The sequence below is a fragment of the Nocardioides ultimimeridianus genome, assembly GCF_054777895.1.
In genome coordinates, this window is the sequence record NZ_BAAHAB010000006.1 from 1 (window position 1) to 56767 (window position 56767).

Annotated in this window: 52 protein-coding genes and 2 tRNA genes (1 of these 54 cut by a window edge); 26 read left to right on the plus strand and 28 right to left on the minus strand. The window is 69.0% G+C overall.

The features are described 5' to 3' along the window. Both ACYU8V_RS06350 and ACYU8V_RS06355 read left to right on the plus strand, forming a co-directional pair. The coding region (locus ACYU8V_RS06350; RefSeq protein ID WP_460846002.1) for a hypothetical protein at window positions 1-563 on the plus strand (563 nt) is incomplete at its 5' end. Window positions 564-644: 81 nt separating this feature from the next. After that, on the plus strand, window positions 645-3113 hold the full coding sequence (locus ACYU8V_RS06355) for a hypothetical protein (protein WP_460846005.1): 2469 nt from the start codon (window positions 645-647) through the stop codon (window positions 3111-3113). Window positions 3114-3167: 54 nt separating this feature from the next. Here ACYU8V_RS06355 and ACYU8V_RS06360 read toward each other — a convergent pair whose 3' ends face one another. From ACYU8V_RS06360 to ACYU8V_RS06380, 5 genes are all read right to left on the minus strand, one after another. Beyond that, window positions 3168-3506, minus strand: a complete 339-nt coding sequence (locus ACYU8V_RS06360; RefSeq protein ID WP_460846006.1) for a hypothetical protein — start codon at window positions 3504-3506, stop codon at window positions 3168-3170. A gap of 61 nt (window positions 3507-3567) precedes the next feature. Further along, window positions 3568-4743, minus strand: a complete 1176-nt coding sequence (locus tag ACYU8V_RS06365) for an alpha/beta hydrolase (protein WP_460846008.1) — start codon at window positions 4741-4743, stop codon at window positions 3568-3570. A gap of 137 nt (window positions 4744-4880) precedes the next feature. Further along, a complete protein-coding gene (tig, locus tag ACYU8V_RS06370; RefSeq protein WP_460846010.1) occupies window positions 4881-6287 on the minus strand; it encodes a trigger factor in 1407 nt (468 codons plus the stop codon). 99 nt (window positions 6288-6386) lie between these two features. Continuing rightward, window positions 6387-7292: a sucrase ferredoxin gene (locus tag ACYU8V_RS06375; RefSeq protein ID WP_460846012.1), complete on the minus strand. Its 906-nt coding sequence runs from the start codon at window positions 7290-7292 to the stop codon at window positions 6387-6389. 35 nt (window positions 7293-7327) lie between these two features. Then, window positions 7328-8242 carry an ECF transporter S component family protein gene (locus ACYU8V_RS06380; protein WP_460846013.1) on the minus strand — a complete coding sequence of 305 codons (915 nt, stop codon included), beginning with the start codon at window positions 8240-8242 and terminating at the stop codon, window positions 7328-7330. A 273-nt stretch (window positions 8243-8515) separates the two neighbouring features. Here ACYU8V_RS06380 and ACYU8V_RS06385 point away from each other — a divergent pair. Then, window positions 8516-8586, plus strand: a tRNA-Gly gene (locus ACYU8V_RS06385). A gap of 59 nt (window positions 8587-8645) precedes the next feature. Continuing rightward, window positions 8646-8721: transfer RNA gene (locus tag ACYU8V_RS06390), tRNA-Pro, on the plus strand. Window positions 8722-8734: 13 nt separating this feature from the next. Here the strand turns inward: ACYU8V_RS06390 and ACYU8V_RS06395 are convergent. From ACYU8V_RS06395 to ACYU8V_RS06410, 4 genes are read right to left on the minus strand one after another with little or no spacing between them, the layout of a single operon-like run. Then, the gene (locus ACYU8V_RS06395) at window positions 8735-9826 is read right to left on the minus strand and encodes a PP2C family protein-serine/threonine phosphatase (RefSeq protein ID WP_460846015.1); all 1092 of its coding nucleotides are present in this window, start codon (window positions 9824-9826) and stop codon (window positions 8735-8737) included. Then, on the minus strand, window positions 9781-10617 hold the full coding sequence (locus tag ACYU8V_RS06400; RefSeq protein ID WP_460846016.1) for an Fpg/Nei family DNA glycosylase: 837 nt from the start codon (window positions 10615-10617) through the stop codon (window positions 9781-9783). Before ACYU8V_RS06400 ends, ACYU8V_RS06395 begins: the two co-directional genes overlap by 46 nt. Continuing rightward, window positions 10610-11107 carry a ribose-5-phosphate isomerase gene (locus ACYU8V_RS06405; protein ID WP_460846017.1) on the minus strand — a complete coding sequence of 166 codons (498 nt, stop codon included), beginning with the start codon at window positions 11105-11107 and terminating at the stop codon, window positions 10610-10612. Before ACYU8V_RS06405 ends, ACYU8V_RS06400 begins: the two co-directional genes overlap by 8 nt. Window positions 11108-11126: 19 nt before the next feature. Further along, on the minus strand, window positions 11127-12494 hold the full coding sequence (locus ACYU8V_RS06410) for an NAD(P)H-quinone dehydrogenase (RefSeq protein WP_460846019.1): 1368 nt from the start codon (window positions 12492-12494) through the stop codon (window positions 11127-11129). Window positions 12495-12536: 42 nt separating this feature from the next. Between ACYU8V_RS06410 and ACYU8V_RS06415 the strand changes: the two genes are divergently transcribed. The 3 genes from ACYU8V_RS06415 to ACYU8V_RS06425 are packed head-to-tail and all read left to right on the plus strand — an operon-like array spanning window position 12537 to window position 15012. Next, the gene (locus ACYU8V_RS06415) at window positions 12537-13403 is read left to right on the plus strand and encodes an ABC transporter substrate-binding protein (RefSeq protein ID WP_460846020.1); all 867 of its coding nucleotides are present in this window, start codon (window positions 12537-12539) and stop codon (window positions 13401-13403) included. Next, complete coding sequence (locus tag ACYU8V_RS06420; protein ID WP_460846022.1) at window positions 13400-14263, plus strand: amino acid ABC transporter permease; 864 nt, start codon at window positions 13400-13402, stop codon at window positions 14261-14263. Before ACYU8V_RS06415 ends, ACYU8V_RS06420 begins: the two co-directional genes overlap by 4 nt. Further along, window positions 14263-15012 carry an amino acid ABC transporter ATP-binding protein gene (locus ACYU8V_RS06425; protein WP_460846023.1) on the plus strand — a complete coding sequence of 250 codons (750 nt, stop codon included), beginning with the start codon at window positions 14263-14265 and terminating at the stop codon, window positions 15010-15012. Before ACYU8V_RS06420 ends, ACYU8V_RS06425 begins: the two co-directional genes overlap by 1 nt. A gap of 29 nt (window positions 15013-15041) precedes the next feature. Here ACYU8V_RS06425 and ACYU8V_RS06430 read toward each other — a convergent pair whose 3' ends face one another. The 3 genes from ACYU8V_RS06430 to ACYU8V_RS06440 all read right to left on the minus strand — a co-directional run bounded on the left by ACYU8V_RS06430 (window position 15042) and on the right by ACYU8V_RS06440 (window position 19914). After that, window positions 15042-16013 carry an endonuclease/exonuclease/phosphatase family protein gene (locus tag ACYU8V_RS06430; protein WP_460846024.1) on the minus strand — a complete coding sequence of 324 codons (972 nt, stop codon included), beginning with the start codon at window positions 16011-16013 and terminating at the stop codon, window positions 15042-15044. 152 nt (window positions 16014-16165) lie between these two features. Then, window positions 16166-16891: a hypothetical protein gene (locus tag ACYU8V_RS06435; protein ID WP_460846025.1), complete on the minus strand. Its 726-nt coding sequence runs from the start codon at window positions 16889-16891 to the stop codon at window positions 16166-16168. Window positions 16892-17301: 410 nt separating this feature from the next. Further along, a complete protein-coding gene (locus tag ACYU8V_RS06440; RefSeq protein WP_460846026.1) occupies window positions 17302-19914 on the minus strand; it encodes a TrlF family AAA-like ATPase in 2613 nt (870 codons plus the stop codon). Window positions 19915-20292: 378 nt separating this feature from the next. On the opposite strand from ACYU8V_RS06440, the gene ACYU8V_RS06445 reads away from it, so the two are divergent. Continuing rightward, window positions 20293-20733 (plus strand): very short patch repair endonuclease, encoded by a 441-nt coding sequence (locus tag ACYU8V_RS06445; RefSeq protein WP_460846027.1) that lies wholly within the window; start codon window positions 20293-20295, stop codon window positions 20731-20733. Window positions 20734-20771: 38 nt separating this feature from the next. Here ACYU8V_RS06445 and ACYU8V_RS06450 read toward each other — a convergent pair whose 3' ends face one another. Next, the gene (locus ACYU8V_RS06450) at window positions 20772-21407 is read right to left on the minus strand and encodes a hypothetical protein (protein WP_460846028.1); all 636 of its coding nucleotides are present in this window, start codon (window positions 21405-21407) and stop codon (window positions 20772-20774) included. A gap of 119 nt (window positions 21408-21526) precedes the next feature. Here ACYU8V_RS06450 and ACYU8V_RS06455 point away from each other — a divergent pair, with 119 nt between their 5' ends. The 4 genes from ACYU8V_RS06455 to ACYU8V_RS06470 are packed head-to-tail and all read left to right on the plus strand — an operon-like array spanning window position 21527 to window position 26636. Next, window positions 21527-22987, plus strand: coding sequence for a ParB N-terminal domain-containing protein (locus ACYU8V_RS06455; RefSeq protein ID WP_460846030.1), 1461 nt, complete (start codon window positions 21527-21529; stop codon window positions 22985-22987). 13 nt (window positions 22988-23000) lie between these two features. Further along, a complete protein-coding gene (locus tag ACYU8V_RS06460) occupies window positions 23001-24800 on the plus strand; it encodes a DEAD/DEAH box helicase (RefSeq protein WP_460846031.1) in 1800 nt (599 codons plus the stop codon). Further along, a complete protein-coding gene (locus tag ACYU8V_RS06465; RefSeq protein WP_460846032.1) occupies window positions 24784-25629 on the plus strand; it encodes a protein NO VEIN domain-containing protein in 846 nt (281 codons plus the stop codon). The genes ACYU8V_RS06460 and ACYU8V_RS06465 overlap by 17 nt, the downstream gene beginning before the upstream one ends. Window positions 25630-25673: 44 nt before the next feature. Beyond that, entirely contained in the window at window positions 25674-26636 is a 963-nt protein-coding gene (locus ACYU8V_RS06470; RefSeq protein ID WP_460846033.1) for a NaeI family type II restriction endonuclease, read from the plus strand. 8 nt (window positions 26637-26644) lie between these two features. Here ACYU8V_RS06470 and ACYU8V_RS06475 read toward each other — a convergent pair whose 3' ends face one another. The 3 genes from ACYU8V_RS06475 to mobF all read right to left on the minus strand — a co-directional run bounded on the left by ACYU8V_RS06475 (window position 26645) and on the right by mobF (window position 31691). Then, window positions 26645-27622 (minus strand): DNA cytosine methyltransferase, encoded by a 978-nt coding sequence (locus tag ACYU8V_RS06475; RefSeq protein ID WP_460846034.1) that lies wholly within the window; start codon window positions 27620-27622, stop codon window positions 26645-26647. A gap of 60 nt (window positions 27623-27682) precedes the next feature. Further along, entirely contained in the window at window positions 27683-28051 is a 369-nt protein-coding gene (locus ACYU8V_RS06480; protein WP_460846036.1) for a hypothetical protein, read from the minus strand. A 100-nt stretch (window positions 28052-28151) separates the two neighbouring features. Beyond that, complete coding sequence (gene mobF / locus ACYU8V_RS06485; protein WP_460846038.1) at window positions 28152-31691, minus strand: MobF family relaxase; 3540 nt, start codon at window positions 31689-31691, stop codon at window positions 28152-28154. A gap of 361 nt (window positions 31692-32052) precedes the next feature. Here mobF and ACYU8V_RS06490 point away from each other — a divergent pair, with 361 nt between their 5' ends. The 12 genes from ACYU8V_RS06490 to ACYU8V_RS06545 all read left to right on the plus strand — a co-directional run bounded on the left by ACYU8V_RS06490 (window position 32053) and on the right by ACYU8V_RS06545 (window position 42798). Further along, on the plus strand, window positions 32053-32664 hold the full coding sequence (locus ACYU8V_RS06490; RefSeq protein WP_460846040.1) for a hypothetical protein: 612 nt from the start codon (window positions 32053-32055) through the stop codon (window positions 32662-32664). Beyond that, entirely contained in the window at window positions 32649-33599 is a 951-nt protein-coding gene (locus ACYU8V_RS06495; protein ID WP_460846041.1) for a hypothetical protein, read from the plus strand. Before ACYU8V_RS06490 ends, ACYU8V_RS06495 begins: the two co-directional genes overlap by 16 nt. A 141-nt stretch (window positions 33600-33740) precedes the next feature. Next, complete coding sequence (locus ACYU8V_RS06500) at window positions 33741-34298, plus strand: SAF domain-containing protein (RefSeq protein ID WP_460846043.1); 558 nt, start codon at window positions 33741-33743, stop codon at window positions 34296-34298. Then, the gene (locus ACYU8V_RS06505) at window positions 34298-35062 is read left to right on the plus strand and encodes a MinD/ParA family ATP-binding protein (RefSeq protein ID WP_460846046.1); all 765 of its coding nucleotides are present in this window, start codon (window positions 34298-34300) and stop codon (window positions 35060-35062) included. Before ACYU8V_RS06500 ends, ACYU8V_RS06505 begins: the two co-directional genes overlap by 1 nt. Beyond that, entirely contained in the window at window positions 35059-36531 is a 1473-nt protein-coding gene (locus ACYU8V_RS06510; protein ID WP_460846047.1) for a CpaF family protein, read from the plus strand. The genes ACYU8V_RS06505 and ACYU8V_RS06510 overlap by 4 nt, the downstream gene beginning before the upstream one ends. Before the next feature lie 5 nt (window positions 36532-36536). Then, window positions 36537-37391 carry a type II secretion system F family protein gene (locus ACYU8V_RS06515; protein WP_460846146.1) on the plus strand — a complete coding sequence of 285 codons (855 nt, stop codon included), beginning with the start codon at window positions 36537-36539 and terminating at the stop codon, window positions 37389-37391. After that, complete coding sequence (locus tag ACYU8V_RS06520) at window positions 37388-38287, plus strand: type II secretion system F family protein (protein ID WP_460846048.1); 900 nt, start codon at window positions 37388-37390, stop codon at window positions 38285-38287. Before ACYU8V_RS06515 ends, ACYU8V_RS06520 begins: the two co-directional genes overlap by 4 nt. A gap of 31 nt (window positions 38288-38318) precedes the next feature. After that, on the plus strand, window positions 38319-38513 hold the full coding sequence (locus ACYU8V_RS06525; protein WP_460846049.1) for a hypothetical protein: 195 nt from the start codon (window positions 38319-38321) through the stop codon (window positions 38511-38513). Beyond that, window positions 38482-38916 carry a TadE family protein gene (locus tag ACYU8V_RS06530; RefSeq protein WP_460846051.1) on the plus strand — a complete coding sequence of 145 codons (435 nt, stop codon included), beginning with the start codon at window positions 38482-38484 and terminating at the stop codon, window positions 38914-38916. Before ACYU8V_RS06525 ends, ACYU8V_RS06530 begins: the two co-directional genes overlap by 32 nt. Continuing rightward, entirely contained in the window at window positions 38913-39335 is a 423-nt protein-coding gene (locus ACYU8V_RS06535; protein ID WP_460846052.1) for a TadE/TadG family type IV pilus assembly protein, read from the plus strand. Before ACYU8V_RS06530 ends, ACYU8V_RS06535 begins: the two co-directional genes overlap by 4 nt. Then, window positions 39332-39766 (plus strand): TadE/TadG family type IV pilus assembly protein, encoded by a 435-nt coding sequence (locus tag ACYU8V_RS06540; protein ID WP_460846053.1) that lies wholly within the window; start codon window positions 39332-39334, stop codon window positions 39764-39766. Before ACYU8V_RS06535 ends, ACYU8V_RS06540 begins: the two co-directional genes overlap by 4 nt. Next, the gene (locus ACYU8V_RS06545) at window positions 39763-42798 is read left to right on the plus strand and encodes a LysM peptidoglycan-binding domain-containing protein (protein WP_460846055.1); all 3036 of its coding nucleotides are present in this window, start codon (window positions 39763-39765) and stop codon (window positions 42796-42798) included. Before ACYU8V_RS06540 ends, ACYU8V_RS06545 begins: the two co-directional genes overlap by 4 nt. A gap of 267 nt (window positions 42799-43065) precedes the next feature. On the opposite strand, the gene ACYU8V_RS06550 is transcribed toward ACYU8V_RS06545, so the two are convergent. From ACYU8V_RS06550 to ACYU8V_RS06575, 6 genes are all read right to left on the minus strand, one after another. After that, window positions 43066-43500, minus strand: coding sequence for a pyridoxamine 5'-phosphate oxidase family protein (locus tag ACYU8V_RS06550; RefSeq protein ID WP_460846056.1), 435 nt, complete (start codon window positions 43498-43500; stop codon window positions 43066-43068). Between the two features lies 1 nt (window position 43501). Continuing rightward, window positions 43502-44005 (minus strand): (2Fe-2S)-binding protein, encoded by a 504-nt coding sequence (locus tag ACYU8V_RS06555; RefSeq protein WP_460846057.1) that lies wholly within the window; start codon window positions 44003-44005, stop codon window positions 43502-43504. Then, on the minus strand, window positions 44002-44874 hold the full coding sequence (locus ACYU8V_RS06560; protein WP_460846058.1) for an FAD binding domain-containing protein: 873 nt from the start codon (window positions 44872-44874) through the stop codon (window positions 44002-44004). Before ACYU8V_RS06560 ends, ACYU8V_RS06555 begins: the two co-directional genes overlap by 4 nt. Before the next feature lie 108 nt (window positions 44875-44982). Further along, on the minus strand, window positions 44983-46023 hold the full coding sequence (locus ACYU8V_RS06565) for an ABC transporter permease (RefSeq protein WP_460846059.1): 1041 nt from the start codon (window positions 46021-46023) through the stop codon (window positions 44983-44985). Further along, window positions 46020-47591, minus strand: coding sequence for a sugar ABC transporter ATP-binding protein (locus ACYU8V_RS06570; protein ID WP_460846062.1), 1572 nt, complete (start codon window positions 47589-47591; stop codon window positions 46020-46022). The genes ACYU8V_RS06565 and ACYU8V_RS06570 overlap by 4 nt, the downstream gene beginning before the upstream one ends. Beyond that, entirely contained in the window at window positions 47588-48769 is a 1182-nt protein-coding gene (locus ACYU8V_RS06575) for a sugar ABC transporter substrate-binding protein (RefSeq protein WP_460846063.1), read from the minus strand. The genes ACYU8V_RS06570 and ACYU8V_RS06575 overlap by 4 nt, the downstream gene beginning before the upstream one ends. Before the next feature lie 275 nt (window positions 48770-49044). Here ACYU8V_RS06575 and ACYU8V_RS06580 point away from each other — a divergent pair, with 275 nt between their 5' ends. Together ACYU8V_RS06580 and ACYU8V_RS06585 are read left to right on the plus strand one after the other, a co-directional pair. After that, on the plus strand, window positions 49045-50118 hold the full coding sequence (locus ACYU8V_RS06580) for an alpha/beta hydrolase family protein (RefSeq protein ID WP_460846066.1): 1074 nt from the start codon (window positions 49045-49047) through the stop codon (window positions 50116-50118). A 32-nt stretch (window positions 50119-50150) separates the two neighbouring features. Further along, entirely contained in the window at window positions 50151-50504 is a 354-nt protein-coding gene (locus ACYU8V_RS06585; RefSeq protein ID WP_460846068.1) for a cupin domain-containing protein, read from the plus strand. A 63-nt stretch (window positions 50505-50567) separates the two neighbouring features. Here the strand turns inward: ACYU8V_RS06585 and ACYU8V_RS06590 are convergent, their stop codons facing one another. From ACYU8V_RS06590 to ACYU8V_RS06615, 6 genes are all read right to left on the minus strand, one after another. After that, window positions 50568-51413 carry a fumarylacetoacetate hydrolase family protein gene (locus ACYU8V_RS06590; protein ID WP_460846069.1) on the minus strand — a complete coding sequence of 282 codons (846 nt, stop codon included), beginning with the start codon at window positions 51411-51413 and terminating at the stop codon, window positions 50568-50570. 13 nt (window positions 51414-51426) lie between these two features. Next, complete coding sequence (locus ACYU8V_RS06595) at window positions 51427-52230, minus strand: SDR family oxidoreductase (protein WP_460846070.1); 804 nt, start codon at window positions 52228-52230, stop codon at window positions 51427-51429. After that, window positions 52223-53686, minus strand: coding sequence for an APC family permease (locus ACYU8V_RS06600; protein WP_460846071.1), 1464 nt, complete (start codon window positions 53684-53686; stop codon window positions 52223-52225). Before ACYU8V_RS06600 ends, ACYU8V_RS06595 begins: the two co-directional genes overlap by 8 nt. Window positions 53687-53712: 26 nt before the next feature. Beyond that, window positions 53713-54579: an NAD(P)-dependent oxidoreductase gene (locus tag ACYU8V_RS06605; protein WP_460846073.1), complete on the minus strand. Its 867-nt coding sequence runs from the start codon at window positions 54577-54579 to the stop codon at window positions 53713-53715. 128 nt (window positions 54580-54707) lie between these two features. Next, window positions 54708-55538: a carbon-nitrogen family hydrolase gene (locus ACYU8V_RS06610; RefSeq protein ID WP_460846075.1), complete on the minus strand. Its 831-nt coding sequence runs from the start codon at window positions 55536-55538 to the stop codon at window positions 54708-54710. After that, window positions 55535-56767 carry the 3' portion of a xanthine dehydrogenase family protein molybdopterin-binding subunit gene (locus ACYU8V_RS06615; protein ID WP_460846076.1) on the minus strand. 1155 nt of this gene lie beyond the right edge of the window, so 1233 of the gene's 2388 nt are visible here — the last part of the coding sequence; its start codon lies off the right edge, out of view — the gene reads right to left on this strand; the stop codon is at window positions 55535-55537. Before ACYU8V_RS06615 ends, ACYU8V_RS06610 begins: the two co-directional genes overlap by 4 nt.

Sequence of the window (56767 nt, forward strand, 5' to 3'; positions counted from 1 at the left end):
TGGCCGCCTTCGGCCTGGTCCGCCACCTGACCGCGCCCGAGCCCGCACCGGCGGCCGGGTCCCCGGCGCCGGCCGCGACCACGCCACCCCCGGCGACCCCGGCGACCACCTCGGTCACCTCGGCCACGTCGCCGAGCACTCCCACGACCTCCGCCGCGGCCGACCCGACCGACGACGCGACCGCGGCCGTGGCCCTGCGCGACCTCGCCGCCCGGGACCGGGCCGCGGTGCTGGCGCTGCACGGCGCCTGGACCGTGCAGCTGACCTCGAAGACCGACGGCACGGTCGACGCGTCGGGCCGGGTCTGGCACTGGCTGGACATCTGGACCCTGCACCAGCAGCTGCTCGCGAGTCACCCCGACGCCCTCCTGGTCGATACCGGCGAGTGGGGCTCCTACCAGCTGGGCGGCTACTACGCGACGATCACCGGCGACGTCTTCCCCACCAAGGCCGCGACGCTCGCCTGGTGCCGGACCCAGCACCTCGACCGGGACGCGTGTGCCGGCAAGAGGATCCGGGTCCACGGCGACTACCGCACCGACATCGCGCTGCAGCCGGAGTAGTTCCCCGAATCCGCCCCCGCGCCGGACGGTGCGCCGCTAGCGTCCGCTGTGTCATCTCCATGACCGTGCAACGGGGGGTTCGTGGTGCAGCGGTTCTGCGTCCAGTGCGGGCAGCGGGTCGACGGGGTCGCGTTCTGCACGGCGTGCGGTACGCCGGTCCGTGCCGCCGTACCCTCGCCTTCCCTGCCGCCTCCACCGCCTCCGTCTCCTCCGGCCCCGTCGGCTCCCCTGCCCCCGCCGACGGCGCCCCCGTCGCCCCCGTCGCGGCGTCCGCTGCTCGTGCTCGGCACCGTCGTCGTCGTGCTGGCGCTGGTCCTCGGCGGCCTGGTCACCTTCACCCTGGTCCGCGGCCAGGGCACGCACGGCGACCGGCTCGCGGTCCGCAGCCGCTCGATCGACAACGGCCTCACCCTGCTCGGCGATCCGCGCAAGCAGTGGGACGTGAAGGCGTCGGACCTGCTCCCCCACGCCGAGTTCCAACCGGTCGTCGGGTGGTACGACGGGGAGCTGTTCAACCCGGACCTGATGCCGATCGGCCCCTACCTGCTCGCCGAGGTCGCGAACCGGCGCCAGGGCCGCCTCGTGGCCCTGGACAGCCTGGACGGCAGCATCGCCTGGAGCCATGACCTCGACCGCGTGTCCGACGGCAGCGGCATGGCGCCCTGCTGGCTGCTCGACCCGAGCCACCTGCTGTGCGCCGACCAGCACGGGGCGCAGATCCTCGATCCGGCCACGGGCGCGGTCCTCGCCACCACCGCCGACAGCTTCAGCTACGACGCCCCGGTGCTGAGCACGGCCGGCACCTTCTACACCGTCATCGACGTTCCCGGGTCGCCGCAGCAGCACCAGCTGGCGGCGTACTCGACCGCCGACCTGACCCGCACCGCGACCGCCGACGTCGCCGCGCTGCGGGGGTGGGACAGCTCGGTGACCGGGCTGGGCATGTCCCTGGACGGCGACCTCCTCGACCTGATCGTCTACGGCTACCCGCGGTTCCGGACCGTCGCGTTCGCCACCGACGGCCTCCAGCAGGCATCGGACACCCGGACCAGGAGCGGATGGCTCACCGTCGACGCCGGGTGGACGATCACCACCGATGACAACGAGTTCGAGACCACCACGGTCACCCGCGACGGCACGCCCGCGGTCAGCGCCGCCGGCTACACCTGGTCCGCGCCGGCGGGCAACGACGGCACCACCACGTCGCGGACGGTCGTGAACGGCCGGATCGGCATCGGCGACGGGCTCTACGACCTCGGCACGGGAGCGGCGGTCTGGTCCCGGGGCGACTTCGACGGCACGACACCGACGTGGACGGCCGACGGCCGCCAGCTGCTCCTGGCCCAGAGCTCCGGCTACGGCTCGGGCACCACCACCGTGATCGACCCCGCCGACGGCACCACCGAGTGGACCGCCGACACCCAGCTCTACCCCTCCGCCGAGACCCGGGACGCCCTGGTCTCGGTCGATTCCGAGTCCGACGGCACCCCCTCGACCCTCACCGTGCGGCGGCGCAGCGACGGCGACGTCGTGTGGTCGCGCGACATCGCCGGCCTCAGCGACGACGGCTCGCTGAGCGGCGCCGTCGTCGCCGGCCAGGGCATGGCCGTGGTCAACTACCACCGGGTCCGCGGATGGTCGGGCTTCCCCCAGTCCGCGGCCGACGGGGCGTCGCCGGCGCCGAGCGATGGTGGCACGTCGTACGTCACCGACTGCGGGAGCCCGCCCACCTTCACCCCGGTGCGCTCCGCGTCGGAGTACGGCGGCATCTCCATCACCTACCGCGTGACGGCCGTGTGCCCCGGCGGGCAGTGGCTCAGCGACAGCCAGCTCAGCGTGCCGTTCGAGGTCGACGGGCAGGACTACCTGTCCGGCTGGTTCGACTTCTCCGGCGAGCCCTACTGGGTCCCGGACGGCGGCGTCGACCTCACCCTAACCTACCCGTTCGAGAACGCGACCGCCCCGCAGCGGCAGATCCAGGACGCGATCGACGACGCCGCGACCGGTGGGGGCACGGTCATCCACGTGCCGTGCACGCCGGGCCCCGGCAACCAGCCCGGCACGGTGCCCGCGGACCCGTCGTACGGGCAGGATCCGACGGTCCCCACCACCGCCGACGGCGATCCGGACGCGACCACCGCGCAACAGGACGAGGACAACGCGCTGGCGGCGCTGAAGCGGATCGCGGCCCGCGACAAGCCGGCCGTCGAGGCCCTGGACTGGACGGCCCAGCTGTCCGCCAAGAAGCTCGGGACCCAGGACGACGGCATCGTGTACGCGAGCTACTCCGACATCCTGGCCCTGCACCTGCGGCTGCGCTCGCGCTACCCCGACGCCCTCCTGGTGTTCAGCACCGAGTGGCCGGGCAGCTACGGGCCCTCGAGCGCGGGCTTCTGGGTGACCCTCAGCGGTGACTCGATGCCGACCGCACCACCAGTCAACCGGTGGTGCCGCAGCCAGCACCGCGGCCCGGGTGACTGCTGGGCCAAGCGGCTGGCCACGAGTGGCGACCCGGACAGGAACACCCTGCACCGCAAGCCGGGACAGTAGACGCAGAACGGCCCGCCACCGCTGCTGCGGTGACGGGCCCGGGGGCGGACGGATCTAAGCGAGGATGACCGCAAAGAGCAGGAAGGGCGTGAACGCGGCGAGGGCACTCGCGCCGGCGGTGAGGGAGGCCGCCGACAGGTGCCGTTGGAGCGTCAGGCTGACCGCCGCCGCCACGATCGCGATGACCGCGGGCACGCCGATGATCGCCGCGAGGTAGTAGCCGAGGCTCCCGAACAGCTCGTCATCGGTGCTCTGCGCGGCGTCGACCCAGCAGAGCGCGGCGAAGCCGGCCTCGACGAGCGCGAACAGGAGGGAGACCACGGCGATGACGCGGGCTCCGTAACCGGAGGCGGCCGGGGTGCCGGGGATGGGGGCGACGGTGTCGGAGTTCATGCCACCAGCGTCGCGAGGACTGCGCCGGCGTACCTGCGCAGCGCTACTCAGATGCTGCTGCTCATCGGAGCCAGCGCACCAGCGCGTCCGCGACCTCGGGATGGTTGAGCACCGAGAAGTGGTCGCTGCGCCCGACATGGAGGACCTCGCCGTCGGGGAAGAGGTCGCGGGTGCGATCGCGGCCCGCGCCCGACCGCGGCGTCACCAGCAGGTCGCCGATGGCCAGGGCCACCGGGTGGCGGCGCGACCGGGTCAGGCTGGCGGTCACCAGCCGGTAGCGCGCGTGCGGCAGCGCCGGGACGTCCTCGCCCAGCCCCTCGATGAGGTCGTGGATGCCGGCGGCCTGCCGGTCGATGATCCGCCCCAGCGCGGCGACCTCGGGCACCTTCGCCGAGAGTCGGCTGGCGTGGTCGGCCGCCACGGCGAACCAGGATCCGAGGTGGGGCGTGCTCAGGGTGACCACGTCGGTGACGCGGCGGGTCCACGGCGAGGGGGCGTCGCCGTCGGCCACGACCGCCGAGGCCGCGCGAATGATGAGCCCGCCGAGCGAGTGGCCGACCAGCGCGATCCGGGTGACCTCGGTCGGCCAGGCGTCGACGACCTGCTGCAGCAGCGAGGCCAGCGCGACGCCGTTCTCGCGCAGCGGCAGGCCGGTGTTGGCGCGCAGCATCACCGGGGTCCAGCCGAGCGGGGCCAGCGTCTCCGCGTACGTGGTGCCCGTGCGGTCGCGGTGGTAGGACCAGTACGACTCGTTCTCGCACAGGCCGTGGAGGAACACCACCAGCTGGCCGGTCGCGTCCGGGAAGGCGCCGCGCACCGCGGCCGGGTCGTGAAGGTCGACGTCGCGACCCTCGTGGCGCACCGCCATCGGGATCGCCAGTTGCGGACGGTCCCGCAGGATCTCATCGCCGATCAGCCCGTTGGCCGCCGCGTTGACGAAGCGGCCCCGCGGGGTCTCCTCGAGCAGCGGGCCCAGGCCGGCGGCCGCCGCCCGATCGAACCCCACACTGGCGCCGCGCAGGGTGAGACCGATGCCGGCGTACACCGCTCCCGCGATGCCCAGGTGGAGGACCTCGACCGGGGCGGCGGCCGGGCCGGCCACCTTGCCGACGAGGCCGTGGATGCGACGCGCGACGGCCGTGTGGGTGTCGCGCACGGTGTCGACGATGACCTCGTTGGCGGCCTGGGCTCCCAGGGACAGCGCGTCGAGGACGGTCGGGCCGGGCGGGTTGGTCATGGGGTGAGCGTAGCCGATTCGGTGCACACTTGTGCACTCGATCTGATCGGGCGGGGTGCCTAATTCACGGGTTGACCCCGTGAAATGGCCGACGGCCCCCACCGCCACAGGCGAGGGGGCCGTCGTACGACGTGAGGTCAGGCCTCGACAGTCTCCTCGGCAGCAGCCTCGGGCGCGTCGGTCTCCTCGACCTCGGCGGTCTCGGCGGCTGGGTCGGCGTAGGTGCCGTCGGGGAGCAGCGTCTTGAGCTCGACGACGTTGCCGGAGGCGTCCTTGACGACCGCACCCTCGACCAGCTGGGCGAGGGCCTTGCCGCGACGGATCTCGGCGACCATCTCGGGCACGTGGTTGTGCTCGAGCATGTGGTTGACGAACTCCTGCGGGTCCTGGCCGGACTGCTGGGCGCGGCGGATCATGTGCTGGGTGAGCTCGTTCTGGTCGACGCCGAGCTCCTCCTTCTCCGCGATGTCGTCGAGGATGAACTGCGCGGCGATCGAGTCACGGACCCGGCGCTCGAGGTCGGCCTCGAACTCCTCCTGGGTCTGGCCCTCGTCCTCGAGGTAGGCCTCGAGGCTCATGCCGGCGTACGCGAGCTGCTGCTCGACGGACTGGCGGCGGGAGTTGAGCTCCTCGGTGACCAGGGTCTCGGGCAGCGGGATCTCGACCTTCTCCAGCAGCGCCTCGAGGACGGCATCGCGGGCGGCGGCCGCCTGCTCGAGCCGCTGGCCACGGGTCAGGCGCTCGCGGACGTCGTCCTTGAGCTCGGCCAGGGTGTCGAACTCCGAGGCGTCCTGGGCGAAGTCGTCGTCGAGCTCGGGGAGCTCCTGCTCCTGGACCTGCTGCACGGTGACCGCGACCTCGACGTCCTGGCCGACGGCGTCGCCGTTGACCAGCTGGGAGGTGAACGTGGCGGACTCGCCGGCCGACAGGCCGACGAGGGCCTCGTCGAGGCCGTCGATCATGCCGCCGTTGCCGACCTGGTAGGAGAAGCCGCTGATCTCGGCGCCCTCGACGGCCTCGCCGTCCTGGGTCGCGGCGAGGTCGATGACGACGAAGTCGCCGTCCTTGGCGGCACGCTCGACGTCGGACAGGGTGCCGAAGCGCTCGCGGAGCGCCTGGACCTGCTCCTCGACGTCCTCGTCGGAGACGCTGATGTCCTCGACGGAGGCCTCGAGGCCGTCGTACGCGGGGACCTCGAAGGCGGGCAGCACGTCGAGCTCGGCGGTGAAGGCCAGGCCCTCGGCGTCGTCGAGCTTGGTGACCTCGATCTCCGGCTGCGCGAGCGGGGTGAGGTTGTTCTCCTGGAGGGCCTCGGTGTAGGCCTTCGGCAGCACGTCGTTGACGGCCTCGTCGAGTACGACGCCGCGGCCGACCTGGCGGTCGATCACCTGCGGCGGGACCTTGCCGCGGCGGAAGCCGGGGACGTTGATCTGCTTCGCGATCTTCTGGTACGCCGCGTCGAGGCTCGGCTTGAGCTCCTCGAAGGGCACCTCGACGGTCAGCTTGGCCCGGGTCGGGCTCAAGGTCTCGACGGCGCTCTTCACAGGTGATCTCCTACTGGTCGGTGGGCGGGGTGGTCAGGTGGTCACGCCCCGGTGATTCAGACTGGCTCACACTACCCGCGTAGGTGTCGGCCCAACGATTCAGCGCGGTGCCGTGGACTCCGCGGCCGACGGTGCGGGCGATGGTGCGGGCGAGACCGCGTAGTGGGTCTGCTCCGACGGCTCGGGCTTGCCGCAGCTGACCATCGGCTCGAGGCTGGTGCGCGCGTGCACGACGAGGTCCAGCCGTAGGGGTCCGGCGAGCAGGACCCGCCACTCCCCCTCACCTGTCGCGTCGGCGCCCTCGACGGCCCAGTCGGCCGGGACCGGGTGGACGGCGAGGGCGTGCGCCAGCGCCGCCTGGAGGTACGCCGGATGCCCGCTCACACCGCGCAGCAGTCCCGGCAGCACCCGGCCGGCCTCGGTGGCCCCGACCAGGTCGGCGACGTCCGAGGTTGTGACCCGCCCGTAGAGCACGGCGTCCCCGCCCGCCGGCACCGCGACGACGACCGGCGCGAACCGGTGCCCGCCGGTGTGGCTGCAGCCCCACACCCGCCCGGGCCGCAACTCGGCCAGCGCCGCGGCGATCGGCCGCGCGAAGCGGGCGCAGCACACGTCGCGCTTGGCGTGGGTGCAGACCAGGTACGTCGGCTCCTGGGCCGGTGTCCCCACCGACCCGTCCAGGGGTACGCCGAGCAGGTCGGTGTCGGCGGCGTACCGACCCCACCAGGTGGTGGTCGACCCGGCCGGGCGGACCGCCCAGGACCGCCCACCGGCGATCGCCTCGCGAGGGGCGCCGTCCGGACGGCGTACGGCCAGCAGCCGGAGGTCGGCGGCGTCGGCACGCCGCTGCAGCTCGGCGGCCACGGCCGCGTCGAGCTCGGAGTCGGCGAGCCCCTGCCGGCCCCAGGCGCCGGGCTGCTCGACCAGCAGCAGGCCGCGCTCGGTGAACGCCGTGCCGACCATCGACTCGTCCCGGGCGGCCGCGAGGACCGAGCAGTGCTCCACGGCCGCGATCCTGCCAGCCGACCGTTGCGGGTCCGTCAGTCGTGCAGCTTCTGGGCGAGCGGGAGGAGCCGGCGGAAGCCCGCGGGCAGCGAGCTCACGACGACCAGGGCGACGAACCCGCTGATCAGCTTGTCGGCCCCCGAGGTCAGCAGGTTGGACGATCCGACCGCGGCGAGCAGCCCGTCGCCGAGGTCGAGGAAGGTCTGGGTGATCGTGTCCTGCCCGGCCCCGACCGACCCGCCGAAGACGAGCACCAGGATCGGGACCGCGATCAACGAGCAGGTGAGGGCGACCAGGATGTTGAGCAGGAGGAAGCGGGGCAGATCGCGACCGAGTCGTCGGGCGCCGTACCCCCACACGAGCGCCCCGGCGACGTTCACCACCGCGAAGGGCAGCGACTGCCAGCCGCTGATGAGCGCGCCGGCCGCGTTGGTCGTCCCGCCGAGCAGGGCGCCGAGCCAGGGTCCGAGCGCGAGCGCCGCGACCGCGGTGCCGGCCATGTCCAGGTAGATCGGGAGGTGCAGCAGGTCGACGATCCACCGCCCGGTCAGGTTGATGCCGAGGCACGCGAGCAGCACGACGGCGATGGCCCGCGGCGAGGGAGCCGCCACCGGAGCCTCGACCGGATCGATGGGCTCCGGCCCCTCGCGCCGCGTGCACTCCTCGATCCAGGCCGCGACCTCGGCCGGCTCGGCACCCAGCACGGCCGCGATCTCACCGACGAGGTCGAGGTTGATCCGCGCGCGGCCCGGCCGGAAGGCGTCGTACACGGTGCTCTTGGCGAGGCGGGCCGCGTGCGGGGTGGCGCCGGCGGCCTCGCGGGCAGCGGAGACGCGCTCCGCGATCTCGCCGTACGACGGGTCCCCGGCTGCCGCTCGGCGCTCCTGGAGTCGCACGACGAGCGGGTCCCAGCGCCGCCGCTCGGCGGGCTCCGGCTCCGTCGACGCCATCGATCTCCCCCGTCACTGCCACCGGCCCCGCCACCGTCCGGTACGGCGCCGATCAGCCTAGTGGGCGCGTCCGGAGGCGTCCGGACTTCGTCCGGGAACCGCGGTTCCGCTGGCTCCGGACGGCCCGCGGCCGATGGAATGGAGCGACGGCGCCCGCCTGCATGTGGGGGGCAGGTGGGCGCCGGGACGGCGGGCTGCCCGCGTGCGTACCGAGTTGGGGATCGCGTCGCGGCGTGTGGAAGGATGAGCACGCGATCCGGCGACGGATCCTCCGGGGATGTAGCTCAATGGTAGAGCCTCAGTCTTCCAAACTGATTACGCGGGTTCGATTCCCGTCATCCCCTCGAGAGATCGCCAGGACCTGCCCGACGAGCGGCATCGTCGCAGGTCACAGGCGGTTTCGCGGGGCGTAGCGTAGTGGCTAGCGCGCCTGCTTTGGGAGCAGGAGACCGCAGGTTCGAGTCCTGTCGCCCCGACCAGCCGGTACGCCGGTCACGGCCGCCGGTGGACCACCAGCAGCGCCCGGTCGTCGTCCCGGGAGCCGACGGCCGCCACGAGGCGGGCGGCCAGCCCGTCCCACGAGCCGCGCAGCAGCGACTCGGCCTCCCCCAGCATCGCGTCGATGCCGAGCTCGATGTCGCGGCGCGGCTCCTCGACCATGCCGTCGGTGTAGAGGACGAGGGAGTCGCCGGGCCCGAGCCGGCCGTGGCAGGCGTCGTACGAGACGTCCTCGAGGACACCCAGCACCGGACCCTCGGTGTGCAGGATCTGCCAGCGCCCGGAGCCCGCGTGCCGCTGGGCCGCCGGCGGGTGCCCGGCCCCGCGCACCTCGAAGGCGCCGCTCTCGAGGTCGAGGGAGAGGTGCACCGCGGTGGCGAAGCCCTCCTCCCACACCCGCTGGAGGAGGTAGTCGTTGGCGGCACCGAGGAAGTCTGCCGCAGGCAGGGCGCCGAGCAGGCCGCCCATCGCCCCGGACAGCTGCAGCGCCCGGGTGCCGGCAGCCTCGCCCTTGCCCGAGACGTCGACCACCGCGAGCTCCAGCCGGTGTCCCTCGTCGCGCCGCGTCGCGACCACGAAGTCGCCGGCGAACGGCGAGCCTCCGGCCGAGGACAGCGCCGAGTCCACCAGCCACTTGTCCGGGAGCACCGGGATCTCGCCCTGGGCCAGGATCCGGTCCCGCAGGTCGACCAACATCGACTCGCCTCTCATCCGTCCGACTCCGAGACGTCCGGGTCCGCGCGCGACGACGAACACCGTGACGGTGAGCAGCACCATGATCGGGATGCCGACCATGGTGCGGGTGGTGAAGTTGGTCTGCAGCGCCACCGCGGCGCCCAGCATGCCGAGCTGGTAGACGGCGTACCACTGCAGGAGCCGGTTGCTCAGCAGGAGCACCGCCAGCACGATCGGCACGAACACCAGGTTGATGGGCACGTTGTCCGGCCGCAGTCCGATCGCCGTCAGGGCGGCCGCGGATGCCAGGCAGAGCACGACCAGGATGCCGCGCTCGCTGGCGAACCAGCGGCGACCTTCCCCGATCATCGGGTCGCCCGCGAGCGGAAGACCGGCTGGCACCGGCTGCACCAGAAGACGTTGCGCCCCGACAGCACGTCGGTGCTGACCTTGCGACCACAGACCAGGCACGGCTGTCCGGTACGCCGGTAGACGTACACCTCGCCCCCGTGGTCGTCGACGCGCGGCGGCCGCCCCATGGCCTCCGGGGTGTGCTCGGGGCGCACGGTGTCGATCCGTCCGGTCTCCACACCCTCGGCCATCAGCACGACCAGGTCGTCCCACATCGCCTGCCACTGCCCCTGCCGCAGGGTGCGGCCCGGGCGCAGCGGGTGGATGCGGTGGCGGAAGAGCACCTCAGCACGGTAGACGTTCCCGACGCCCGCGAGGACGGATTGGTCCATGAGGAGCACCCCGATCGGAGTGCTGCTCCGGCTGATCCGCGCCCAGGCCCGGCCCGGGTCGGCATCGGCCCGGAGCGGGTCGGGCCCCGAGCGCGCCACCACGGCGTCGCGCTGCGCGGGGGTCACCAGGGCGCAGGTGGTGGCACCGCGCAGATCGGCGTACGCCGTCTCCGAGTGCAGCCGCAACCGGACCTGACCGACCGGGGCAGGTGCGTGCGGCGCGTCGGTGTGCACGTCGAGCTTGCCGTAGAGCCCGAGGTGGATGTGGATGAGGCGCTCGCCGTCGAAGCGGACGAAGAGCTGCTTGCCCCACGCGTCGGCATCGAGCAGCAGGCCGCCGTCCAGCCGCGCCGCGGACTCGGCGAAGCGTCCCTGCGGGCTGCTGACGCGGACCCGACGTTCCCCGAAGACGTCGGTCAGCTCGCGGGCGAGTCGATGGAGGGTGTGGCCCTCAGGCATCGACCGCGGACGGCGGGAGCGGAGGGAGCTCGCCGGTCGTCTCGTAGTCCGACAACATCGCGATCCGGCGGGTGTGCCGCTCCTCGCCGGTGAAGGCGGTCGTGAGGAAGACCTCGACCAGGCGGGTCATCACCTCGAGGGTGTGCATCCGGCCGCCGACGGCGACCACCCACGCGTCGTTGTGCTCGCGCGCCAGGGCCGCGGTCTCCTCCGACCAGGCCAGCGCCGCTCGGATGCCCTTGACCTTGTTCGCGGCGATCTGCTCGCCGTTGCCGGAGCCGCCGATGACGACGCCCAGGCTGTCCAGGCCCTTGGCCCGGTCGGCGGCCACACCCTCGGCCGCACGCAGGCAGAAGACCGGGTAGTCGTCCAGAGCGTCGTAGACGAACGGGCCGTGGTCGACCGGCTCGTAGCCGTGCTCGGTCAGCCAGGAGGTCAGGTGCGACTTGAGCTCGAGACCGGCGTGGTCACAGCCGAGGTGGACGCGCATGGGTCGATCCTGCCATCCGTCACGCCTGGTGCAGCCTTCGGGCCGCCTCGGCGATGGAGCCGCTGATCGAGGGATAGACCGTGAAGGTGTTGGCGAACTCGTCGGCGGTGAGGCGCTCGGTGACCGCCAGGGTGACCGGGTGGATCAGCTCCGAGGCTCGGGGGCCGACGACCACGCCGCCGAGCAGGCGGCCCGATCCCGGGCTGATGAACAGCTTCACGAAGCCGTCGGTGATGCCCTGCATCTTGGCGCGCGCGTTGGTGGCGAGCGGCTGCAGGACGACCTCGGCGAAGGCCTCCCCCGCGTCGACCTGCTTCTGGGTCACGCCGACCGTGGCGATCTCCGGGGAGGTGAAGACGTTGGAGCACACGTCGCGCAGGTCCAGCGGCGCGACCGCGTCGCCGAGGAAGTGCCACATCGCGATCCTGCCCTGCATGGCCGCCACGGAGGCGAGCATGAAGACGCCGGTGCAGTCGCCGGCGGCGTACACACCGCGGGCGGAGGTCCGCGAGACCTTGTCGACCTCGACGAAGCCGCCGTCGCCGAGGTGGACGCCGGCCTCCTCCAGGCCGAGACCGGCGGTGTTGGGCACCGATCCGAGGGCCAGGATGCAGTGCGAGCCGGTGACCTCGCGGCCGTCGGCCAGGGTCACCGTCACGACATCGCCGTCGCGGGCGACCGACTGCATCCGGGACTGGCCGAGGACCGTCATGCCACGGCGCGTGGCCACGTCCTCCAGCACCTGGGCGGCGTCCTGGTCCTCGCCGGGGAGGATCCGCTCGCGCGACGACACGAGCGTGACCGGGATGCCGAGGGCCTGGTAGGCGCTGGCGAACTCGGCGCCGGTGACGCCCGAGCCGACCACGATCATGTGCTCGGGCACCTCGTCGAGGTCGTAGACCTGCTCCCAGGTCAGGATCCGCTCGCCGTCGGGCTGCGCCGTGGGCAGTGTCCGTGGGGCGGCACCGGTGGCGATGAGCACCGCGTCGGCGTCGTACGACGTCGTGGTGCCGTCCGGCGCCGTCGCGATCACCCGCGAGGGACCGTCCAGCCGGCCGCGGCCGTGGACGACCGTGACGCCCTCGCGGGCGAGCCGGTCCTCGATGTCGACCGACTGGGCGAGGGCGAGGCTCTTGACCCGCTGGTTGACGCGGGCCAGGTCCACCCGCGCCGGCTCGACCATGATGCCGAGCTCGCGCGCGTGGCTGAGGTCGGTCATCACCTCGGCGGTCGCGATGAGGGTCTTGCTGGGCACGCAGTCGGTCAGCACCGCCGAGCCGCCGATGCCGTCGCTGTCCACGACGGTCACCTGCGCACCGAGCTGGGCGGCCACCAGCGCCGACTCGTAGCCGCCGGGACCCCCACCGATGATGACCACGCGCTCCATGGCGGTCATTGTTGCAGCGGCGCCGGCCCGTAGCATGCGCGCATGCGCACGACCCGAGTCCTCGCCCCCGCTGCCGCCGTCCTCATCCTCGCCGCGTCGGCCGCGTGCGCGCCCACCAAGGAGGTCGCGACCGACGGCTCCACCGCGTCGGCGGCGCAGTGCACGCCGGACCAGCTGCACCTGCTGCACACGGGCACGCTCACCGTCGGGACCGACTCCCCGGCGTACGACCCCTGGTTCTCGGACAACGACCCGACCAACGGCAAGGGCTACGAGTCCGCGGTGGCGTACGCCGTCGCGAAGCAGCTCGGCTTCACCAAGGACCAGGTGACCTGGGTGACGGTGCCCTTCAACAACTCCTACAAGCCGGGCGCGAAGACCTTCGACTTCGACATCAACCAGATCTCGATCAGCCCCGACCGCGCCAAGGTCGTCGACTTCTCCGACGGCTACTACTCCGCCGCACAGTCCGTCGTGGTGCTGAAGAACAGCCCGGCCGCGAACGCGACCAGCCTCGCCGACCTCGCGCAGTACAAGATCGGCGCCCAGACCGGCACCACCTCGCTGACCGCGGTCCGGGAGGTCATCAAGCCGAGCCAGACCCCGCTGGTCTTCCAGAACACGAACGCCGCCAAGCAGGCACTGCTCAACGGCCAGGTGGACGCGATCGTGGCGGACCTGCCCACGGCCTTCTACATCAGCGCGGCGGAGATCCCGGGCAGCAAGCTGCTCGGCCAGTTCTCCTACGACGGCGGTACGCCGGAGCAGTTCGGGATGCTCTTCCAGAAGGGCAACCCGCTGGTGTCCTGCGTCAACTGGGCCCTCGGGCAGCTCAAGTCCGACGGGACCCTCGCCGCCATCGAGAAGAAGTGGCTGTCCGATGTCGTCAGCGTCCCCGTCCTGAAGTGAGCACGTCCGTCGCCGCGCAGTGGCGGCCCAGCCCGCACGAGCTCGCCCGGCGGCGCACCCGGGCACGACAGCGTCGCCGTCGCCTCCTCATCGGCTCGCTGATGACCGTCCTGGTGGTCGGCGGCGCTCTCACCGCCGTGCTGCTGTCGCCGGGATGGCCGGTGGTGCGCACGACCTTCTTCAACGCCCACCACGCCCGGGCGGCGCTGCCCAGCATCGTCAAGGGCTTCTGGGTCAACGTGCGGATGTTCCTCATCGCCGAGCCCCTCATCCTGATGCTCGCCCTCGCCATCGCCCTGGTCCGGCAGGCACGCTCGGCCTGGCTGGTGCCGTTGCGCGGGATCGCCGTGGTCTACACCGACGTCGTCCGCGGCATCCCGACCCTGGTGCTGCTCTTCCTGCTCGCCTTCGGCATGCCGGCACTCGGTCTCTCGGGCGTGCCGAACAGCCTCTTCTTCTGGTCGACTGTCGCGCTCGTCATCTCCTACTCGGCCTACGTCGCCGAGGTGTTCCGCTCCGGCATCGAGTCGGTCCACCCCTCCCAGGTCGCCAGCGCGGAGGCGCTGGCCCTGAGCCGGGCCCAGACGATGCGGTACGTCATCGTCCCGCAGGCCGTGCGCCGCGTCGTCCCGCCGCTGCTCAACGACTTCGTCTCGCTGCAGAAGGACACCGCCCTGGTCGCGTCGGTCGGCGTCGCGGAGTCCCTGCTCGCGGCCTCCGACTACGGCAACTACCACTTCAACTTCACGCCGATCGTCGTCGTCGCGGCGTTCTTCGTGGCGATGACCCTGCCGCTGGCGCGGCTCTGCGACGCGCTGACCCGACGGCTCGCCCGCCGCGAGCGGGCGGGGGTGCTCTGATGAGTGCGCTGCTCGACGTACGCAACGTGCGCAAGACCTACACCCGGCACGGCGAGAGCCCGCGCGTCGTCCTGGACGACGTGTCCCTGTCCGTCTCCCCCGGCGACGTGGTCTGCCTGATCGGCGCCTCGGGCTCGGGCAAGTCCACGCTGCTGCGCTGCCTGGACCTCCTGGAGCCGATCGACGACGGCATCATCGAGTTCCAGGGCAGCGAGATCTCCGACCCGCTCGTGGACCCGCAGGACGTACGCCGCCACATCGGCATGGTCTTCCAGGCCTACAACCTCTTCCCGCACCTCAGCGTGCTCGACAACTGCACGCTCGCCCCGCGCAAGGTGCACGGGGCGAGTGCCGCCGCCGCCCGCAGCAAGGCGATCGACCTGCTGGAGCGGTTCGGGCTCGCCGAGCACGTCGCCAAGCACCCCGACCAGCTCTCCGGCGGCCAGCAGCAGCGCGTCGCGCTCGTGCGCGCGCTGTGCACCGACCCGGCCCTGCTGCTGCTCGACGAGATCACCGCGGCGCTCGACCCCGAGCTGGTCGGCGAGGTCCTCGACATCGTCCGCAGCCTCGCCGACGCCGGTACGACGATGGTGCTGGCCACCCACGAGATGAGCTTCGCCCGCGAGGTCGCCACCACGGTGTGCTTCCTCGACAACGGCCGGATCCTGGAGTCCGGTCCGCCGGACCAGGTGCTCGGCGAGCCGGAGCAGGCGCGGACCCGGGAGTTCCTGCGCCGGGTGCTGCCCTGACCCACAGCCGGCATGCCCAGCCGGCGTGCTCAGCCGGCGTGCTCGACCGAGAGGTCGACCACGATGATGTCGTGGTCGGAGGCCGCCGACCGGACGTGCTCGTCGCGGAACCGCACGACCGGGCCGGTCGGCGCCCACACGTAGTCGATCGACCTGCGGTCGCCGGTCACCGGGTCCTCCTCGGTCGTGACCCGGCCGAGCGCCTCGTGGTTGGAGGTCATGAACCCGCCGAATGCCTCGGTCATGAAGCCGCTCCACAGCGGCTCGTACTGCGCCCCGGCGTTGAAGTCGCCGCCGACCACGGGGAGGTAGCCGGCCCCGAGGTCGGCCCGCAGCTGGCGGCGTACCCGCTCGTAGTGGGCCCGGGCCGCGCTCAGTGTCGCGGTGCCGTAGCGCGGCTGGATCCGGAACGGGTCGGGAGCGCCGAGGTAGCCGCCCTCCCGCGGCCACCACATCACCTCCGGCACGACGTGGGTCGTCGAGAACGCGAGCCGGCGCCCGGACCGGCGGTCCCGCACCCGGACCGTCTGGATGTAGCGGGCGTGGATCCGGTCGCCGTTCGCGCGGGTCACGGCTCCGGAGCCGAGCCGGTAGCGCACGCTGCGGACGTCGAACCGGCGCCCGGAGCGCAGCAGCACGTCGGACTCCTGGTGCTCGTCGTTGCGGCCGTACCAGAGCCGGTAGTGCTCCCGGCGGGCCCACCGGCGGATCAGGCGGTCGCGCCACTGCACCTCCTGCACCAGCAGCACGTCCGGCGCGAAGCCGGCGGCGCGGTCCATCTCGGCCACCCACCTGCGGCGCGACACCGCGAAGTCGGTGTTGAAGGTGACGACCCGCAGGTTCGCGACGGCGCCGGTGCGCGGGGCGTCGCCGACGGCGGTGGTGCCGGTGGCGGTGCCGGCATCGCGCGCGGTCGCCGGCGCGGAGATGACGACGGACAGGGCGACGACGACCGCCGTCGTCAGCCGAACGGACAGGGCGGCGATGCGGGTGCCGGGCATGGCGTGCGCTCCTGGGGGGCGTCCTCGGGTACGCCGTCGAGCGTGCTGCGCCTCGGTGACCAGCAGGATCCGCCCATCCTTCGGTCAGGTGGAACGCTCCCCAACAGCTGGCGTCAGGCCACGGGGCTCGTGCCGTCGGTCGGCGCGGCGCGCTACGACCGCTGCGATCGCTCGAGGACGTCGAGTGCCTCGAGGAGGGCCTGGCTGGGCGTGATGCCACGCGTAGCTGCCGTCCGCAGGAGTCGCTTCTCGGCCGTCTCGGTCAGCGCGAGCTCGTCGGCTCGTGCGAGGGCGGCCCGCGGCGCCGGCGGGGCGACCGCCTCGGCCCGCCCGCCGAAGACGCCGAGCGCGATCAGGACCAACGTCCCCAGGACATCGAGGATCGCCAGGACGCCGACCAGCTTGGCCGTGCCGACGTTCCCCGCGTCGCCCATGATCATCCCGCAGACGATCACTGCGAGGATCCCCGCGACCCCGACCGTCGTCCAGAGCAGCGGGCTCAGCGAGGGACGCCGGGTGAGTGCGATGAGCATGCTCGCCTGAGCGAGCGTGGCCGCGATCGTGACCGTCACCCCGAACCACCTCCACAGGTCGCCCGAGAAGCTGTCGTCGGACCAGGTCAGCACCAGTGCGCAGAGCGTGGCGACGACCGATGCAGCGGCGCCGAGCAGGCCGACCGCAACGAGGCGGTGGCCGGCGAGCGACAGGTAGCAGAGCGCCGCGATCGAATCGAAGCCGATGATGGTCGTGGTCACCATGACGCGGGCCTGGGTGTCCCCGAACCCCGCGCCGCCGACCAGTGCGACGATGCCGATCAGCGCGGCGAGGCTGAAGGATCCGATGACGAGGGTGATGACGGCGCGGCGGAGGTCTCTCATGCGTCCAGCCTCGCGACCGGCGACCGGGTGACGGCAGAGACCCAGTACTCAGCAGGCATGGCCCGAAAGGACCACTTCGGGCCGTCGCCTGGCCCGCCGGGAAGCACGACGGGGAGCCGCCCGGCACCAGGTGCCGGGGACTCCCCGTCGTCGCAGCGACCGCGCTACAGGTTGATCATGTGAGACGGGCGGTGCCACAACCTGCGACGAAGACCCGCACGCGCGCCCCGACCTCGGAAAACGTCTTCCAACATGTTTCGACCCTACCCGCCGCTTTTCGTCGCCTTGTTACATCGGTGGTACATCGCCTGGCCTGCCACCCGTTCCTCCATGGTCGGCGGTCCGGGATGACTTCGACTTCGAACCCAGTCGGCGATGCCGTCGGCTTCCAGTCCTCAGTTCCGTTGATGTCAGAACCCGTAGAGATGCTGTCGCGCGTTAAAGGCATCCGGGCCGCCTTCAAGGATGTTCTCCGCGTGCTCCCGGATCCTCTCGTCATCGAGCGAGCCGATGCCGTCAGCGGCCGGACGACCGTGCTGGCCGTCGCCTTCGAGCGTGATGATCAGCTCGGCGTCGCCGAGCACGGGGACGTTGGCGTTGTGTGTACTGACGATGACCTGCCGCTGCCCCTTGAGCTTTCGCAGGTTGGCAACGATGCCGTTGAAGACGAAGCGGTTGTCCAGGTCATCCTCGGGCTGGTCGATCACCAGCGGTGCGTCGGACCCGCTGAGCAGCAGGAGCAGCAGTGCGGTCGCTTTCTGGCCCTTCGACAGTTGCCCCATGCTCTTGAACTCCTTCGTCCCCGTGCCGTAACCGACGTCCAGCTTGACGTCCACCGCGAGCCCCACGCTGAGCTCTTCCATCTCTCGGAAGAGGGGCTCGCCGACCGCAATGAGGTTCGCCGCCTGCGCGCCCTTGATCCCGTAGGGCGCAAGGCCGTCAGGACCCTTCCGAGCCGCCTCGACGAACGCCCGCGTCGAGAAGCTCTCGGCGTCAATGGCGGCAGCGATCGTGTTCTTGGCGCCGGTCAGGTTGTCGATCACCAGCTGCTTGATCTGCGACCGGTCGGGGTCCGGAACGGGCTGCACCACGACGACCCCATCTGTAGCGGTGTTGGCTGCCCGAATCGCGTCGTGGAGTTTCTCGGTCTGCTGCTTCTCGTGATCGCGCAGCTTGCTGAGCAGTTCCCCGCGGGTCTTCTTGAGCCCGGCGATCTCCTGGTCGAGCTTCTTGCGCCGCGGCAGCTTCGCCTTGAGCGCCTCCAGCGCCCGCTTGGTGTCCACGTACTTGTCGGGCTGCATGCCCTGCTCGTGCAGTCCGCGTAGGACGTTGTTGTACTCATCGCGCTGCTCTTTGACCGCAGCATCCCAGTCAGCCTGCACGGCACCGACCGCCTGCTCCGCGGCGTCGAGCGCGGCGCGGACCTGCGTCGCTATGTTGGCCAGCTTCGTGGCCAGGTCCGAGGTTGCCGCTGTCGCGCGCTGGAGCAGTGCAGCCTGGGGCGAATTGTCTACGTTCTCATAGTCGGCATTCAGGTCGGCGCCAAGCTGCGGATCGGTGATGTCGGCGAGCGTCGTTCGCGATTCACCGATGCGATCCGACGCCTCCTTGAGCACGGCCTGATCGAGTTCCAGCCGCTGCTGGGCTGCCAACTTCCCCGGCACGTCGGTCGTGTCGTACTGCTTGATCTGCTCTTCGAGCCGACCGATGTCGGCAAGCTCGTTCTCGAGCGCCTCCCTTGCCATCTCCTGCTTCTGCAGCTGAGAACGGTTCTCCGCAAGCAGCCCCAATGTGTCCTGGTGCTCCCGATCGGGACCGTCGGAGCCGGTGAATCGCTGGAGCATGGTGGCGACACGCGCCGGGTCGTTCGCAAGCTCCGCGAGTTCGTGCTGCCCGAAGATTTCAACTCGCGGCACGATGTCCTCGGGCTTGAGGTTGGTGGCCGAGCCGCTGGCATCGCGGACGACCGGTACGTCGTTCACTAGGCGCTCGATAGTGTAGGTATGCGGCGTCGGCTTGGCAGTCTCGACCGTGACCTTCACGATGGTGCCGGTCTTGAGCACGTCTTTAACGATGGCGCGGTGGTCGGCGAACGCCGATGCCCCGATCGGCTCAATCCCCAAGGCATATCGAAGACTCTCTATAGCCGTCGACTTACCGGTGCCCGGACCACCAATGAATGCCGTCAGCTCCTCGGACAGCGGAATCGTGACTTCGTCGAGGAAGCCGCCAGTCCACGACAGATCGCGGATTAGCGCGCGCGGCGTGTTGGCAGGATCGGTCACGGAAACGCGCGTTGTCGGCGTACGGACAGCCAGTTTGAGGCTCTCGAGGCGCTCAGTGCTGACCTTGAACCATGAGGACGCGCCGGGCTTGGCAAGGTCACTCGGGCTCATGACGTCATCGGCGTGGATCACGGCGAGAGGGTGCTCCCGATCGAACGGCTTGCGGTTGGCCAGCACCGATGCCTGATCCTTGGCGGCGGCCGCACCTGGCGTAATGCCTAGAACGTTGACGCGCGGATGTTTGATCATTCGCTGGAGCGGCTGGCCACTCTCCCGAGCCAAAAGGCCGCTCGGAGAGACATTGACGTGCGCCGGGATCACCAGCGCACCACGCTCCGTCATCTTGTCGACGACGTCGCCGTAGCCGCAGCTGCCGGTGCCACTGTCGCCGGGCGTGCCGCCGCAGATGCCGATGCCGGCATTGATCTCGGAGAACGGAGTGCCGACCTCAAAAATCACGAGGAGATGGACGCCCTCTGAGGTGTTGGCCTCGAAGCCAGGCAGCGCCACGATTCCGCGGGCGTTAGCGCCAACAATGAGACCAGCCGCTGTGTCCACGCACCAGTGATCCGTGACAGCGATCATGCGGATCCCGAGCGCATCACACTGGTCGAGGAGCGCCGTGTTGTAGTCGTCCTCTGACGGGTAGCTCTTGGACGGCTCGTTCCTGCCCTTATATCCGTACGGATTCACCTGGAGCGCAGCGCGGATCCAGTGCGCACCTACATAGTCAACCATCGATTGCTCCCGCTCCTGGGAGCCACTCCATGTGCGGGCTCCGGCGGCAGCACCGTAGCTGGAGCGTCCGACAGTATTGCGCGATCACGCCGAACACTCCGCAGGGATCGCGGACGCCGTAGCGCGAGCCTCAGTCAGCACGGCCCTCAGCGCGAGCGTCGGCCAGCGTCAGATCGCCCCGCCGTGCTACCCGGCCACATTAGTGGCTCTCACTCCAGCGCACCGGCATTGCCCGGCATTGCCCGGCCTTGCCCGGCCTTGCCCGGCCTTGCCCGGCGATTCGTCCCACTGCCGCATTCCTCGCCGCTCCGACCAACCCCGGTCGGCGAATCTCCTCCGTCCAATCGGGCTCATCGACGTGTGTGCGAATCTGGAGCGGTGACTGCCAGCGATTCCTGGGCATCTACACCAGGCCGACGGCGCAACATGCAGGCGAACCGCTCGCGCGACACCCAGCCGGAGCTCGCCGTCCGTCGTCTGTTGCACGCCGGCCTGCGGTACCGCGTAGCTGCCGCGCCCCTTCCGGGCCTACGCCGCCGGGCGGACATCATCTTCAGCAAGCAGCGCATCGCGGTCTTCATCGACGGCTGTTTCTGGCACGGATGCGAACTACATGGCCGGAGAGACTTCCAGCACAACGTGGACTACTGGCCTGCCAAGATCGCGACCAACATGGCTCGGGACCTCGATACGACTGCCCGCCTGAGGAATGCCGGGTGGCTCGTCCTACGCTTCTGGGAGCACGAATCGCCGCTGAGTGTCGCTCGCGCAATCGAACATGCTGTCAAGAACGGGCGAAATGCCCGTCCGGGAGACTGATTCAAAATCCCGGACGCTGCAGGGCAGGTCGGCCGACTTCACCCGAGGTCCACCATGGCCCGCGCCTCCGGCGGGAGACCTCGATACATCGCCCAAGCACGTTCGGCAGGCGAGAAAGACCTCTTGCCAGCGCGTGCCCACGCCTCAATGAGTCGGCGATCCGACGGGTCGAGCTCATCGATCGTGCGCTGAACCCGGCTCGGATCCACCTTGTGTCCAGAGCGCCCGGCCTTACATCGCTTACACGCGGTGACGAGCGCTGCGTCATTGCGGCCTGGGCCAGCGACCAGCGACTGCTTCATCACAGAGAGCACAGCCGTATTCATGTTGTCGTCGGGGTAGGCCTCGCCTCCGGCGATACCGCAGATCGTACACATGAAGTCGTCCCGCTCCATGACACCCTGGCGCTCCTTGGCTGAAAGGCCCTTGTCCGGGCTCGCCTCGCGGCGCTCCTTGGGATCCCACACAGCCGCCCCCGCCGCGACCAGACGTGTCTGCTCCTGCAAGAGACTCGCATCGTCAGCACGCGTATGCAGGACCCACCCAAAGTCCCGTAGGTCCCGGATCCGGCGGTCAGCTTGGGCGACGCCCGGAAAGGCATCCCGGATCTCGGCTTTCGTGAACACATTGCCGACGCCGACTTCCTGCAGGAGCCAGAGGGCACCCTTCACCATCACGCCAGCGCCGTTTGCTGGATCGTCCCACCGTGGTCTGGCCACCGACGTCTCTCCCCGTGCCGTTCGTTTCGACCCATTCTGTCGGGCCCGGATGTCATGATGCGTGACGGGCGAGCGTGGCGCTCGCCAATCGGAAAAATGCGCTATCCGGGAGGGAAAGCACTGTGAGTTCGGGCTACGGCTGGCCGCCAGCGAGCGACGAGATCGCGGAGACCATTCAGCGACGTCTTGACGACGTCAGGGACCACGACAATCCGGAGACGATCCGGGTGCAGTTCCGTGGCTCTGCCCTGGATCTCCATGTGATCGCGATGCCGATCGCGCAGCTGTACCTCAACCCGAACACCCACCGGATCCGCGCCCAGCGTGGGATCGACCCCTCCCGGAACGCGCGTCTCGACGAGGCTCCTTGGGCCGATGATTCGCAGGCCTACCTCGAAGAACTGTTGAAGGCTAGGCCGTCCGATCCCACCCAGCCTGACCCGGAGTACGCCGAACTCCTTGAGGAGCTCCGTCGCGATGGCCAGATCTCGCCGGGCGTCGTGACGCAGACCGGCGTCCTCGTTGACGCGAACACACGGTGCGTCGCGCTGAAGGAACTTGGCACCGCGGACATCCGAGTCGGGATTTTGCCGCCTTCGGCTGACTGGAACGACATCAACCAGATGGAACTACGGATCCAGCTGCGCCGGGACAAGCGTCGCGACTACCCGTACATCAATCGTCTGATCTCCGTTGAGGAGCAGATCGCATCGGGCAGCCGCGAGGAGGATGTCGCGCACGAGTGGAACATCCGGCCGGCATCCTTGAAGGCTGATCGCTGGGCATTCCAGTTGATCAAGGACGCAGTCGCTCGCAGCGAGTCAGCCGGCGGCGCACGCCTCACGGAACTCCACTTCAACGACCAGCAGGAGAGTTTCCGTGAGCTTCACCGGCACTACACCACGGCCGCAGCAGTCAACCCTGATGCCGCGGAGCAGCTCAAGGAGTCACGGCTAGCAGCTTTGATGCTCGGGCTGCCCAAGACGTCCCTGCGCCACGTGGAAGAGGACTTCCACAAGGAGTACCTCGTGCGGCACCTTCCTGCGGAGCTCCTGCCCACCACGCCGCCCGCCGCGAAGATCTCGATCCCTGGTCTGCCGGCCGACCTTCCCGTCGGCCAGGAGAGCGACCACGTTCGCACCGCACGCGCCCTTACGGATTCACTGCTTAAGGCCCGCGCTGACCAGAATTCTCACGACCCAAAGACAGCGGCTGCGGGGTCAGCCGTCGTCACCGCAGCGAACGAGGCGTTCCGCGACGCAGCGAAGGCTGCGGAACGCGTGAAAGAACTTCAGAAGAAGCGTTCTGCCGTTGCGGACCACATCGCAGTAGCTGCCGACTGCGTGGTTCAGAGTTCACGAGAGTTCGCGCGATCACGTGCCGATCGCACGCTCGACCTCGAAGCGTTCGATGAAGCGCTTCTCGTCCTGCGGGAATCCCTGGAGCAGTTGGCGAAGCAAGCGGCGCGTGCCGCAGACGACGACGCCCGTGAGGGCATCAACTGGTTGCTTGCCGCGACCCGCCAGGAGGACTGAGGTACGAATGGGCATGCCCAGCCTGTTCATCGGCTTTGGGAGCGGACCGACGACCGTTCGACTTCAGGGACGGGCGGGCCTTGAGACGGAACTCAGAGAACTCGCCTTGCGGTTCCCTAATGTGCGCCACATTGCGCCGAGTCTGGCCGAGGTCCCCCTCGATGACCTCTTGGTCAACCTCCGGCAGGTCGCGAACTGGCAGCATGAAGACGTCGAGTGGGAAGACCGCTTGCTTACCATTGTCTCCGACTCGCTCCGTGACGCCGAGGTTGTGGCCAACGTCATCGCCAACAACGCGGCGCTCCCTCTGGCGATCGACCTCGATGCCAGTCTTGGGACCAGATGGACCGGTGACCTCACCTCGTTCCAGAGACGGGATATTGAGAAACTACTGTCGCTACGCCACGGAGCGAACTTCTCGGTACCAGGCGCCGGCAAGACGCGAGTAGGCCTCGCTGTCTTCCAAGCACTACGAGAGATCCACGGCATCGAGCGGGTGCTGATCGTGGGACCGAAGTCGTGCTACGAGTCCTGGCTCCAAGAGAATGCGGCATGCTTGGCTCCGCCTCTGCGAATGGAGATCTTCGATTCTCGGCCGAACCCAGGTGCCGAGGCGTTGATCATCAACTACGAGCGGCTCGCACCATCCGTAGCCGCACTCGGCCAGTGGTTGAGCGCCCGCCCCTCGCTGCTTCTCCTCGATGAGGCTCACCGCATGAAGCTCGGGCCGGACGGCACTTACGGCGCTGCCTGCCTCGCGCTCGGTCCACACGCGCGACATCGACTGATTCTCACGGGCACGCCCGCGCCCAACGGTGTCCGGGACTTGGAGAATCTCTTCGGCTTCGTCTGGCCCGGCACCGGCCGGCAGCGCGTCGTACAAGCCGTGGCTAGCGGCGACCTCGCCGCAGCAAGCCGAGCGCTGCGACCATTGTTCACGCGAACAACCAAGACCGAGCTCGGTCTGCCGAAGGTGACGCCGGTGGTGCGCAGGGTCGACCTGCCTCCGATTCACCAGGAGATCTACGACGCCCTGATCGGCCAGATGTCAGCACGAGCATCTGGCACCGAGGACTTGGAGGATCTTGGGCGGATCATTGTCTATCTCCTGATGGCTGCGACTAGCCCAGCGCTGTTGTCAGTTGGCACGACACGCTATGAACCGCTCGCGTACCGGGTCCCGCCACTCGACGCCCCACCGGGCTCATCACTGGCGCAATTAATGACCGACCTCCCCAACTACGAGCTGTCACCCAAGTACCGCGAGGTCCTTCAGATCGTTCGGGACAACGCCGCGAACGGCAGGAAGACGTTAGTCTGGTCGACCTTCATCAGGAGCCTCAACACGCTCCGCGAGCTACTGTCGGCCTTCTCCCCCGCGCTGGTCCACGGCGGGACTGAGGACCGCGACGCCGAAATTCAGCGCTTCCGAACCGATCCTTCGTGCATGGTCCTGCTGTCGAACCCAGCAACTTTGGGAGAAGGCATCAGCCTGCACCACGAATGCAACGACGCTGTGTACGTTGATCGCGACTTCGCGGCCGGCAGATATCTGCAGAGCCTCGATCGCATTCACCGGCTCGGGCTTCGACCCGACGCCAAGGTGCGCGTAACGGTGCTCGTATCAAGCGGCACCATCGATGAAGTGGTCGAGCAGCGGCTCGGGATGAAGCTCGACTTTATGGGTCGGGTCCTGGACGACCCAGCAGTACGAGAACTAGCCGACCTCGATGAAGAGCCAGCATTCGGCGGCGGACTTGACCGGGGCGATCTCCAGGCCCTGATCGGCTATCTCCGTGCCGATCCAACCTGAGCCCATCCTCCGGGCCGCAGCTCGGTGGCTCGAGCGCATTCCATCTTCGGGGGTAGCCCGCGCACGGTCCATCCTCGTCACCAACCGCCGCTTCGCGGATCTCACGCCCACCCAGTACGAGACTGCACTCGACTGGCTCCAACGTGTCGATCTACTCGGGTCGGCCACTGAGACCTGGCGGACGCCAGCCGAAGCGGTATTCGAAGCCGCTGTGACCGAGGCCGTGTGGTTCCGTGATCTCGACCTTCTCGTCACCTCGCCAGAAGAATTGCCCGCCGATGCCGTGACCGCGGCTGGCGCGCTAGGGCTCTCGGAGCAGGAGGGCTACAGGCTCGCAGGGCGTCGCTGGGGCAAGGTCGAAACGGCAGAACGGGAGCGTATCGGGGCCATTGGCGAGGAGCTTCTGGTTGAGCTTCTACGCCGATCCATCGCAGGAAGCGTCGAGCACATATCACTCGTCACGGACAGTGCCGGTTACGACCTGCTCATTCGGACCGCGCGGGGCGAAGTGCACCTTGAGGTGAAGACGTCCAAGCGACGTAACCGAACGACGTTCCACGTCAGCCGAAACGAGTACGAGGTGATGAGGTCTGATCCGTGCTGGCGACTCGCTCACCTCGCGCTCGATGAGTACGAGGAGATTGAGGACATCCGTTCGATCGACCGAGCGTTCATCGCGGGTTCAGCACCATTGGATGCCGGGATCCACGCGCGGTGGCAGTCCTGCTCGATGGACGCCCCTCCGGAGCGTTCAGCGAAGGGAGTCCCGGAGCTCGAACATGCCCTGCTGCCGTCCGCTCCTACGGTGCTGAGGCCGTCGATCACGTAGCCCGACGACTCACGCCATTCCTAGGCCCGCGATATGTTCATGCCGTGGCCGACGATTCCTTCCCCGATCTCGCTGGCCAAGGCCTAGACGACGATGACCCGCGCGATGCGATCGCTGCTAGCTGGCTCGCAGCCGATCCGGATGGCGATCGAACCGCTGCCGTATTCCGCGCGACTTACGACCAGCTCTACGACGGACAGCACACGGGACGCTTTCGCTGGGAGCAGCTGTACAAGACCGAGAAGACCCACTTCGGAACTCTCCTGGAGATCAACCTCCGGCGCGAATTCACGGACGTGATCACTGACGGCGTACTGCTCGACTACCGGATACTCGACGAGGACATAGACTGCAAGTACTCGCAGTCTATGGGCGGCTGGATGCTGCCGCCCGAATGCTTCGAGCACCTCTTGCTCGTTGCGACGTCGAGCGACGCCACCGGCACCTGGAGCCTCGGGATCGTCCGGGCAACAGAGGCCAACCGTCGCACCAGCGCGAACAGAGACGGAAAGACCGGCCTCAACGCGCGCGGTCGCGCACAGATCCGGTGGATCGCGTTCGATGCCGCGCTCCCGCCAAACGTCCTACTAAGCCTTGACGATGCCACCCTCGCCGCCATCCTTGCGCCCGCGAAAGGACAAGCGAGAGTCATCGAGCTGTTCCGTCGTGTCACTGGCCGACGCATCGGCCGCAACACCATCGCCACGCTGGCGCAGCAGTCCGACTACATGGCTCGAGTGCGCGATAACGGCAGCGGTGCGCGAACGGTCCTGCGGGCGGAGGGCTATCTCATTCCAGGCGGCGACTACGAGAGCCACCGGAACGTGGCCGTCCGTCTCGGCGTCGAGCCGCCAAACCCAGGTGAGATGGTGAGCATCCGTGTGGTGCCCGCGGAATCCGAGGAGCCATGGAGTGTCGAGCTCGACGGACGACGCTGGCGGGCGGCCCGACCCGATGAGCCGATCACGTCACCCGCGCCGAAACTGCCGACGACGAAACGGAACTGACCAGCCCGTCAGCCAATAGCCTGGATCTGATCCCGCCGAGAGGCCTGGTAAGCCTCGATGGCCCGCCGGATTTGGCGCCCGATCGCCTCAGCGACCGGGGGCGGGAAGGCGTTGCCGATCTGCCGATAGGCAGCGGTCTTGCGCCCGGAGAACTTCCAGTCGGCGGGGAAACCCTGGATTCGAGCAACCATCTCTAGCGTGAGCTTCGGAACGTGTCCGACTCCGTCGTCGGCCGTCGGTGCAGCGCCCGCGATAGAGCGACCGTCAACACCCAACTGAAGCCATGCCTGACGAGCGCGAGTCGGCCCGAGATCCGGACCACCATGCTTCCGCGAACCCCCGACCAGAGTCGGCGCGATTGCATCAGCCTTTTCAGTCCATTCGTCGATGCCGGGCCAGCCATTCGCCCCCATCAAGTCACGCAGAGTCTGACCGACGGTGGGAGGCGTCTTCTGAGCGTTCGGCCATTCGAAGAATGGATAGATCTCCTTGCGGAGCGCCACGAGAATGAACCGCGGGCGGAGCTGTGGCACACCCATCTCGCTGGAGTTCAGCACCTGCCAGTCCCACAGGTAGCCCAGGTCCTCAAGTTGATCTGTGATCTGCTTGCGGTAGTCCTTGAACTTTGCCGTGGCCAAGCCCTTCACGTTCTCGAGCATCACCGCCTGCGGTTGGATCTCGTCAACGAGGCGAAGCGCCTGAGGGAACAGATCGCGCTCATCGTCAGCGCCGAGCTGCTTGCCCGCAATTGAGAACGGTGGGCATGGAACGCCGCCAGCCAGCAGGTCGGCGCCTTTGAACTCGGTCCCATCGAAGTCGTGGACATCGAGTTCGCGAACATCCCAGCCAGGCCGGTTGAGCCGCAGGGTCTCGCAAGCATCAACGTCGTACTCAACTGCGACACTGTGCCCAAACCCCGCCTGCTCCAAGCCGTACGACTGGCCGCCGGCACCCGCACAAATCTCGACGCAGGTCAGGGGTTCCATCCAAAGCTCCTTTGTTCGAACACGTGTTCGATGGATCGATCTTGCCATCAGCGCGTGCACTCAAGCAACTCGGCACGCCGAGGCTACCTTCGCCCGGGCCCTGGTTCGCGATGCCACGCGCCGTGCGGAACACCACGCGTAACGGAATGTCGTGCGCCCCGCGGCGAGACCGACCTTGATCGCGTCCCACGCCAGGACGAGGACGAGGAGGTTCAACCAGCCGGGCGCTCCAGCCACGACTGCGTCCGAGAGCGCCTTCACCGCGATAATCAGGACGGTTGCCACGGCCAGCATCGCGGTGACCCTGCTCAACGTGGGTCGCGATGCCCGAACTCGGCGAATCAGGACGTTCGACGGGGCGTAGAGCAGCAGGTAGCGGTGCGTGAGGGTCACCATCGCGATGACAGGTAGTGCGAGCAGCAAGATCATGCGAGCGCCTTTCTCGAAGGGACAGTTCCCGTCCTACGCCGCACTGTCGCCCGACGCTCCGGAGAAGCACTTCCTGTGGATGACGGCTGCACGCTCGTGGCTATGGACCCGAGACGGCCTGGAATTCGGCTCCGAAAGCGCGGGGCTCACTGCGACTGGCGGTTGACCGCACGACCGCCTCCCGCAGCGCGATCTGCGCCCGCTGGCGGTCAGCGCGCTGGGCGTCGCTGGTCACACTCCCAGCCAGCGGGAGGTCGCTGTCGAGCTTGTAACGATCGCGATAGGCGGCGACCGGGGCGGCGGCCCGGACCCAGCGGTCGCGCTGAGTCGGCTCCTGCGGCGGCTCCCCAAGCCGCCGAGCCCAGACAGCCCCTTCGGCGATGGCGATCTCCACGAGCGCCCGAGCCCGCGTCTCGAGGACGACCTTGCGCTCCTCGATCGCCCGGCGGTCCTCACTGGCCATCTCCCCCAACGGCTCCGGAATGAGGCCGGCGATCAGTTGTGGCCGGAGTCGGCAGCCGCGTGGCGGCCCAGCCGCCGCCTTCTCGACGCGGTACCGCAGGACGGCGGCGATGTCGTCGGCGTCGCCGAGTCCGTGCTGGCTCACCACTCGAGAGACGAGCTTCTCCAAGTCGTGGCGGTAAGCCTCAGCCCGCCGGAGAGCCGCGGTCAACGGCCCGAAGGCAGGCGAGGCGACGACCGCGACCTGCTGCTCGGCGGAGAGCCCCGACCGGCTCAACAGCTCAACGAAGCGGTCGTGTTGGGCGTCGGCCGCGATCGTCTCCAGCTCGGCGGCGAGGCGGTCGATTCCGCCGTACAACGCGTATTCGGCTTCCATCGTCTGGAGCGCCCCGAGACTCGCGCCGCTGTGCTGGAGGACGCCGAACAGAACCGTCCGAGCGGTGGCGTCGTCGGGCTCGGGTGTGGTGTGGCTGTCGTCGGGTTGGTCGAGCGCGACGTACGCAATGTTGGACTCACGGCCGCGGCTCATCGAGACGTACAGGTTCTCCCGCGTCGTCGTCGGGGTCACGACGACGTGCGAGGTGTCGACAGTGACGCCCTGAGCTCGGTGGGCCGTGACGGCGTAGCCCAGGTCGAGGTGCTCCCCCACGTACTCGCGTGGCAGCACCGCGCTCCCGCGCCGGCGCCGGCGCCGGCGCGGGTCTACCCGGTTGACGACGGCTGAGCCGTCGTGCCGGATGTCAGTGATCCGCCACCGGTCGCCGTTCTTCACCCATCCACCAGCCGACGTGCGCAACGTCCTGTCGTTCCGCCGGGTGATCACCACGTCGCCGATGGACGCGCGGCTGCCGCCACCGAGTTCGACCTCACGTCCGTCTACGGCGCCTTCGAGGAGCAGTCGTTCGGCGCGGGCGCGCTCATTGAGTGCGCGTACGGCGCGGGCCGACTCGGTCACGAGGATGCTCGCCTTACCGTCCAGCGCGTCGACTCGCCATGCCTCGTACGCCTGGTCGAGCATCTCGTCGGTCAGCCCTTCACGGATGCGCTTCTGGCGGGCGTAGGTGGAGATGATCTCGACCTCGCCGCGGCGCAGAGCCAGCGACGCGTGCTTCTCCCACGCATTGACGAACCGGTGGATCTCTGTGAGCTCGGGAGCATCGGTACGCCGGTCCACGAGAAGCGAGAAGGCGCCACCTGCCTCGACAGACTGGAGTTGATACGGGTCACCGACGAGCAGCACCTTGGCGTCGGCCACTTCGGCGATGCCCGTGATCCGGTCGAGCGTCGCTGTGCTGGCCAGCGTCGCCTCGTCGACGATCACGAGCTGATCAGCACTGAGGGATGTCCGGCCCAGGTCGAACTCGGTCAGCCACTTCGCGGTGTTGTCGCATGCAACACCCAGGTCGTCCGCCAGCGCCTGGGCGGCAGCGGCCGAAGGGGCAAGACCGATCACACTCCCTCGGCCATGCTCGGCAATCCAGGCCGAACGAAGCGCACGCATGGCGGTCGTCTTGCCGGCGCCGGCCGGACCGACAAGGAGATCGAGCCTCAGGCCGGAGGTCGTGATGCTCTCAAGCGCCATCCGCTGTTGCGAGCTCAGGTGCCCCTTCGAGTGGGCAAGAGCGCGGCTGGTGACGGTCGAGCGCACATCCGGCGCGCCCCGGGTCTCGGAGCGGCCCAAGAGCCGCTCCTCGGCCTCGATGATCTCCGTCGACGAGTACTTCACCGAGTGCTTCGGCCGGAACACACTGGTCCCGTCCTCGCGCTGGAATCGAGCCGGGCTGATCGTGATCTCCGGCGGCGTCAGCGACACCGACTGCCCCTGCGCCTCGTCAACGATCATGGCGACGACCGCCTCGCGGTCAGCGGTCGTCGCGAAGCGCAGGTCCATCGTCTGCCTCGCCGCCTCGGCCATCAGGTTCCAGTGGTTCCACACGGACTTCTTCAAGCTGACGGCGGCGACAACATCGGCAGCGAGAGCGTGGAGCGCCTGGAGCGGGACGTCGTCGACGCTCAACGGGAGTCCACTCGCGCCCAGCAAGGTCGAAGCCCACGTAGTGGCGTCAGTGCCCACCTTCTCCGACGTACGCCGGCGCCATTCCGCTGTCAGATCGGCGAGCGAGCGGACCTGCTTCGGCGGACGCGTCGCGAGGGTCGCCTGGGCGCGCAGTTCGACGACGGCCTTGTCCGAGGGTCGACGGCCGTGTCGTGCGACGTGCTCGGCGATCAGCTCGTCGGTCCTCAAGTCGATCTGTCGGGCACGGCTCGAGAACTCGGTGATCAGATCGTCGCCTACTCCGACGATCTCCCACCGCGGATTCTTCTCAGCTCCACGCTGCCGCATCTCCCACTCGACGCCGATGTCCCGAGACAGCCGGTCCGCGAGTAGCGCGTTGTAGTGCTCGGACAGCCCGGTCCTGGACGAAAAGACGGGTCGTCCGTCGAGGCTGCGCCAGCGTCCATCCATCTGGGTGAGGACCTTGTTGGAGACAACGACGTGGGTGTGGAGCTGCGGATCACCAGCCCGGGAGTCGAAGTGGTCGTACGCCACCGCCGCGACACCGACGACGCTGACCTGCGCGACCCCACCGTCGCTGTCCGAAAGGCCCGTGCGGGTGGCAGCGACCTCGCGCTCGAAGAACGCGAGCACGCCCGCGACCGCAGCATGATGAGCCGCGACGACCCGCTCCTGAGTGGCGGCATCAGCGACACCCCAGAGGACCGACACGGACTTGGGAACGCTGAAGGTGAGGTCGAATCCCGCGACGGCATGGCGCATGCCGAGAGCCGTCTCCTCTGCTTCGATCCGTGATCTCTCGGCGGCACAGTCGTCCTGGGTCATCTCGGGGTCGAGCGCGGCGAGGCGCTCGCCGATCCGGTCGGCCAGGCGCTTGTAGGTCGGGAACGCTCGCCCGAGCTGCTCGCCTGTGATCGGGTCGCGCCCCATGCCGATGAGGAGGGCGACCTGGTCCTCGGTCACCGTCAGCCCGGCCAACAGTTGTCCTCCGCCAAAGGCGTTGAGGCCCGACCCCATCCACCGACCTGCGGGCGTGCCGACCTCGGAGTAGTAGCGCGTGAGCGGCGTCGACAGCGGGCGATTGCCGTCCCCCGCGGCGACGCTGCGCAGCAGGTACTGATAGCCACGGCCCGCGGACATCCTGCGTATCGAGACCGTCACGGCTGCTTCCGTTCCACGGACCTCAGGTGCGCGCTTCTCTCCACAGACCCCTCGATCTGCACACGTGTGAGCTCAAGGAGGGGTGAGGTGGGCGAGGAAGGAAGAAGGCGATGGGAGTGGTGAGAAAAGGCATGGGGTGGTGGAGAGAAGGACCTGGGGAAGCAGAGGGGAAGGTGGAAGAGGGCGAAGGGGCAGGGAGGCGATCGGAGGCGCCCGAGCACCTGTCTTGTGGAGCGCCGGCGAATCGGTTGGCGCTCCGAACTGAAAACAGGCTTAGGCTGAGGCCAGACGATGTCGCGCACCGCCGCGGGGGGCGACTCGTCCGCCTCGAGCCACAGGGCAAGGGGAGCAGGAACCTCACGTGACGAAACGACTCGGGTTGATCTCGTCGGCGACTGGCATTCTTTTGTTGGCCGCGGTGTCGGGCTGCGGCGGCAACGACACCGTTCGGTCGGCATCGACCACAACTGCGCCGACGACCCTGATGGCGACGTCGTCCCCGACCTCTCCTTCAACTGCGGCGGCTGCGAATGCCGAGGCGGTTGTGCGCAAGTACTACGCAACCCTCGACAAGGTCCGTCAGGACCTCACCGTTCCGATCGCTCTGCTGCGGCAGACCGAAGACGGCATTGAGCTCAACGCCGACCGACGACTCGTCTCGAGTGAGCGGAAGCAACACCTGAAGCAGATCGGAAGCGTTCGCCTCGTGTCGGTCGTCGTCCAATCAGTCAACCTGGACACCACCAACGCCAAGGGCGGCAAAACCCCGACCGCACAGGTCGACGTCTGCTGGGACGTCAACAAGGTCGACCTCGTGGACAGGAACGGCAAGTCGGTCGTGCCGAGCACGCGCCCCGACCAGGGCAGTACGCGCTACTTCGTGACGAACCCGAAGTGGAGCACGCATCCATCAGACGGCTGGCGCGTCTCGAACGGTCAAGACCTGAAGTTGGCGTCATGCTCAGGCTCATAGCTCGTCTGCTGGCAGTCGGCATCGTTGCAACCTGCTTCGTGGCCTCGACGGCCCGCGTCGCTAGCGCCGACACGAAGTGTCAAAAGACCGACGCCACCACGGGGACATGTCTGATCACCGTCGAGGTTCCTGGGCATCCGGGGGCCCCGAGCGATAGCGGACCACAGGACACGGGTTCGGGCGCGGCCTGCTACTGGGACGGAACGGCTCAGGGGATCTCGAACCCGCCGCCCGGACCGGTGCCCTGCCACTCGGCCGGCGGCTACTGGTCGAACAGCTATCACTGCTACATCAGTGCGGTCACTCCCCCACCACTCGCTGGCGATCCCGCCTGGCAGGGGCACCAGCCGGGCGACGGCGCGATCTACAACTGCAACCAGCCGCAGACCGGGATGCTCATCATGATCTGGGCGCCGAACCCGCCGCCGAATTCAGGCGCCGGACCGACGCCACGCGAGGTCGCGCAGATCGCCATCAAGCAGATGGGGCTGACCGCGATCGAGATCGGCATCGCGCCCAAGCCAGGTCCCGACAGCATCGGCCTGGTGGGAATGCCTGTGTGGATGTGGGCCGCGAAGCCCAATGACCACAGCGTCGGACCGATCACCTCGAGCGCCAGCGCCGGCGGGATGACAGTCACGGCCACGGCGAAGCTGCTGCACGTCACCTGGGACATGGGCGACGGCAGTCAGATCGTATGCAAGACGGCGGGCACGCCGTACAAGCCGCAGTTCGGGCGGAAGGACTCCCCGGACTGCGGCTACAGCTACAAGTTGTCGAGCGCGCGTGAGCCGGGTCAGGCCTTCAAGGTCACCGCCAGCTCGAGTTGGGTCATCACGTGGGCGGGTGCCGGTCAGACCGGCACGATCCGTCTCGACGGCCTGACCCGCTCGACCCAGATCCGGATCGGCGAGGCGCAGGTGCTCGTGGACTGACGAGTGCTGCGGGGAGGTAAGACGATGACAACGACTGCCCGAGAGGACCGGAAGCCCGGCCCCCGCATCGCGACGCCCGAATCATCCACCGTCGCTCCCCCGGTCAAGCTCCAACGGCGACCAGCCCTGGTCGCTATGGCCGTGGCCATCACCGCGCTGGGTTGCCTGCTCGGTGCGGGGGCGTGGAGTGCGACGACCAGCACCGAGGAGGTCCTTGCGGCAACGCACACGATCCATCGTGGCGAGGTGATTCAGGCCGGTGACGTCCAGCGGATCCGGATCAGCGGGGATCCGGTTCTCACTCCGCTCCCTGCGTCTGCGTACGACGGCGTGGTCGGCCATCGTGCGGCGCTCGACATCTCCGCCGGTGGGCTCCTCACGCCGGACTCGACGAGCAGCGCGCCGGTTCCGCCGAAAGGCCAGTCGGTGGTCGGGATCTCGCTGACTCCGGCACAGGTGCCGGCACTACCGCTGCACGGCGGCGACAAGGTCCGGATCATCGTCACGCCCGGCGACAACAGCGACGCCGGCTCGGCCACCCCGCCGTTCACGCCGGCCGTCGTCGTCGACACGGCGTTGGACGAGACCACCGGCAACACCGTCGTCAACGTCCTGGTTCCGTACACCGACGCAACCGTCCTCGCGGCCCGCGCAGCGACTGGGCACGTCGCCCTCGTCCTCGACGCGCAGGATCAGTGATGGCCGTCATCTGCTTGACCTCGGCCTCGGGATCGCCGGGTGTCACCACCACCTCAGTCGGGTTGGCGTTCTGCTGGCCGCGTCCGGTGCTTCTCGTCGAGGCCGACCCGACAGGCGGATCAGGGATCCTCGCGGGGTTCTTGAAAGGCACGGAGCCGTACGACGTCGGCCTGCTCGAGCTCGCGCTGTCACCGCTGGGCGTGTCCGATGCCCTCCGCGACGTCGTACGACGATTCAGTCCTACCGTCTCCCTCGTCGCTGGGACGAGGACGCACGCGCAGGCACCCGCGCTTCGCGACATCTGGGAGCCGCTGGCCACCGCGCTCGCCGATCTCGAGGGCAATGGGCAGGACGTGATCGTCGACGCGGGCCGGCTAGGCCTGACTGGGTCACCGCAGCCGCTCCTGGAGTCCGCGGACCTGACCTTGCTGATGACCCGCGCGACATTGCCGTCGATCTCGGCCGCCCGGTCGTGGGCCGACGCCGTTCGACAGCCCGCCAAGGGGTGGCGGCACCCCGGCCTGCTGCTGGTCGCCGAAGGCCGGCCGTACCGGGACTCCGAAGTGTCCAAGGTCCTCGGCATGCCGGTGGTGGCTGATCTCCCGGACGATCCCGAGGCCGCGGCGGTCTACTACCGGGGCGCGGCTCCGCCGCGACACTTCGAGTCCGGGCCCTACGTGCGCGCCCTTCAGGCTGCGGTCCAGTCGATCCAGGCACAGGTCGCCCGCGGCCGGTTCGCCCTGGTCGAGGAGGCGACACGATGACCGAGGCGTGGCGCTACATGAACGAGTACGGCGAGCTCTCGAACCTGCCGCTCTTCACCCAACCACCCGGTACAGCGGCGCCGACGACCCGGCCGCTCGGCGCGACGGTCACTGCACCGCCGACAGCAAGCAACGAGGTCGACTGGTCACTCGTCGCCGCGCTGCGTGCCCAGGCTTCCGAGCAGTTGAGCCAGACGCTCGTCGCGGACCGTGCCCGGATCGACCGGGACGCCCAGCAGGAGCTCGGCCGCTCGATCGTCCTGGACCTGATCGAGTCGGCGATGGCCGATGCCGCCAACGCCGGCGAGGGCACGTGGAGCACCGCTCGACAACAGGCGACCGCTCAGGCGGTCTTCGACTCGTTGTTTCGGCTCGGCCGTCTTCAACCGTTGGTCGATGACGACCGGATCGAGAACATCATCATCGTCGGCTATGACCGGGTCCGGCTCGAGCTGATCGACGGCACCGTGGTCGAGGGGCCGCCGGTGGCGGACTCCGATCAGGAACTGATCGACTTCCTAGTCTTCCTCGCGTCCCGCAGCGAGGTCAACGCCCGCTCGTTCTCCGAGGCCCAGCCGCGCCTGCACCTGCGACTCGACGGCGGCGCCCGCCTCGCGGCTGCGGCATGGGTGACGCCGAGGCCGTCGGTCGTGATTCGACGACATCGGCTGATGCACGTCACGCTCGATGACCTGGTGGCGCGGGAGATGATGACGCCGGTCGTAGCGTCCTTCCTGCGGGCCGCGGTTCGCGCGCGGAAGTCGATCGTCGTCGCCGGCGCCCAGGGTGCTGGGAAGACGACTCTGGTCCGTGCCCTGTGTGCCGAGATCGACCAGATGGATGCGATCGGCACCTTCGAGACCGAGTACGAGCTCCACCTGCACGAGGTCAGACCCGACCAGATCGTCCATGCCTGGGAGGCGCGTCCCGGATCTGGTGAGCGCGGCCCGGATGGGCGTCAAGCGGGCGAGTTCACCCTCGATGAAGCGCTGGTGGACTCGTTCCGTTTCAACCTGTCGCGCCAGATCGTCGGCGAGGTCCGTGGCAAGGAGATCTGGGCGATGATCAAGGCGATGGAGTCCGGCACCGGGTCCATCTCGACCACTCACGCATCGGATGCCGTCGCGGCGGTCCGGAAGCTGGTGACCTGCGCGATGGAGGCCGGCCCGCACATCACCCAAGGACTCGCCACGAGCAAGCTCGCCGCGACCGTCGATCTAATCGTCCAGCTCAGCATGGAGACCACACCCGTTCCCGGAGGTGCGCATCGGAGTCGCCGGGTCGCGGAGATCATCGCACTGGCGCCCGGGGAGAAGGATCCCGGCTACGCAACGACGCACGTGTTCAGCGCCGACAGCTCAGGGGTGGCCGTACCCGATGTCCTGCCCGACGAGTACCGCGCGCTCGCGCATCACGGGTTCGACCTGTCCGGCTACCTCCAGACCCGCCGGATGGGAGGTACGTCGTGACGCCCATGCTTCCCGGCCTTGCGGGCGGACTGATCGCTGTCGGAATCCTCGGCATCGTCGTCGGGCTCCGGCCGGCTCCCGTCAGCCCGAAGAAGCCGAGCCGTCCCCGGCTCGTCGTCGACTCCCGGACGCGCCTGCTTCTCGTGATCGGCCTCGGCCTCGGCATCCTCGGCTGGATCCTCACGAGCTGGATCCTGGCGCTCGTGATCGCCCCGGTCGCCGTGATCGGCCTCCCGGTACTGCTGTCGGCTCCCCCGGCCGCGACCCAGATCAACCGGCTCGAGGCGATGGAGGAATGGACCCGGTCCCTCGCCGGGGTGTTGACCGTCGGGATCGGGCTGGAGCAAGCGCTCGTCACCACGCTGCGCTCAACCCCTGGGCCGATCAATCCCGAGGTGACCCGGCTCGTGAGCAGGCTCCGCGCCCGCTGGAACACCGAGACCGCGCTGCGGGCGTTCGCCGACGAGCTCGACGACGCGACCGGCGACCTGATCGCCGCCAACCTCATCCTCGCCGCACGCCGCCGGGGCGCCGGGCTGACCAGCGTCCTCGAAGGGCTGGCCGAGTCGGTCGCCGCCGACGTGCGCGCTCGACGTCAGGTCGAGGCCGACCGCGCCAAGCCGCGCGCCACCGCTCGCTGGGTGACGGTCATCAGCGCCAGCGTCCTCGTCGTACTGGCCCTCTCCGGCAGCTACGTGAAGCCGTACGGGAGCCCGATCGGGCAGGTCATCCTCATCGTGCTGCTCTCGGCGTACGTCGCAACGCTCGTCTGGATGCGGCGGATGGCGACCGGCAAGCCGCTCCCCCGGTTCCTCGACCGGCGAACCGACCTCCGCCTCGGATCAGGGGTCGCGCCATGATCTCCGGACTCCAGATGGCGATCGTGGCCGGTGGGCTCGTCGGACTCGGACTCACTCTGCTGCTCGTCCGCCTCCTACCCGCAGAGCCAGACCTGGCCGACGCACTGGACCGCATCAGCGTCACCCGCAGCCGCACCGCCGACGCCCAGACGGCACGCACGGGCAAGGAGTGCATCGGCCTGTGGGGTCTGCGCGTCCTTCCACCGGGCATCTGGGTCCGTACGCCGGCCCGCGAGCTCGCGCTGCTGCGCATCTCGACAGCACAGTTCTACGGCGAGAAGCTGACCTTCGCCTGCCTCGGCCTCGTGATCCCGCCCGGCCTCATCACGCTGTTCAACGCCCTGGGCCTGAGCGTTCCGCTGCAGATCCCGGCTCTCGCCTCGCTCGTCCTCGCGGCGGTCATGTTCTTCATCCCGAACTACAACGCCCACGACGACGCCCGGAAGGCGCGGCTGGAGTTCGCCCGCGCCCTCGGTGCCTACATCGATCTGGTCGCACTCGAGCGCAACAACGGCATCGGCGTCCGACAGGCCATGGAAGCCGCTGCCGAGGTCGGCGACTCCTGGGTCTTCACCCGACTGTCCGAGGAACTGACCCGATCCCGCTGGTCCGGCCTCCCGCCCTGGGACGCCCTGCACACCTTGGCGACAGAGCTCGGACTGCCCGACCTCGACGACTTCGCCGACATCATGCGACTGGGCGGCGAGGAAGGAGCCGGCGTGTACGCGAGCCTTCGCGCCCGATCTGCCTCGATGCGCACCGCGATGCTCAATGACGAGATCGCCCAGGCCAACGCGGTCGGCGAGCGCATGACCATCCCCGGCTCGCTGCTCGGCGTCATCTTCATGGCCCTGCTCGTCGCCCCATCCCTGCTTCGCATGTTCACGGCCTCGTGACACGGAAGGACAACCCACCGGGAGGAACTCGATGTTGAAAGCCCTCGTCATGCTGCAGATCGCAGCACTCCACCTCTCTGACCGCATCCGCCAGGCGTCGCGAAGCGAACGCGGCTCGGTCACCACCGAGCACGTGCTCTGGGCCGTGGCCGTCATCGCGATCGTCGGCATCGTCGTCGCAGCCATCACTAGCTATGTCACGAAGCAGTCCAGCAACATCAAGTAGCTGCGGGCCGCAGCCGAGGGAGCGGGGCTCGGTCTCGGTCGAGCTCGTGATCCTGCTGCCCGCGCTCTTCGCTCTCATGTTCCTGGGGATGCAGGCCGCGCTCTTCTACCACGCCCGCACGACCGCGATCGCGGCCGCGGAGGAAGGCGCCCGCGCCGCTGGAGCCGAGCACGGACACACCTTCGACGGCACCGCAGCAGCCAACGCCTTCATCAACGAGGCCGGCGGGAACGGGGTCCTCGAGAACACCATGACCACCGCCTCGCGCACCGCCACGACCGCGACCGTCACAGTCACCGGTTTCAGCCTCAGCGTCGTCCCCGGATGGCACGTCCGCATCACCCAATCCGCCACGGTGACGGTCGAGCGCCTCTCAGATCCCATAGCGACCGGTGCTCCATGATCCGCCAGGACGAGACAGGCTCGGCAGCGATCGAGGCGGCGATCGGCGTACCGGCCTTCGCCCTCCTCGTCGGCCTGATCATCTTCGGCGGGCGGACCGCCAACGCCCACGAAGCACTCCAGTCCGCAGCCGCCGACGCTGCCCGCGCAGCCTCGATCGCGCGCGACGCCCGGACCGCCACGACTGATGCCCGCACCACAGCCACCGCCAGCGTGACCAACCAACACATCCGCTGCACGCGGGTCGACGTCACAGTCGACACCTCCGACTTCAACAAGGCAGCCGGCGTGCCTGGATCCGTCGCGGTCACCGTTTCCTGCCGCCTCAACCTCTCCGACCTCGCCGTACCCGGCCTGCCCGGCTCCAAGACGTTCAGCAGCACGATGTCCAGCCCTATCGACACCTGGCGCGAACGATGAACCCGGCTGCACCCCACACCCGTGACGAGCGGGGATCCATTACCGTCTGGCTGGCACTGGCCAGCTTCGCGATGATCTTCCTCGTCGGCCTAGCCGTCGACCTCGGCGGGCAGGTGCACGCCCACGAACGCGCCCACGACCTCGCCGCACAAGCCGCCCGCGCCGGCGGCGAAGAGGTGAACGGCGGCCCCGCCATCCAAGGCACCGACCTCACGGTCAACCCCGCCGCAGCACAAGCGGCCGCTCAGCGCTACCTCGACCAAGCAGGAGTCCACGGCACCGTCACGGTCACCAGTAGCGACACCATCACGGTGACCGTCTACGACACCTACGACCCCCAGTTCCTCGGCCTGATCGGCATCCACCGCCTCGATGTCACCGGCACCGCCAGTGCACACCTCATCCGCACCCTCGGAGGTAGCCAGCAATGACCACACCCATCCGCGTCCGGACCCGGCTGCGCGGGCTGGCCGCGACTCTAGCCCTGGTCGCGTTCATGCTCGGCGTCCCTACCGTGCTACTCGCGATCGACGCGATCCCGGACCCCGGCGCGTTCTCGTGGTCGCGGCTGACCTCACCGGACGACGGGACACTGGTGCTGCAGGTGATCGCCGTCGTCTGCTGGGTCGCCTGGGCGATCTTCACCTGCCAGCTGATCGCCTCGATCGTCTCCCAGATCCGCGGTGTACGAGCCCCACGAGTGCCGGGGCTTGTCGTGCCCCAGTTCGCGGCCGACAGGCTCGTCGCGGCCGCCGCGCTGCTGTTCGTCGCCATCCCGACTGCGACGGCTGTCTTCCCTCAACCGAAAGCAGAAGCCGCGGCCGTCGCGACTCCCCTGCCCGCCGCCCCAGTCCCTGCCGCGCCGACCGGGGTAGACGTGGCCACGCACGCCACTGCGCCGACGAAGCACGAACCGGCCAACGAGCGCTACACCGTCAAGCGAGGCGACAGCCTGTGGAAGATCGCCGAGCAACGCCTCGGCGACGGCAGCCGGTACGTCGAGCTCGTCGACCTCAACGAACCTGTCCTCGGCGGACGCCCCGACTTCCTCGTGCCCGGCACCGTGCTCAAGGTTCCCGTCGCGGAGACTCCTCCCGAGGGCGAGTACGTCGTCCAGCCCGGCGACACACTCTCCGAGATCGCCGAGGACGAACTCGGCAACGCCGACGCCTACCCGGCGATCGTCGAAGCCTCCCGCGGCATCACTCAGGCCGACGGTGCCCACCTGTCCGACCCTGACCTGATCCTGCCGGGCTGGAGGCTCACCATCCCAGGACCGGCTCAACCCGTCGCGGCACTGCCGCCCAAGCACTCGGCGCAGCGGCACGATCCGCGTCCGGTGCTTCCCCCGGCCACCGATTCCTCAGCGCCGCCGACGGCCGACGCGACCGGCGTGCCCCAGACGCAAGCGGATGCCGACCGCTCGGGCCTGCCTGCCTGGCTACTCCCAGGGCTCGCCGGCACGGGCGCCGTCTTCGGGGCCGCGTTCTGGATCGTCCTGCACGCGCAGCGCCGCACCCAGCTGCGCTGGCGCCGGCCGGGCCGGATCATCGCACCGCCACCACCCGAACTGGTCCAGGCCGAGAAGACCGCACGGGTCACCGCCACCTCGCTGGCACCGCGCATCGAGGAGCTCGATGCCGCACTGCGGTCGCTCGAGCCGACGAAGGTCCGGATCCTCACCGTGACGCTCAGCGGCGAGGACGTCGGTATCGCCCTCGCAGAGCCCGCCAAGCTAGCGGCACCGTGGACTGGCGCAGGTGTCGCGTGGCGGATCACGCTGGCCGACGTACCCGAGGGACGAGAGGTGTTTCCTCCCTACCCGCTACTCGTGAGCGTCGGCCAGGACGTCGACGGGGCGTTCGTGTTTCTCAATCTCGAAGAGCTGCGTGTCGTCGGCGTCACCGGCGACGCCGAGCGGAAGGCCGCGTTCGCGCGCCATCTCGCCGCAGAGCTGGCGGTCAACCCGTGGTCGATCACCACTCACGTCGACCTCCTCGGGCTCGGGGCAGATCTCGCGTCGTTCCACCTCGGCCGTATCAGCACCCACCCGCCCGGCGACACCGCCTTCATCAACGCCCTCGCCCGACATGTCGGAGAGTCCGTCTCCGGCAGCGATCCGGACGACTTCTACGCCGCGATCATCGCTACCGCCGACAGACCTCACGAAGCTCTCGATGAGCTGGCCCGCGCGCTTGACGGCCTCACAAACCGTACGGCGGCTGCGCTCGTCGACCTCGCTGGCGAACCCCGCCCAATTGCCACCGACCTGCAGTTGACCGCCGACGGTCGGCTCACCTGCTCGAGTCTCGGCCTCGATGTCGCAGCCGCTGGACTCAGCGAGGAGGAGGCCAGGGCCTGTGCGCTGCTTCTCGACCTGACCCTGGACTCACACGACGTGCCCGTCCCCCGAGCGACCGATCCCACCACCACCACCGCAGACCTGGGCGGTGCGCTCATCGAAGAGCTGACCGAGCCACGAGCCGAGGAAGGCCCGGCCGGAGATGCCTCCCTCCTGCCACTCGACGCGCACGTGTACGCCGACGTCGCGGCTACCACCGTCGAGGACATCGAGACCCTCGCACCCATCGCCGTACCCGCAGCAGAAGCCACGATCGCGCGCGCCGATCCCACCCTCGATGAGGACCTCGCGCGCTGGGAGTCACCCACGCTGACCTCGACCAAGCTGACGCTGCTGGGTCCCGTGGGAGCTCGCACCACGGGCGACGCCAAGACCACCGCCGCACGGCGCCCGTACTACGTCGAGCTGCTCGCTTACCTCCTGCTCCACCCCGACGGCTCGACCGCCGACGACCTGGCCGATGCCTTCGGCATCACCCCTGAGCGCGCCCGGGTCTCAATGAGCAACCTCCGTCGCTGGCTCGGCAGAGACCCGGCCACCGAGTTGCCCTACCTCCCCGACGCCAAGCAGACCCACACCACCGGCACCCTCGCCGCCTACCGAGTCCACGGCGTGCTGTGCGACCTCGACCTCTTCCGCCGCCTACGCACCCGAGCACAGAGCAGAGGCGGCGCAGGCATGGACGACCTCATCAGCGCACTGCGTCTGGTCACCGGTGAGCCATTCAGCCGGCTCCAAGACCGCCACTGGTCCTGGCTCCTCGAAGGCGAACGCTGGGATCACATCATGACCAGCGCCATCGCCGACGTCGGCCACATCGTCTCCGCGCATGCGCTCGCCAACAACGACAGCGCACTGGCGCTCTGGGCAGCCAGAACCGCGTACACCGCAGCCCCCTACGACGAGGTGGCACAGCTCGATGTGATCCAGGCCGTCGCCGCCGGCGGGGACGACGAGCAGGCAAAGAAGGATCTCGCCAACAAGGTGTTCAACCGCCGCGACGACGACCTGCCGCCGATCGAACTCCCAGAACGCACCGCCAAGATCGTCGAGAACAAGAAGTGGATTCCACTGCGAGCCCGCCCTCACCGAGCCGGGTGACACTGACGGCCGTGCAGGCAGACCTCCCGTTTCCGACGTCGGTACATGGCGAGGGCCGTGCACCGGTTGCAGAGCTGCACCGGCGACGGCAAGATCAGAGGCTCACCCCACGTCGGCGGTAGCGACGAACGGCACGTGCGCTCGGCGATGACCGGGTATTGGCCTGCGAGGCGTGCGGGCCAGTACCCGGGAAAGCATGTGTCGTCGCTCGACGTGGGCACAACGACTCACCGAGGGCTCGGGGGCTCCAGCTTGCTGGGCGGCAAGCTAGTGGACCAGCGAGATTTCCGCACCGAGCCAGTGCTCGGGCTCCAGCCGGACCGTCACCTGCTCGCCGTAGCCGGCTGCCTCGTCGAGGTAACGCGTCAGCGCAGCCCCATCGAGGTACCGCGCAGCGAGGTCTTCGACCTGTGCAGGAGACGATGGCTCGATCGAGGTGACCGGGCCCTCGACCGACACGTAGCGCAACGTGGCGCCGACCGTGTCGACGAGCAGGGAGAAGCGGCCCGCAGCCCGGATCGCCGCCATCTTGCGTGAGGCCGGCGACGTGATGATCCAGGGCAGGCCACCCGGCTCGTACCCGTACCAGATCGGCAGCATCAAGGGTCCGCGAGCATCGTTCGCGACGGAAAGGGCGGCCACGTGCGGTTCGGCCAGGAACAGCTGCCGGCGCCGCAGTCGGGCAGCCACGTCTCCGTCCATCTCAGGTCGCCTCGCCTTCGTCATCGGGGCTCTCCTCGGCCAGCGAAGCGGCCTCATCGAGTGCCATCTGGACCGACTCGACGATCTGCTGGTAGCCGGTGCAGCGGCACAGGTTGCCCGAGATGACTTCGCGGATCTCCTCAGCAGAGAGCCGCTTGGCCTCGTTGTAGACCGGCAGCAGCGTCATCAGGAAGCCGGGCGTGCAGAACCCGCACTGCAGTCCGTGGCACGCCGTGAACGCCTTCTGGAGTCCATGCAGCTCCTCGCCGTTGGCGAGGCCCTCCACCGTCGTGATCCGATGCCCGTCGGCCTGGACGGCGAGCGTGGTGCAGGAGCGGACCGGCTCACCGTCGAGCAGGATCGTGCAGCTGCCGCACACCCCGTGTTCGCACCCCACGTTGGTCCCGGTCAGACCCAGGTCGTGCCGGATGAAGTCGGACAGCAGGACGCGCGGCTCCACGTCTCTCTCGTAGGCCTCGCCGTTGACGACGGTTCGCGTCTTCATGCCGCGACCTCTCCTTCTGAATCGAATGCGGCCGTGAGCGCACGGCGGAGCATCTCGCCGATCACCTCACGCCGGTACTCAGCGGTGCCGTGGACGTTCTCACCGGGCGTGATCCGCTCCATCACCTGGGCAGCGGCCTGCTCGATCAGGCGCCGGTCGACGACCCGGCCGATCAGGATTCGGTCGAGGCCCGGCGCGAGAGTCGGGCCCGAGCTCGCCGCGATCAGCCCGGCGCGTACGACGCTGCAGGTGCCGTCGGCCGCCTGCTCGGCGTACACCGCGGCACCGCCGATGGCGTAGTCCCCGCGACGTCGCGCGAACTCCTCGAAACCCCAGCTGCTTCCCGCGCCGATCGGGATCTCCACCGCCGCCAGCACCTCGCCCTGCTCGAGTGCTGTTGTGAAATAGGAGTCGAAGAAGTCAGCCGCAGCGATCCGCCGCTCACCGGACCGGGACCAGACCAGCATCGTCGCACCGAGCGCGAGTAGAGCGGCGGGGAACTCCGCAGCCGAGTCGCTGTGGGCGACGGACCCACCGAGCGTGCCCCGGTTGCGGATCTGCGGGTGGGCGACCCAGGACGCCGCCCGCGCCAGCAGAGGAACCTCGGCGCGGATGCGCTCGTCCTTCTCGACCTCTGCGTGGCGGGTCAGCGCCCCGATGCGGAGCGTCCCACTCTCCAACCGGATGCCGCGCAGCTCGCTCAGGCCGGTGATGTCGACCAGGAGGGACGGAGAGGCAAACCGCAGGCTCAGCAGCGGGATCAGGCTCTGACCGCCGGCGATGATCTTCGCGTCGTCATCGCGTTCCATCGCGTCCCAGACCTCGTCGAGGGTCGAGGCCCGCAGGTAGTCGAAAGCAGGTGGCTTCACGGCGTCAGTCTGTCCGCCGAGCCGAGCGCCGACCTCTACCCGAACCGTCAATTCGACCGTCCGGATCGACACAAGCCGACAATCGTCCGCCGCGGCGGCGGCGCACGCTCATGTCGTGCGCCGGCGGTACAGGACCGCTGCCATCGCGACGCCCACGATGAGCGCACCGCCGTTGACGTAGTCGTTGACGTACGGCGCCACGCCGGCCAGGTTCAGCCCGTTGTTGAGCACAGCCAGGAAGAAGATCGCGATGACCGTGCCCCAGACGTTGAACCGTCCGGGCCGAACCGCCGCCGCGCTGAGGAAGGCAGCTGCCAGCGCGGGAAGCGTGAAGGTGGCTCCGACGTTCGGTGACGCGCCACCGGCACGGGAGACGTAGAGGAGTCCGCCGATCGCACACAGCACGCTGCCCGCGACGAACGCGATACCGCGGATCCGGTCCACGCTGAGACCGACCAGCTTTGCCGCCTCCACGTTGGAGCCGACGGCGTACATCTGACGGCCGAAGGAGGTGTGCGACAGCACGAAGTACACGATGCCGGCGATCACGATCAGCGTGATGAAGATGACCGGGATCCCTGCGACCAACCCGGTACCGAAGTTCGTCATGGCGGTCGGGATCTCGCTGGCGGGTGCCAAGCCGCCAGTCTGCTGGAGGATGACACCGGCGATGATCGTAGACATACCAAGTGTGGTGATGACGCCGCTGACATGGCCGCGGGTGACGATCAGCGCGTTGACCGTGCCGACTACCCCTCCGACGAGGATGGCGAGCCCGACCCCGAGCACGATGTTGCCTCCGCCGGACACGAAGTCGGCTACGAGCACAGCCGAAAGGGCAGCGACGTTGCCGACCGAGAGGTCGAACTCGGTGCAGAGCAGCGGCAGCAGCGCCCCGAGCGAGATCACGCCGATCACCGCCTGGCTTGCAACCAGGATGCGGATGTTCTCCACTGTCGGGAAGGTCGACGACGTGCGCGACCAGAAGCAGAAGAAGAGCGCGATGACGCCGAGAACCAGCAGCAGCGCGTAGGACTCGAGGAAGGCGACGAGTCGCCGCTGGAGGCGGCGTCCGACGTTGCGGACGTCGGCCGCGGGCTGTCCGCCCTCGGTGCCGGCCGCCACGGTGGATTCGATGGTCTGGTTCATGCTGACTTCTCCTGTGCGTACACGACATCGTTGAGGGCGTCCTCGTCGAGAGGCCCAGCGATCTGGTTGACGACCGATCCCTTGCTGACGACGACGGCGCGATGGCAAAGTGCCGCCAGCTCGGCGAAGTCCGAGGACACCACGAGGACGGCAGTGCCGGCCGACGCGGCAGCGCGGACGAGCTGGTGGATCTCGGTGCGTGCACCGACGTCCACGCCTTGCGTGGGCTCGTCGAGCAACAACAGCTCCGGACGTCTCTGCAACCATCGCGCGAGGATGACCTTCTGCTGGTTGCCGCCGGACAGCGCGGTCAGCGGAGCGGTCTCGCTCGGCGCACGTACGCCGAACTCGCCGATGAGCCGGCGTGCCGCACCGTGCTCTCGGGAGGGCCGGACCCAGCCCACGGTCGCGTGCTCCGAGAGACAGGTGATCGAGAGGTTCTCGGCGATGCTGAGCTCGGGGAAGGCCGCTTCGGCCAGCCGATTCTCGGGTACGAACGCGACCCCGCGCGCCATGGCGTGGCGGACCGATCCGCCCGGCAGCTCGGTGCCGGCCACCTGCGCTTCGAGCCCGTCACGCGCGGTCACCCCGAACAGCTGCTTCAGCAGGCGCGACCGGCCCGACCCGAGCAGCCCCGCGACAGCGACGATCTCGCCCGGCCGCACGGCGACCTGGCCCGCCGGCAGGCCCGGCCTGCCGAAGGTCACGACCGGGGCACCGGTGGCCGTCAGTGCCGCATCGTCCGGGAGGTCGGCACGGTCCGTCGCGCTCGTCGCGCTACCAGTGATCCCGGCGACCAGCGACTCGTGGTTGATCTGCTCGCCCACGAGACGCGACGCGACGCGACCGTTGCGCAGCACCGTCACCTCATCGGCGATGGCGATGACCTCCTCGAGCCGGTGCGACACGTAGACGATCGTCTGACCGGCCGCCGCGTAGCGACGCAGACCGGAGAGCAGGATGTCGACCTCGTGCTTGGGCAGGCTCGCGGTCGGCTCGTCGAGGACGAGGATGCCGCGCTCCTGGGTGTCGTCCTGGTCCTGGAGGGCACGGACGATGGCCACCATCATCTGCGCGGCGGCACTGAGCTGGACCATCGGCGTGTCCGGGTCGACGTCGACCTCGAACCGCTGCAGGACGGCGCGAGCGCGAGCCCGCTGGGCGCGCCAGGCGATGGAACCGACCCGGGTCCGCTCGAACCCCCGCCCGAGGGCGAGGTTCTCGGCCACCGTCAGGTCAGGGAAGGTGGAGTTCTGCTGATGCACGAAGTGCAGACCTGCGGCCTTGGCCTTGGCCGTCGAGTGGGTGCGGGCGTCGGCCCAGTCCCCACCGATCGCCAACCGTCCGGCCTCGGGTACGACGACTCCGGCCAGCATCTTGATGAAGGTGGACTTGCCGGACCCGTTGCCGCCCATGAGTCCATGGATGGCTCCGGTCGACACCGTGAGCGAGACATCGTCCAGCGCCTTGGTGGCGCCATATGTCTTGCTGATGCCCTCGGTGGCGAGCGCCGGCGGCGCGAGGTCGATTGACCCCGCGCCCCCAGCGGATCCGAGGAGGTCGCTCACGACCCGGCCTGCCACATCGCCGTGTACCGGCTCTTGAAGTCGGTGATCGGCGCGGCGAAGGTGTCCGCGGGCAGGCCGTGGTCACGGTCGTAGACCTGGATGCCGACCCCGCCGTCGACAGCGGGCTGGCCGGCGAGGTACCGGTTGAGCAGGTCCGCGGCGGCCCATGCCTCGTAGGTGTAGTCGATGCCGTAGCCGGCGTCCTGACCCTGGCCCTCGCGGATCAGGTCGTTGTTGGCCTTGAAGCCCGTGCCGCCGACTACCACGAGGTCCTTGGACCGGCCCGAGCTGCGGATCGCCGCCGCGCCGCCACCAGTCAGCAGGTCGTCGTACGAGAACTCCACCGCGTTGGCGCTCGGGTTCCGCAGCAAGGTCTGCTCGACCTTGGTCTGGAGGTCCGGTCCCAGGACAGCCGCCGACGTCTGAACGGTCTGCACGATCTGGCAGGTGTCGCAGGTCTGCATCTCCGCCACGAAGCCTTCGTGCAACGCCTTGGTCGTGATCAGGTCCGGGACGGCGATCTCGATGACCTTCGCCTTGCCCTCGGTCTGGGCGATGATCCAGTCTGCCTGGGCGGCACCGAGCGCCTTCGACCAGTCGATGAAGCTGCCCTCGGAGTAGGTGAGGTTCTCCGTGAATAGGCTGGGCGCACTCGGGTCCACGTCGCTGCAGTCGGCGGCCTCTTCGGACACGACGGGGATGCCGGCCTGCTTGGCCTCCTGGAACGCGGTGCGAGCGACCGGGCAGTCGATCGCGAAGTTCCAGATCACGTCGGCATGGGAGGCGATGGCCTGCCGGATGCCCTCCTGGTACAGGTTCGGCTGGAACTTGCCGTCGAAGATGGTGAGGTGCCAGCCCAGGATGGCGGCGGCCTGGCGTGCGGCCTCGGCGACGGCGGAGCCGGTCGGGGCCTGGACGCCGACGTTGACCATGAACACGTTCTTGCCGCGCTGCGCGGCGGGGCCGGACGTGGGGGGCTCGTGATAGGAGGTGCCGGCGTAGAGCGCGTCGAGCTTCTTCTGGGCGGCTTCCGCGTTCGCCTTCTCCTGGCTCGTCGCGGGGCCACCGGTACCTCCGCTGCTCGAGGTCTCGGTGCTGCAGGCAGCGAGTGCCGTCGAGACGAGCAGGGCCGCAGCAACCGCGCCCCACCGTCGTCCGCGCTTGTTCAGGATCGTCATTCGAGACTCTTCTCTCCCGGGTCCCCGAAGCACGAGGACGGCTTGATCGGGAAATATGGGCTGGGTCACACGTGTCGCGTTACACCGATCCCGACAATGCGCTCGCGGAGTTTGCAGCTTCCTGATGAGTCGCCGGATCGCTCCCCACCGTTCGGGGAGCTCAATTGCTGCGCTCGTGCACAAGTCGAGCCGATTGTTCGCGGATCATGTAGACCGGGTCGGGGGCCGCGGTGAGCAGGATGTGACGCAGCTCAAAGCCCATCGATGGAGTAGAGATGACAGCGACCGCACCCGCCACCCCGACCGCCGAGCAGGAGATGCTCAACTGGGGTCGCCTGCTCATGGACGGCCTTCCGTACGCCGACCTGCTGGCTGCCCGCGACCGCGATCCCGAGGTCAATTGGTTCGACTTCTGGATGGGGCGGGCCGACCACTACGAGAAGCTCGCCGACGCGGCGCTGGCCGCCGGTCACGGCATCACCGCCGGGTACTGGCTGTGGGTCGGGTCGATGTCCGCCCAGTACGCGCAGTTCCTGTGGTTCGACGAACGGCGCCCGCGCGGCCAGAAGCGGAAGGCCGAGCTCTACCACCGCGCCGCTCCCCTCCTCGACCCGCCGGCCGAGCGGGTCGACCTGCCCATCGACGCGACCACCATCGTCGGCTACCTGCGGCTCCCCCGGGGCACTGCACCCGGTGGGGCGGTCCCCTGCGCGGTGCTGCTCGGCGGCCTGGAGTCGACGAAGGAGGAGAGCTACCTGTTCGAGAACCTGCTCCTCGGACGCGGCATGGCAACGTTCACCTTCGACGGGCCCGGTCAGGGCGAGATGTTCGAGGACGTGGCGCTCTCCGGTGACTACGACCGCTACACGAGCCGGGTGCTCGACCACCTGATCACGCTGGACACCATCGACTCCGATCGCGTCGGTGTCCTCGGCCGCAGCCTCGGGGGGCACTACGCCTTGCGGGCCGCGGCCTGCGACCAGCGGTTCCGGGCGTGTGTCTCGTGGGGTGGCTTCATCCAGATGGACGAGTGGGACTTCGAGACCCCGATGACCAAGCAGAGCTGGAAGTACGTCACCAAGGCGGCCGACCTGGAGGAGGCCCGGATCCGAGTGCGTGACGCCCTGGACGTGCGCCCCATCCTCGGCGACATCACCTGCCCGACCTACGTCCAGCACGGAGCGCTGGACGAGATCCCGATCACCGAGGTCGACGAGACCCGACGGCTCCTTGCCAACGCCCCACTCGTCCTGGACATCGAGCCAACCGGCGATCACTGCTGTCACAACCTCGGCCCAGCGCCGCGGCTGCGGATGGCGGACTGGCTGGCCGACCAGCTCGGTGCCTGAGCGACCAGACCACTACCCGAACGGAGAGACTGATGCTGAACGAGATCAAATCCGCCACCGCGGCCGACGTCGCCTTGGAGTCCTGGCAGCCCGAGGGCGTCACGATCCTCGCCGGCGTTCCTGCCGGCCGCGGCTTCACGCTGCACGAGGACTTCGAGAACGGTGCGCGTGGCGCCGGCATCTTCGAATGCGAGGCCTCGAAGACGACGTACGAGCTGGAGACCAACGAGATCATCTACGTCCTCGAGGGTGAGGCGACGATCGAGCTCGAGAACGGCTCGCGGGCCGACCTCAAGGCCGGCGATGTGGCCTTTCTTCCTGCCGGGCACCTCTCGACGTGGACGTTCCACACCAGGTTCCGGGAGTTCTGGGTCCTCGCTGACTGACCCTTCCTCAGCGACACGAGGCCTCTCGGGCACTGCCCGGGAGGCCTCGTCGTGCGTCGTGGGTCAGTGACCGACGAAGCGGTGCCGCATCCGACCGATGCCGGCGACCCAGGTCACCAGCTCGTCTCCCGGCCGCAGGAACCGTTGGGGAGACCGGCCCTGGCCGACACCCGCCGGCGTGCCCGTGAAGATGACGTCGCCCGGCTGCAGGGTGACGGTGGCGGACAGGTGCGCGACCAGCTCGGGCACCGAGAAGACGAGCTCGCTCGTCCGGCTCTGCTGGACCGGCTCGCCGTTGAGCGAGCAGCCCAGCTCGAGGTCGTCGGGGTCGGCCAGCTCGTCGGTCGTGACCAGCACCGGCCCCATCGGACCGAAGCCGGGGTGGGACTTGGCGAGGCTGAACTGCGGGAGTGCACCCGCCATCTGGCCGACGCGTTCGGACAGGTCCTGACCGACGGTGAGGCCGGCGACGTGGTCCCACCCGCGATCGACGGGGACGTTGCGAGCCTCGCGCCCGATGACGGCGACCAGCTCGACCTCCCAGTCGACGTTCCCGTCAGGCAGGGCGATGTCCCCGGTCGGCCCGGTCAACGAGGACCGGAACTTCGTGAACGTCGGCGACGCCTCGGGCACCGGGAGTCGCGACTCGGCCGCGTGATCGCGGTAGTTGAGGCCGATCGCGAAGACCTGGCCGGGCGCGGGGGCCGGCGGCCCGAGCCGCTCGGGGGCGGCAGCCGGAGTGACCTCGGCGCCGGCGGCAGGTCCGCGCGCCCAGTCGCAGAACTCCACCCAGCGTGCGAACACCGACTGCGGATCGGCACCGAAGCGCCCGGCACTGGCCGACTCGACATCGACGTCGCCGTCCGTCAGCCGGATCGTCAGGCGCCCGTCAACGTTGGCGAGCCTCACCTCGAGTTCTCCTCTACGCCCAGTCCGCGGCCTCGGCGAGCGGTCCGGCGAGTAGACCGCCGTCGACGACGAAGTCGGCTCCGGTGCAGTAACTGCTCTCGTCGGAGACGAGGAAGCCGACGAGACGAGCGACCTCCTCCGGCTCGCCGATCCGGCCGAGGAGCACGGAGGCGCCGGAGTGCCCCTTGTTCGCGCGGATGCTCTCCCGCTGGCCCGAGCCCTGGCCGCCCATCATCGTGTCGATGAAGCCCGGCATGACCGTGTTGACGCGGATCCCGTCGTCGGCCAGCTCGCTGGCCGCCTGCCGGGTGATGCCGCGTACCGCCCACTTCGCTGCGCTGTAGGCGCCGAGCAAGGGCTGCCCGACGGCTCCGGAGACCGAGGAGACGTTGACGATCGATCCGCCGCCTGCAGCACGCATGGCGGCCGCGACGGCCCGGATCCCGAGCCACACCCCGGTCTGGTCCACGGCGATGACCTTGGCGTAGTCCTCCAGCGTGGTGGACTCGATGGAGCCGTCGGTGGCGATGCCCGCGCAGGACACGAGCGCGTTCACCGCGCCGTACCGCTGCACCGCGGTGTCCACGATCGATGCCCACTGCTCGGGCGAGCTCACGTCGAGTCGGTGGTACGACGCCGACAGTCCGAGGTCGTCCTCAACACTCGCCTTCGCGTCGAGGAGGTCACCGACGAGGACGTTCGCCCCACGCGCGACCAGCAACCGCGCGGTGGCGCGTCCGATGCCATGCTCGGACGCGCCCCCGGTCACGATCACGACGGTGCCGGCGAGCGAGCCCACCGACAGGTCATCACGCATCGACGGGTTCCCCGCTCACCTCGGAGGTGGCGATCCCGGCGTACACGTCGGGGCGGCTGCGGCGCAGCCACACGCCGTAGAGCGTGCCGCCGACTGCGATGGCGAGCAGCAACCAGGGCAGCGAGTTGATGAAGGTGGACGACAGGCCGGTGAGGGTGCTGAAGTTCTTGAGGATCAGGTACACGAACGCCGACAGGCAAACGAACGCCGCAGCCGTCGAGGCCATGGTCCACACCAGCCGCTCACCGGTCCGCCAGAAGTACAGGCCGATGGCTGCCGCGGCCGCCACCTGGAGCAGGACCACACCGAGCACACCGAGACCCGTCATGGTGGTCACGACGTCGAGATACGGGTCCAGCCCGGAAGACACCGCGATGACGACCACCACGAGAGCGACGACGGAGTGCACGAGGCTCGCCCGCGAGGGCGTGCCGAAGCGCGGGTGAGACGCGCCGACCCACGACGGCAGGAGACGTTCCCGGCCAGCGGTGAACAGGTACCGGTTGGCGGCGTTGTGCAGCGCGAGGGTCGCGGCCAGCATGCTCGTCATGTAGGTGACGTCCATGGCCTTGGTGACCGCGGAGCTGGCGTAGGTGTCGCTGAGGTTGAAGAAGGTGTCCACGAGCTGGGTGTTGGCCACTGTCTGGACCTGGTCCGGCCCGATCGCGCCGACCGCGATCCAGGTGGAGAGGAAGTAGAACACCGTGATCGCGATGACCGAGAGATACGTCGCGCGCGGCACCGTGCGACGCGGGTCGGGCGATTCCTCGCCGTACAGCGCCGCCGACTCGAAGCCGATGTAGGACAGCAGGGCAAACATCATGCCGAGAGCGAAGGACCCGGTGCTGAACACGTGCTGCGGAGCGAGGATCGTCATCGGGAAGGCGTGCAGGCCCTTGTGGGCCACGATCGCCACGTCGAGGATGAGGATGATCGAGACCTCGATTGCCAGCAGGACGACCAGCACCCGGGCGGCCACGTCGATCTCACGGTAGCCAAGTGCTCCCACCAGGACGACGCACACCAGCGAGATGATCGACCAGTTGACGTTCCAGCCGAACCACTGGTCGAACAGGATCGAGCCGAAGTAGCCGACACCCGCGACGCAGGTCATCGCGACGGCGTTGTAGGCGACGACCGCGACCAGCGCAGCCCCGACCGCGGGCGGCTTGCCCAGGCCCTTCGCGATGTACTGGTAGAAGCCGCTCGCGCTGCTCATCCGGCGGCTCATCGCCGCGTAGCCGACCGAGAAGAGGAGCAGGACGAGTCCGGCGATGAGGAAGGCGGCGGGCGTCGAGGCGCCGCTGCCGAGGGCGAAGCTGAGCGGGATGATGCCGACGACGCAGGACATCGGGGCGGCTGCCGCGACGACCATGACGGCGATCTTCGGGGCGGTCAGCTCGCCCTTGAGCTCACCGGCCGTCTCGGTGATGGCGGGGGCTTTCGATGAAGTCATGTGGGTACTCCTGGGAGGGGTGGCCGTCAGGCCGGGTCGGATGCCGTGAGCACCTGGGCGATGAATCCGTCAGCACCGTGGCCCCGATCCACGGCGGTCTGGAGGTTGCTGACAGCGGCGGCCATGACGGTTCCCCGCTGGCCTGCGGCCTGCATGGTCGACTGCCACTGACGCATCGCGCCGAGGTAGATGTCGATGGTCGCCTCGCTGCTGGCGAACTCTTCCTTGGCGAGCTCGGACACGAGCTGGGTCGCCTGGGCGCGGAAGAGGTCGAACCAGTAGTCGAGCGAGACCTCGGGGCGCGACGGGTCGATGCCGCTCCCGCGCAGGAAGGCCAACGCCTCGCAGAAGGCCGCTAGGCCGGCGGTGTAGAAGGTGCCCGCAAGCGCGGCGTCGAGGACGCTCGCCGCACCCGGGTCCTCGCCGACGTACACGCTTCCGCCGGCGATGGCCCTCAGTGCCGACTCATGCTCGTCCCACACCGTCCGGTCGCCGGAGAAGTTGACGAGCGAGGCGGCTCCGCCGATGTCGGAGGGGTAGCACTGGATCGTGCCGTCGAGGTAGCGCCCGCCGTGGCTCTCGACGAGCTCGGCCGCCCGCGTGGCCAACGTTGGGGTCCCTGACATCAGGTTGATCACGGACTTGCCGCGCAGCGCGGGGAGATGATCCTCCAGGACTTCCAGCGCAGCGTCCAGGTCGACGAGCATGAGGATCACGGCGTCGCTGTCCGCCAGGGCGGATGCGACGTCGTCGTGCACAGTCACGCCAGCGTCGGCGAGCGCCTCTGCCCGAGCGGTCGTGCGGTTCCAGGCACCGGTCGACGCGGGCGCTGCCGCAAGGGCACGGGCCACCGCGGAGCCCATGAGGCCCGTGCCGAGGACTGAGTAGTTCATCTGTCCGCCTTCAATGCGAGAGGAGTGATGCAGGTCACCGAACACTCGTCCTCATCGCCGGTGAACGCCTATGCGGATCCGGATAAATCCGTCCGTGCGCCTTGGCGTCTTCCGCAGGAGGCGAAGGGTCAGGACGAACGCAGTCGGCGGTCCTCGTGCACGGGGAACCCGGCTCGGGTCTCGCCGATCAGGTCCAGGTCGATGTCGACCAGGAGGACCGCTTCGTCGGTGTCGAGCTCCGCGACCACCTCGCCGGTCGGCGACACCACCTGGCTGTGGCCGCCCATGGTTAGGCCTGCGTGTCGTCCGGCGGTGTTGCACTGCACGATCCACACCTGGTCCTCGACAGCGCGGGCGCGCCCGAGCAGCCGCCAGTGCTCGACGCGCGGAAGAGGCCAGGCAGCGGGTACGACGACGAGTCCGACACCGCGATCGAGCAAGGCCCGGAACAGCTCGGGGAAGCGGAGGTCGTAGCAGGTAGCTAGTCCGGCACGTACGTCGCCGCGCCCGATCTCGAGGTCGGCGACAGCGAGCTCAGTCCCGGCCTCGAGCAAGCGGGGTTCGCCGTCGCCGAACCCGAACCGGTGGATCTTGCGGTAGGTGGCGTGCAGCTCGCCGTCCGGCCCGATGAGGACGGAGGTGTTCCACAGCCCCCGGCCCTCTCCCCCGCGATCGGCACCGGGCGGAGCGCTCTCGATGATCGAGCCTCCGTGCAACCAGAAGCCGTGGCGGGCGGCCACGTCGCGCAGCCGTCGCACGATCGCGCCGTCGATCGGTTGTGCCTGGGCGGCCCACCGGTCGGACGCGAAGCCGCCGTGGGCCCACAGCTCGGGCAGCACGACGAGGTCGACGTCGGAGAGCTCCTCGAGCTGTGCCGTGACGCGGTCGACGCGCGACTCGAGGGTCTCGTCGTCGCCGTACGCGACCTGCACCAGGGCAAGCCGGACGAGGGAGGTCATGCAGTGGTCTCCGATCGGTGCGAGTGGATCGCCCGGTGGATCTTCTCGGGCGTCAGCGGAAGGTCGCGCAGCACGACGCCGAAGGGGACCAGCGCGTCGTTGACGGCGTTGAGCACGGCGGCGGGCGAGGCGATCAGCCCCGACTCCCCCATGCCCTTGACGCCGGAGGCGGTGTGCGACGACGGGGTCTCCAGGTGGTGGATCTCGAACGGCGGCGAGACGTCCATGGTCGGTAGGCCGTAGTCGAGGAAGGTCGTGGCGAGCAGCTGGCCCGACTCGTCGTACGCGAGCTCCTCGAAGACCGCGGCACCGATGCCCTGCACCACCCCGCCACGGATCTGACCTTCGACGATATTCGGGTTGATCACGGTGCCGCAGTCCTCGACGGAGAAGACCTTCTCGAACCGGATGAAGCCGGTGTCGGGATCGATTTCGACGATCATCGCGTGACCGCCGTTGCTGAACATCGGCCGCGCGGCGTCGTAGGCCAGCGTCGCCTCCAGCGTCGGGTCGAAGTCATCGGGCCACGAGGACATGTCGAAGTAGATCGAGGTGGCCACGTCCGCGATGGGAAGCGCGGAGTCGGGCGCACCGACCACGGACGCCTTGCCGTCGGCGAGCTCGATGTCGTCCACGGCGGCTTCGAGCAGGTTGGCAGCGACGATCCGCACCTTCTCGCGGATCACACCTGCAGCCCGCGCCACCGCGCCACCCGCGATCACCGCACCACGGCTGCCGACCGTTCCCGATCCGTAGGCGTGCGAAGTCGAGGTGGCCGTGTGGACCGTGACGTCCTCCACGGCGATGCCGAGCGTGTCGGCGGCCATCTGAGCCATCGTCGTGGCAAGGCCTTGGCCCTGCGCCGTGAGCCCGATCGTGACCGTCGCGGTGCCGTTCGGGTCCATCCGTACGGTCGCGGTGTCGTGGTAGACGTCGCGCAGGCCGTGCTTCTGGCTGGTCGCGGTGGACTCGCCGCTGCTCTCGACGAAGCAGCTGAGGCCGAGACCCAGGTATCGTCCCTCCGCACGCGCCTTCGCCTGGCGCTCGAGGAAGGCCGGGTAGCCGACCATCCGCTCGAGGCTGTCGATCGTCTCCAGCCAGCTGCCCTCGTCGTAGACGATGCCCTGCGCGTTGGTCCACGGGAAGTCGCGCACCACGTTGAGCCGGCGGAAGTCGAACGGGGACATTCCCAGGGCACGCGCCGCGTCGTCCGCGAGGCACTCCCGGGC

Bases quoted from the DNA above. Each gene is read 5' to 3' on its own strand.
- ACYU8V_RS06360 (WP_460846006.1), bottom strand. From the start codon at position 3,506: ATGAACTCCGACACCGTCGCCCCCATCCCCGGCACCCCGGCCGCCTCC.
- ACYU8V_RS06365 (WP_460846008.1), bottom strand. From the start codon at position 4,743: ATGACCAACCCGCCCGGCCCGACCGTCCTCGACGCGCTGTCCCTGGGA.
- ACYU8V_RS06380 (WP_460846013.1), bottom strand. From the start codon at position 8,242: ATGGCGTCGACGGAGCCGGAGCCCGCCGAGCGGCGGCGCTGGGACCCG.
- ACYU8V_RS06400 (WP_460846016.1), bottom strand. From the start codon at position 10,617: ATGCCTGAGGGCCACACCCTCCATCGACTCGCCCGCGAGCTGACCGAC.
- ACYU8V_RS06405 (WP_460846017.1), bottom strand. From the start codon at position 11,107: ATGCGCGTCCACCTCGGCTGTGACCACGCCGGTCTCGAGCTCAAGTCG.
- ACYU8V_RS06410 (WP_460846019.1), bottom strand. From the start codon at position 12,494: ATGGAGCGCGTGGTCATCATCGGTGGGGGTCCCGGCGGCTACGAGTCG.
- ACYU8V_RS06415 (WP_460846020.1), top strand. From the start codon at position 12,537: ATGCGCACGACCCGAGTCCTCGCCCCCGCTGCCGCCGTCCTCATCCTC.
- ACYU8V_RS06425 (WP_460846023.1), top strand. From the start codon at position 14,263: ATGAGTGCGCTGCTCGACGTACGCAACGTGCGCAAGACCTACACCCGG.
- ACYU8V_RS06430 (WP_460846024.1), bottom strand. From the start codon at position 16,013: ATGCCCGGCACCCGCATCGCCGCCCTGTCCGTTCGGCTGACGACGGCG.
- ACYU8V_RS06435 (WP_460846025.1), bottom strand. From the start codon at position 16,891: ATGAGAGACCTCCGCCGCGCCGTCATCACCCTCGTCATCGGATCCTTC.
- ACYU8V_RS06440 (WP_460846026.1), bottom strand. From the start codon at position 19,914: ATGGTTGACTATGTAGGTGCGCACTGGATCCGCGCTGCGCTCCAGGTG.
- ACYU8V_RS06450 (WP_460846028.1), bottom strand. From the start codon at position 21,407: ATGGTGAAGGGTGCCCTCTGGCTCCTGCAGGAAGTCGGCGTCGGCAAT.
- ACYU8V_RS06460 (WP_460846031.1), top strand. From the start codon at position 23,001: ATGCCCAGCCTGTTCATCGGCTTTGGGAGCGGACCGACGACCGTTCGA.
- ACYU8V_RS06475 (WP_460846034.1), bottom strand. From the start codon at position 27,622: ATGGAACCCCTGACCTGCGTCGAGATTTGTGCGGGTGCCGGCGGCCAG.
- ACYU8V_RS06480 (WP_460846036.1), bottom strand. From the start codon at position 28,051: ATGATCTTGCTGCTCGCACTACCTGTCATCGCGATGGTGACCCTCACG.
- ACYU8V_RS06495 (WP_460846041.1), top strand. From the start codon at position 32,649: ATGCTCAGGCTCATAGCTCGTCTGCTGGCAGTCGGCATCGTTGCAACC.
- ACYU8V_RS06505 (WP_460846046.1), top strand. From the start codon at position 34,298: ATGGCCGTCATCTGCTTGACCTCGGCCTCGGGATCGCCGGGTGTCACC.
- ACYU8V_RS06510 (WP_460846047.1), top strand. From the start codon at position 35,059: ATGACCGAGGCGTGGCGCTACATGAACGAGTACGGCGAGCTCTCGAAC.
- ACYU8V_RS06515 (WP_460846146.1), top strand. From the start codon at position 36,537: ATGCTTCCCGGCCTTGCGGGCGGACTGATCGCTGTCGGAATCCTCGGC.
- ACYU8V_RS06520 (WP_460846048.1), top strand. From the start codon at position 37,388: ATGATCTCCGGACTCCAGATGGCGATCGTGGCCGGTGGGCTCGTCGGA.
- ACYU8V_RS06525 (WP_460846049.1), top strand. From the start codon at position 38,319: ATGTTGAAAGCCCTCGTCATGCTGCAGATCGCAGCACTCCACCTCTCT.
- ACYU8V_RS06530 (WP_460846051.1), top strand. From the start codon at position 38,482: ATGTCACGAAGCAGTCCAGCAACATCAAGTAGCTGCGGGCCGCAGCCG.
- ACYU8V_RS06535 (WP_460846052.1), top strand. From the start codon at position 38,913: ATGATCCGCCAGGACGAGACAGGCTCGGCAGCGATCGAGGCGGCGATC.
- ACYU8V_RS06540 (WP_460846053.1), top strand. From the start codon at position 39,332: ATGAACCCGGCTGCACCCCACACCCGTGACGAGCGGGGATCCATTACC.
- ACYU8V_RS06545 (WP_460846055.1), top strand. From the start codon at position 39,763: ATGACCACACCCATCCGCGTCCGGACCCGGCTGCGCGGGCTGGCCGCG.
- ACYU8V_RS06550 (WP_460846056.1), bottom strand. From the start codon at position 43,500: ATGGACGGAGACGTGGCTGCCCGACTGCGGCGCCGGCAGCTGTTCCTG.
- ACYU8V_RS06555 (WP_460846057.1), bottom strand. From the start codon at position 44,005: ATGAAGACGCGAACCGTCGTCAACGGCGAGGCCTACGAGAGAGACGTG.
- ACYU8V_RS06565 (WP_460846059.1), bottom strand. From the start codon at position 46,023: ATGAACCAGACCATCGAATCCACCGTGGCGGCCGGCACCGAGGGCGGA.
- ACYU8V_RS06575 (WP_460846063.1), bottom strand. From the start codon at position 48,769: ATGACGATCCTGAACAAGCGCGGACGACGGTGGGGCGCGGTTGCTGCG.
- ACYU8V_RS06580 (WP_460846066.1), top strand. From the start codon at position 49,045: ATGACAGCGACCGCACCCGCCACCCCGACCGCCGAGCAGGAGATGCTC.
- ACYU8V_RS06585 (WP_460846068.1), top strand. From the start codon at position 50,151: ATGCTGAACGAGATCAAATCCGCCACCGCGGCCGACGTCGCCTTGGAG.
- ACYU8V_RS06595 (WP_460846070.1), bottom strand. From the start codon at position 52,230: ATGCGTGATGACCTGTCGGTGGGCTCGCTCGCCGGCACCGTCGTGATC.
- ACYU8V_RS06600 (WP_460846071.1), bottom strand. From the start codon at position 53,686: ATGACTTCATCGAAAGCCCCCGCCATCACCGAGACGGCCGGTGAGCTC.
- ACYU8V_RS06605 (WP_460846073.1), bottom strand. From the start codon at position 54,579: ATGAACTACTCAGTCCTCGGCACGGGCCTCATGGGCTCCGCGGTGGCC.
- ACYU8V_RS06610 (WP_460846075.1), bottom strand. From the start codon at position 55,538: ATGACCTCCCTCGTCCGGCTTGCCCTGGTGCAGGTCGCGTACGGCGAC.